We start from the raw sequence: 55,909 nt of genomic DNA on the forward strand, positions 1-55,909 counted from the left end.
GCTTTCGCCATCGCCGAGATCGGCCGTCTGGCCGGCCTCGAAGGCCGCCGGCTGCTGCACGCGATTGCCGAAGGCCTTTACCGAGCGGCCGGTCTGTCCTTCCAGCACATTGCCCGAAATGACGTAGGTAGCGCCTTCCTGCTTTTGCTGGTCCGGCGTACCGAGGCGCACGGCGACCGTCTGCGTCGAGCCGACGAAGGACGTCCACCAGCCGGACACAACGATCTGATCCTTGTCGCGCAGGGCGCTGACGAAGATACCGAGCGTCGGGATGAGCCAGATGATGACGATCAGGAGAACCGCAAGGTGAACGAAGAGGCGGGCGGGACCGATCTTGAAGTAGCTTCCGACAGCGGTCATCTCAATGGCCCTTCAGTTCGCGGTTGGCGCGGCGCACGTTCCACACCATGATCGGCGTGACGGCGAGCATGATGATGATGGCGATGACGGCGCTTCGGCCGGAATCGCCGCCGCCGCGGAACATCCAGTCGAACATCAGGTTCGCCAGGACCATCGTCTGCCACTGGCCGTTGGTCATGGTCAGGACGATATCGAAGACCTTCAGGACGAGGATGGTAATCGTCGTCCAGACGACGGCGATGGTGCCCCAGACCTGCGGCACCATGATGCGCCAGAATATCTGCCAGCCGTTGGCGCCATCGATGACGGCGGCCTCGATCGTCTCCTCGGGGATGCCGCGTAGGGCCGCCGACAGGATGACCATGGCAAAACCGGTCTGGATCCAGATCAGGATGACCATCAGGAAGAAATTGTTCCAGAAGGGGACTGAGATCCACACCTCAGGCGTGCCGCCGAAGAGCTGGACGATGGCGTTCAGGAGGCCGATCTGGACATCGTTGCCGCCGCGATATTCATAGATGAATTTCCAGATGACCGAGGCGCCGACGAAGGAGATCGCCATCGGCATGAAGACAATGCTCTTGGCGATATTGCCCCACCAGATGCGATCGGTCATGACAGCGATGACCAGGCCGAAGAAGGTGCAGGCGGCCGGCACGACGGCGAGCCAGAGGATGTTGTTGAAGATCGACTGGCGGAATTCGCGGTCGCCGATCGCCCATTTATAGTTGGCGAGGCCGACGAACTGCAGACCGGCGCGGTCGTAGAAGGAAAGAATGAAGGTCGCAACGACCGGATAGACGAGGTAGACGAAGAGCAGGAAGAGCGCCGGCCCGAGGAACAGCCACGGCCTGATGACCGCGCGGCGATTGAGATTGCGCGATGCGGCGCGAATGTCGCCATCCTTCACCGGCAGGGCCAGATCCAGAAGCTTGTTGGAAAAATAGAAATAGGCCGAGCACGCAAAAACGGCGACGACCACGACGCCCAAAGCGGACACTATCTGCGACAGCATTTCGTCCCTCCCCTGCTTCCCCTGATCTTATTCCGACCGGCTTTCATTCTGACGGGCCAACGCCGGTCACCGTCAATCCACTTGTATAGTCCACTCACAATATATCCTGCGATGGCCGGGCTGCGCATGAGCCCGGCCACTCAGGCAGGTCATGCCGCCGGCAAGCCGGCGACAAATTTTGGAAGATTACTTGATGCCGTCCCAGGCGCTCTGGATTTCGCTGGCGGCTTCCTCGGCGGACTTGCCGCCGACGAAATCGACCATGCCGGTCCAGAAGGCGCCGGCACCGATCTTGCCCGGCATCAGGTCCGAACCGTCGAAGCGGAAGGTGGTGGCGGAGGTCAGGATCTCGCCTTCCTTCTTCATCTGCGGATTGGCATAGGCGTCGACGCTGACGCCCTTATACGGCGTCAGGAAGCTCGACTGCGCCATCCACACTTCATGCGCGATCGGGGTCTTCAGGAAGTCGATGAAGGCGCGGGCCGTCTTCGAGTCCTTGGCGATCGAAACCAGCGTGCCGGCACCGAGCACCGGCTTGCCGAGTTCGGGATGCGAAGCATAGGTCGGCATGTAGAAGAAGTCGGCATCCTGGCCGAGCTTCGTGCCCTCGGGGAAGAAGGACGGAATGAACGAGGCCTGATGGTGCATGTAGCACTTCGGCGGAACGGAGAAGAGGCCCTTCGGGCTGTCACGGAAATCGGTCGAAGCCACGGCCGCGACGCCGCCATTGACGTATTTCTCGTTCTTGGCGAACTTGCCGAATTCGTCGATTGCGGCAACGACGGCCGGATCGGTGAACTTCAGCTCGTTGGTCGTCCACTTGTCATAGGCTTCCGGCGGCTGCATGCGCAGCATGATATCCTCGACCCAGTCGGTCGCTGGCCAGCCGGTGGCGCCGCCGGAACCGAGACCGATGCACCAGGGAACGCCGCCATCCTTGACGATCTGGTCGGTCAGGGCATGCAGCTCTTCCATTGTCGTCGGGATCTTGTAGCCGGCTTCCTCGAAATTCTCCGGAACGTACCAGACCAGCGATTTCACGTCAGCCTTGTAAGGAAAGGCGTAGAAGGCTTCCTTGCCGTCCTTGCCCTTGTAAGTGCCGTAACCGACCCAGCTGTCGCCGGCACCGTAATTGTCCTTGAGCCACTTGGAGTTGTCTTCGCCGAGCGGCGTCAGGAATCCCTTGCCGGCGAGGTCGGCCAGGAGGCCCGGCTGCGGCAGAATGGCAATATTCGGCGGCGAGCCCGCCTGCGTGTCGATGACGATCTGCTGCTCGTAGTTTTCGGAAGAGGAATATTTCGCCTCGATGCCGGTGGCTTCGGTGAAATAGGCAAGAACGCTCATGAAGAACGCCTCGTCCTCGCCGCGCCACGGCCCGAAGATCGTCAGGGGCTGACCCTTCAAATCGGCATGCGCGGCCTTGAATTCGTCATAGCTTTTCCAGTTGAACTTGGGATCTTCTCCCGGGGCAAATTTCAGATCGGCCGCGGACGCAGCGCCGGCAAAAAGCGCCGCAACGGCAACGCCCACCAAAAACGACTTTTTCATGTGATCAACCTCCCATCACAATCCCAACCCGCGCCGAATTCTCCGCAAAAGGAAATTTCAAAGCGCTTTGACACCCAACTCATTTAACTTCCAGTGGAATGGAGTCAAGTCAATTCGCGAAAACTCGCCATAAACACGCGGGATATCGCAGCGCAACGGCGCCTATCCGGGAATATGGAGCGATTTTTCTTGAGTCAAGCGCGCGAGATGCTACATAATTGAAAGCGCTTTGGATGCCATTGGGAGGCGGCAGGCCTTTTGGAGCGGCCGAAGGGCGGGCCGGGAGGAAGCATAACAGGTGAATCTCAAACAGCTATCGGAATTGCTCGGGCTGTCGCAGACGACGGTGAGCCGAGCGCTCAACGGCTATCCCGAGGTCAATGAAGCGACCCGGGAGCGCGTGCTCCAGGCCGTCAAGGAAACGGGGTACCGGCCCAATAAGGCAGCTCAGCGGCTTGCGACTGGCAAGGCAGGCTCGATCGGCCTGGTCATGCCGACGGCGCCCGGCCACCAGTCCGACGTGCATTTCGGCGAATTCCTGGCCGGACTCGGCGAGGAAGCCGTGCGTCACGATTTCCATTTCGTCATCATGCCGGCCGATCCTGACGACGAGGTGGCAGCACTCCGGCGGCTTGCGATCAGCGGCAATGTCGATGCACTGTTCGTCGCCTATATGCGCGGCCACGATCCGCGGCTCGCCATGCTGAAATCGCTCTCCATGCCCTATGTCGTGCATGGCCGTTCCTTCGGCGCGGAGCCGGATTATCCCTATCTCGACATCGACAATGAAGGCGCCTTCTACGACGCGACCCGGCTGCTGTTGCAGCTCGGCCACACGCGCTTTGCGCTCATGAACGGGCCGACGCATCTCGATTTCGCCATCCGCAGAAGGAATGGCGTCATCGCGGCCCTTGCCGAACGCGGCCTGACGCTTGAGGAGGACTGCGTGAGCCACGCGCTGATGACCGACGAACAGGGCCTTCTGGCGATGGAACGCTTCCTGCAACTGCCGCAGCGGCCGACCGCGATCCTATGCTCCAGCACGGTCATGGCGCTGGGCGCGATCCGCGCGGTTAACCAGGCGGGATTGCGGCTCGGCGAGGACATTTCGCTGATCGCCCATGACGACGTGCTGCCGCTCTTGAAGCCGGAAAGCTTCTCCGTGCCGCTGACGACCACACGCTCCTCGCTCAGGGCCGCCGGCGCCCGCATCGCCCAGCGGTTGATCGGCACCGTGAAACAGGCCGGCCCCTTCCCCGAGCAGGAACTCTGGAAGACCGAACTGATCGTCAGGGCCTCGACCGGCCCCGCCCCCAGTTAACACCAGTCCGTCTCAAAACTGCGGCGGCGTCTGCCCCGCGGCCCGGTGGGCGGCGATGACGGTATTGGCCATCAGCATGGCGATGGTCATCGGCCCGACCCCGCCGGGAACCGGGGTGATGGTGCTGGCGATAGCAGAGACCTCGGCGAAGGCAACGTCGCCGACAAGCCGGGTCTTGCCCTCGCCCCTGTCGGGAGCCGGCACACGATTGATGCCGACATCGATGACCGTCGCACCCGGCTTGACCCAATCGGCCTTGACCATCTCAGGCCGCCCAACGGCAGCCACCAGAATATCGGCATTGCGGCAGACCTCGGCGAGGTTCTTCGTTCTCGAATGGGCCATCGTCACTGTCGCATTGGCATTGAGCAGCAATTGCGCCATCGGCTTGCCGAACAGGTTCGAACGGCCGATGACGACGGCATTGAGGCCCGAGAGATCCTCGCCATGGGTGCGCCGGACGAAGACCATGGCGCCGGCCGGCGTGCAGGAGACCAGTCCGGTCTTCAGGTCGCCGGTGGCGAGCTTGCCGGCGTTGACGACGCTCAAGCCATCGACATCCTTTTCCGGCAGGATCGACTGGATGATCGGCTCGCTGTCGAGCGGCTTCGGCAAGGGCAACTGCACCAGGATGCCGTGGATCGACGGATCGGCGTTGAGGCTGGCAACGAGCGCCGCCAGCTCCTCCTGCCTGGTCTCGGCCGGCAACGTGTGCTGCACGGACTTGAAGCCGCATTCCTTGGCCATGCGGCCCTTGGAGCCGACATAGGCGTGGCTTGCCGGATCGTCGCCGACGATGATGACGGCCAGGCCGGTGGTAACGCCGCTGCTCTTTTCCAGCGCCGCTGTCGCACTCTTGACCGTCTGAATGACTGATGCAGCTACGTTCTTGCCGTCGATTACTGTCGCCACGCGTCTCTCCGCCCTGTTTCGGGCCAATCTATTGATAGTTGACGAGCGTCAAATGCCCGCTAACGCCCTATCCTGTCGGAAAGCGGCAAGGCAATATCAAACTTGCAAGGAAATGTTGGGTTCAGCGCAGCGGCTGCCGTGCTTCCATCACGTGAAGTCGAAGCCGGTCGCGCAGGCCGGAGATTTCGGACCGCAGCACCTCCATCTCGTCGGACGCCGCCGGGGCTGACGCGGGCGCCGGCGAAGAGGTGAGCGAAGGCGGCGCCGGCATTTCCTCGCTTGCGGAAGCCGCGGAGGATTTGCGCCGGAACAGCAGGAGGGTGAGGCCGAGACCGATCGAAAGGCCTGTCGCGGCCCCGGCCAGCACGCGGCCGAACAGACCATTCGTTCCCGGCACCGCCGCCACAAGCGGCGGTTTCAGGACGGTCAAATGGCCGTCATCGCCTCCCGATGTCGGCGCCGTCTCTTCCAGGCGGGAGCGCGCGGCATTCGTCTTTTCGCGCAGCTCGGTCAGCCGAGACAGATCGACGCCGGTATCCCGGCTCTGGGCGATCAGCGTGTTGCGGCGATCGTTCAGGCCCTTGCGCACATCGACCGCAGCCTTGGCGGCGGCGTTGGCGAACTGGGCCAGACGGGCAAGCTCCTTGCCCATGTTGTCCTTGAGTCCTTCCGCTTCAGCCTGCTGCTGCAGCAGGCGCGGATGACGCGGGCCAAGCTCTGCCGAAAGCTGCGCCAGTGTCGTCCTGGCGACGGCATATTTGTCGCGCCAATCCTGCAGCGCCGGCGAGAGCATATCGGAGGGGAGCGATCCATCCAGTACGCCCGCGAGTTTTGCCGCCTTCAGCCCGTCGGCCCGCGCCTTGGCGGCGAGGATATTCTGATCGGCCTGTTTCAGATCGGCATCGAGCGCGTCGATCTGGCGGCGAAGATCGATCGCCACCTTGACGTTACCCTCGCCGCTTTTGGCCGTGAAGGCGGCAAGCTCCGCCTTCGCCTCGTCATAGGCCTTGCGCAGCACAGTGCCGGTTTCGGCGCTCCGGCCGGGACCGCTGCCTGCCGACACCGCTTCGCCAAGCCGTGCGGCGATGCGCATGGATTTGCCGCTGTCGCCGGTCGTCACCCTGACGAGGATCGTACCGGCGGCGACATCGGGCATGATCTCGACCGCATGTTTCAGCGCCGCCTCGGCGCGCGAGGCCGGATCGGCGGCAGCACCGCTGGCCGCGAGAAGATCGAGCGCAACGCCAAGCGCATTGGCCCTGGTGCCGGCAAATTCCGGGTCGTGATCGAGTTTCAGCGCAGCGACCGTCGACGCCATCATGCGCGCCGATAACAGGCCTTTCGCCGCAGCCTGGGTGAAGGCGGCGCGGCTTGCCGCATCCGTCCTGACCGAAAGCGTCGTCTCGGCGCGGTAGAGGGCGGGCGAGGCCGGCATCAGGGCCGGCAGGCCTGCCCCGACGACCGTGGCGGCGACGACCGTCATGGCAAGACCGAAGCGGGCGGCGTGGTGGCTGGACATTGCCCGCTGGAATCTGGCGGATTCCTCACGGATGACGGCCGGCGGTTCCGGCGGGAGCGCGGGTTTTTCGACCGCAGCGTTCGGCTCCTCATGACCGGCCGGCGCCGGCAGAAGTGCGCGGCCGACATCGTTGGCAGCCCGAAGGCGATTGCCGAGGATGGTTTCGATGCGGTCGACCAGCGGCGCAGGACGCGCCGCTATTGCGCGTTGCTCTTCCAGCGCGCGGCCAATCGCGCGCAGCAATTCGGCCTCGGGCGGCGCGATATCGGCCCCCTTCGACCGCCGGCGATAGGGGACGTCAAAGGTGCGCGGCCCCGCGGCTGCGCGATCCTGGAAGCTGTTTCTCGCCCTGATATCGTACATTTGCGCCACATCTCATGCACATGATGGCCGAGTTCAATCATCCGCACGCGATGCAGATGATTAAACGACTCTAAATATTCATGGCAAAGAAATGGTTAACCGCGACTGGCAAGAATTGCGGTCCGACGTCTCGAATTTGAACCGATGACGGTCTTCGCAGGTCTGGGAAACGCGCCTGGCCCGTTCAGCCCGCCTTCCTGCGCTCCGCAATCGGCTGTGAGACGCTGCGCTGCTCTTCCGGCTGGCTGAGAATTCTTTCACGGCGGCGGAAGCGGTAGCGCAGGACGTGGAAGAGAAAGACCGGAATGCCGATGATGTAGCGCCGCCAGAGGCGCGCGGGCTCCTGTATCAACCGATAGGCCCATTCGAGACGCATCATCCGCACCGTCTTCGGCGCGCGCGGAACGGCGCCGGAGACGAAGTCGAAGAGCGCGCCCACCGTCAGCACCAGGCGCGCATGGTCGGCGCGAATGTTGTCGTGGACCCATTTCTCCTGCAGCGGCGTCCCCATGCCGACGATCAGAATGTCTAGCTTCTGGCGCTCGATCTCTTCGGTGACATCAGTGGAATCGACCTTGTCGAAAAAGCCGTCGGAAATGACGACAAATTCATGCCAGGGCGTGTGCCTGCGGAAATTTTCCGCCGCCGCTTCGACGACCGGGCGCGCGCCGCCGATCAGGCCGATGCGGCGCGGAGCCTCCATGAAGGTAAGGAAAGCCGGCACGAAATCGGTGCCGTTCAGATTGGCGGGAAACGGCGAGCCATGGGCGATCTGCGATGCAATGTTAAGGCCGATCCCATCCGGCAGCACCAAATTGTGCGACATGATCCGGTAATATTCGTCGTCGCGCAAAGCCGTCAGCATATTATGGGCGTTGACGAAGCAAACCACGGTCTGACCGACGGGAATGGAGGCCAACTCGTTGATAAAAACGAGGGCATCGTCCCAGCCGAGATCGCAAACCGGCAGATCGAAGATCGTCCGCCGCGACGCAAGCACCGCGAAGTTTGCAATCAAATTCATTCCTACCTCCTGCCGAGGGTGCGTCATGCGCCCGACATCCCGGAAAACAAGCCCACATTTTTCCGCACCCGGAGGTCTCGAAAGGACCGGTCGCGTCACGCATGGACGGCGTCGCCCCGATCGCGGAAACGGCGCACGCCAAGCTGTGACACCCGATATAACAGGAGGGTTTCAAACAACCCTTAGGAAAATTCCTTGGATTTTGATGCTCGTATAAGTGGTTTATTAACCACATCAGCCGCAACGACAAACGGCGCCCGAAGGCGCCGCTCGTGCATCGATGATTCGTTCTTCAATGGGCGGCCGGCGCCGGTGCTTCCCCGGCCGGGGCACCGTCAATGATCTTGACCGGAGCGCCGAGCTTCTTCGGCTCACCGGATGCGTTTTGCTTGATCTCTTCCTTGGAGAGATAATCGAGCTGCTCCAGCATCACTTCGGCGACATACTCGCCGCCGAGGCGCTCGTTCATGCCCTTCTTGATCTCCTCGCGGAAGGTCTTCGGGTCGAAGGATTTGATGTGCGCGAGGTCGACCATCTTGTTGCCGACAAGCAGGCTGAAAAGTTCGTCGGTCGTCATCTCGGTCAGCGGCAAGGTCACGCCCTTCAGCATGTCCTTGTTCATCATGAAGGAAATGCGGCCGAGAAAATAACCGGTGATCGCGCCGTTGCCGATCACCGGCACAGTGATCGTTTCACCCTTCACCAGTTCGAGCGCGTTCTGCCTGGCATCGGATATCGCGGGCGCCGGCGCCGTCGCCAGATACACCGAAAAATAGACCGAGGCCAAGGTAATGGCGCAAACCCAGATGCCGGTGAGGACGAGCTTGATCATCAGTTTCCACGCGCGGCGAATTGTTCCTGGGAATAGGTGCCGTCGGCGTCGGCGTCCTGAACGGCATTCTTCAGGATGTCGGCGACGGCGCGAACCGCCTCGAGATGGGCCTCGACGCGCCGGGCGTTGAGAACCAGCTTCTTCTTCAGGCCATGCAGCTGATCGAGATGGGCAGCGGCAAGCTCGGTCGGATCGGTATCGCGGAAGAGCATCGACAGCTCGTAGAGGCAGCGGCTCTTATGCGCGTTGGAGACCTTGAGATCGAACTGCGGATCGTTGCCGATCCGCGTGTTCTCATTGTCGATGATCATTTCGAGGCGTCCGAGAACGGATTTGATCCTGTATTCGTTCGAAATTATTTCCATTGTATCCTCGATTATGCGTCGCTGAGAGCATGATGCCGAAAAGTGTGCGCGGTTTTCGGACGACATCATGCTCTAACAATTTAATTTAGAAGTGGATTCAGATTTCAGGCCGACCGGGCCTAAAATCATCCTGTTCTATCGGCATTGGCGTCCGCCGTCGGCGTGCCAAAGGTCTTGCGCTGGAAGTCGTCGATCATGCTGAGCGCGGTGTTGCGGTCACGATCATCGGTCGAGGCATTCACGATCTTGCCTTCCTGCCGGCGCAACAGCTCGCTGTACATCTGCTTGGCAATGCCGATGCCGTCGCCCTTGGCCATGGTGTTGCCAAGCTGCTCGGCCATCATCCCCTTCCAGATATCGCCGGTCGCGCCCTTGCCGTAGACGTCTTCACTTTCGCTCGGCAGCATCGACTTGACGAAATTCTGCAGCACCATGGCCTCGAACTTCCGGTAGCTTTCCGGAACCTCCTCGGTCTTGGTGCGGTTCTGAATGTTGGAGAGGCCGCTCTTCTGGCCGACATGATCGAGAACGTCGACCGTATTGGAGAAGCCCTTGCCGTTCTCGGCGAGGCTCGTTGCGGCAAAGGCCGCACGATTTGCCTTCAACTTTTCCTGGGCTACCTGAACCTCCATGGGGTCGGCAGCTTTGACAACGTCCAGGACCAGATCACTGGGGGGCGAAATAGCCACGTTACAATCCTCTAAATTAAGATCGTAACGATTATGGTTTTTGAAGCTTGCTGGAGGCTGGCGTTGCGAATTGCTGATCGATCACATCGTAGACGGCATTGTCATCGGCCTCGCGACGCTCGGCGTCCAAGGCCTCCTTCATGCCCTCTTCCAGGCGATCGGCCTTGGCCCGTTCGCGCGTCAGCCGCATCTCGTGGATCTGCTGCATGCCGGTCAGCTGCTGATCCTTGATCGTCAGCCTGCCGAATCGGTCGGCATAATTCTGCGAGAAGGCATGGTGGACCGGGTCCATCGAACCGAGAGCGAGAATGACGTCGTCCATCGCCGCATTGACCTCGATGCGCTGACGGCTGGTTTCGGCCAGGTCGTTCTCCGCCATCCTTTCGATATGCCGCTGCACCGACAGCAGACGCTTGAGTTTTTGGGAGCGAGCCTTCTCGATCATATCAGCCTCATCGCCCGATATAGATCGAACTGAAGGCCTGGCCGAACTGGCTGACCAGCGCCGCGACCGAGACATAGAACAGGAAGAGCCCGCCCATCAGCAGATAGGGCGTGGAAATGAAATAGACCGGGATCTGCGGCGCCAGCTTATTGATGAAGCCGATCGAGACGTTGAAGATCATGCCGTAGATCAGAAAGGGGCTCGACAGCCGCAGCATGATGTAGGTGGTCTGCTCCAGGGTGTCGGTAAAGGAGATCAGCGTCGCGCGCATCTGCGTCAATCCGCCGAAGGGCATGGTCGTGTAGGAATCGACCAGCGCGCGGAAGACGATGTGATGGAAATCCATGATGAAGAGAATCATGATGGCGGCAAAGGTGATGAAGCCGGAAAGGCTGGTCTCCGGAGCGTCTTCGATGACGTCGGCGGAGCCCGGCTGAGTATAGCCGACCATCATGGCGATGATCGTCGCGGCGAACTGCATGCCGAGCGTATAGATTCTCGCCAGCATGCCATACATCACGCCGATCAGTGATTCGCTGAAAATCAGGCCGATATAGGTTGCAGATCCCGTGTGGACAGCCGGATAGACCGTGTCCCAGAGCAGCGGCAGGACGGCGATCGACAGGGCGCCGGCAATGAAGACGCGCAGCTGCTCGGGCACGCGCGCCGAGGAAAAACCCGGAAGAGCCAGCACACAGCCGCCGATCCGGCAGAAAACCAGAAACAGCGCGAGAACGGTCCCTTGCGGGTCTGTTATCATGAAATCGAGCCCAAAATCTTTATCTCGATGCCCTTGGCCAGTTCGACGTGCGACAGGACCGGCAGCGTGGCGAACAGCCGTTCGATGATCATGCGCACATAGGAGCGTGTTTCCGGCGACGTGACAAGGGCGAATGGCAGGCCGCGATCCATGAACTCACGGATAACTTTGCTGGCCTGTTCGCTGAACTCTTCCAGGCTTCTGGGATCGATGTCGAACTCGATCACCTCGCCCTTGGCGTCGCGCTTCAGCGCCTGGTGGAAGGCAAGATCCCATTTGCTGCCCAATCTCAGCACACGCAGCACGCCGTTGTCGGCAAGATCGCCGCAGAGCTGCTGGGCCATGCGGATGCGGACATGCTCGACGATCTGCTCGGTCTTCCTGACATGCGGCGCGAGCTCGGCCACCGCCTCGAGAATGAGGTGCAGGTTGCGGATCGAAACGCGCTCGGCAAGCAGGAGCTTGAGCACCGCCTGCAGGCCCGAATAGGACATGTGCGACGAGCAGATCTCGTCGGCGAGCTTCTTGTATTCCGGGTCAAGGCGATCGATCAGCACCTTGACGTCCTTGTAGGACAGAAGCTGCGGCAGGTTGTTGCGAATGACCTCGCTCATATGGGTCAGCACGACGGAGACGTTGTCGATCGGCTGGAAACCTTCGCGTTTCAGATCGTCGGCGAAGTTTTCGAGAATCGAGACGGCCGGCATGCCGAAAGCCGGTTCGCGGATTTCGTCGCCGGGAATGCTCGGGCGCCGGCCGGCGCCGGTGACGACCAGGACTTCGCCGACGCGCAAGAGATTGGAGGCGACCGTCGTGCCGTGGATGCGGATCTGATAGGATTTCTCGGCGATGCCGATATCGTCGGTGACCTTGATCTCGGGCACGACGAAACCGTATTGCGTGGCGAACTTCTTGCGCATCTTGCCGACGCGGAAAGCCAGCTCCTGGTGGGCGCCGAGCAGGCGCGTGGAGACCATCTTGCCGAGTGCGAGCTCGATTTCCGAGGTGCGCAGCACCGACTTGACCGAATCCTTTTCCAGCTCCTTGTTCTGGACGACCTTCTTTTCCTCCTGCTCGCGGCGCAGCTTGTTTTCAACCTCGATCTGGCGCGGGATGAACCAGGCGCCGAAGGCGAGAAGACTGCCGAGGATCACGAAAGGGACAAATGGCAGGCCCGGCATGAGCGCCAGGACGAACATCAGCACCGCCGAGACGGAGAGCGCGCGGGGATAGCCGCTCAGCTGGTTGACGACCGCCTGGTCGGTAGAGCCGGTGGTGCCGCCGCGGGAGACGAGCAGGCCGGCGGCGAGCGAGACGATGAGGGCCGGCATCTGCGAGACGAGGCCGTCGCCGACGGAGAGCTTGACGAAGACGTCGGCCGCTTCGCCGATCGGCATGCCATGGCGGAAATAACCGATGATGATGCCGCCGAAAACGTTGATGGCGGTGATGATGAGGCCGGCGACGGCATCGCCGCGCACGAATTTCGAGGCACCGTCCATCGCACCGAAGAACGAGCTTTCCTCTTCGAGCTCTCTGCGCCGGCGCTGGGCTTCCCTTTCATCGATGATGCCGGCCGAAAGATCGGCGTCGATCGACATCTGCTTGCCCGGGATGGCATCAAGCGTGAAACGCGCGCCGACTTCGGCGATACGTGTCGCGCCCTTGGTGATGACGATGAAGTTGATGGTGATGAGGATCAGGAAGACGATCAGACCGATGACGAAGTCGCCGGACATGACAAGGCTTGCGAAACCGGCGATGACGCCGCCGGCCGCGTCGTGGCCTTCATTGCCGTGGGACAGGATGACGCGCGTCGTCGCGATGTTCAGCGCCAGCCGCGTCATCGTCGCAATCAGCAGAATGGTCGGGAAGGACGAGAAATCGAGCGGCTTTTGGATCCACAGCGCGACCATCAGGATCAGCACCGAGAAGGCGATCGAGAAGGCCAGGCCCATGTCGATCAGGAATGGCGGGATCGGCAGGAAAAGAATGCAGATGATGCCGATAATGCCGAGGGCAAAACCGACATCCCGCAGGCTCGGGGCGACTTTCGGAAGGGGGAGTGCAGGTGGTTGCGCCATGACAGTTCCGTCTCTTCATGAGAGGAGGCGGACCTGAAGTCCGCCCAATTCGAACCGACAGTTAAATGGCGAAGCTTGCGCGAAGGTGGCTCAGAAGCCTGATTGAATGCGGGAGAAGACCAGATTGGTGAAAATCGAGATCTGCGAGCCGACAAAGGGCGCGGTGACGCCGACCGTGATGAGCACGGCGACGATCTTCGGCACGAAGGTCAGCGTCGCCTCCTGCACCTGGGTCAATGCCTGGATCAGGGCGATGACGAGACCCACCACCATCGCGGCGATGACGGCGGGACCGGCGGCAATCAGGACGGTCCAGATCGCGGCCTGGAACAGATCCAATGCATCAGCTTCATTCATCTGAAGGCAACCTCATATCGCCCCGAAGCAGCCCCGCCATGGCCGGGCCGCTGTTGATTTGTATCACCGACGCGTCGGCGCCGCGGTATCAGGTATCGCTGCTGTCGCTGGTCTTGGTCGGCGCCTTGTCAGCAACGGTGATTCCCGCCTGCACGAGTATCTTACCGCCATCCGTGGTCGTCGCAATGATGCCGTCGGAATAAACCTTGACGGATTCGACGGTGCCTTTGACGGTGCCGTCGGCGCTTTCCATATATTTGCCGACGTAGCTGCTCGCCTGGGTGAGGCTCGAGCTTGCGAGGAGCGTATCGAGCTTGGTGTTCGTCTGGATCGTCTGCTCAACCTGCGAGAAGCTTGCCAGCTGCGACATCTGCTCGCTGGCATCCATCGGATCGGTCGGATCCTGGTTCTTCATCTGCGCGATGAGCAGCTGAAGGAAATTGTCGTAATTCAACGTTGCTTTTTTTTGGGCCGAATTCGTCGAACTCGTCGTCGAATTGCTCACGCTCGATGTTGCGTCTACCGCCATGGTGCGATTTCCCTGCGAATCTGCTCGACCATCGTCGGCGGCAGCTCGTGGTTGTTGAGAATATTGTCTTCGATCGCGTAGAGACCGCGGATCGCCTTCAACGCGTCGAAAGCGCGGCCGGTCGAGACGAGCGCATCGATGCGCTTCAGTTCGGCGAGGATTTCCTCGTTCTTGAAGCAGGTGAGCAGCATGGTGATCGACTTGCGGAACATCGCCGTCGAGTGGTCCTTGCCCTCGGGGTTGATGAGGATCATCTGCGCGATGAAATAGAGCTGGCGCAGAGGCGTCGTCGCGCCTTCCGGCTGGAGGACGTGATTTTCGAGAAGGAACGTCACATCATTCAGGAATTCCAGCGCGACCTTGCGGTCGACACGCAGGACGGCGCCGTTGATGAAGATTCTTTCCCCGGCTTTCAGAGAAATGCGAAGTGTGCTTTTCATTTAAGTCCATCCCTGATGATGGTGGTAACGTCGATGATGCCCTGGTAGTTATTCGACAGACGTTTTCTTATCCTGTCGCATTCCTTCAAAATCCAGATTGCAATCGAGATGAGATTGGCCCTGAGCTGAACATCCAGCTGATTATCCGGATGCTTCAGATCCTCGATGAAGCTGATCCACACCCGACGCGTATAAAACAGGGCTTCAATTGCTTCCCGACCGTATTTCTCCTTGTCGCGCGCCAACGACAGCAGTTCAATGGACCGGTCAAGAACCTGCCATTCCCGCTCTTTCGCGTCGGCCACCGAGTCCTGCATGACTTCGGCATATGAGAACTGATACATTCATGCATCCTTCTTTATAATGCGCGCCTTTGCTCATCAAAGGTAGTTTACGAGACTCAACTGCTGGATCTTCGAAACGATCGTGTAAGCGGTTTCAAGCTGTGTTTCCAACGTCTTGACGAGGGTCGAGGCCTCGTACGGGTCGACGCCCTGGAGATCGACCAGCTTGTTCTTGATGATGTTCGACTGCGCGTCGAGCGCATCGTTCGACTTCTTGACACGCTCCTGGGACAGGCCAAGCTGGCTTGCCTGTGTCACCAGTCCGCTGGTCGCCTTGGCCGTGTAGCTGATTGCCTGCTTGGAGACAGTCGTCATTGCATCCGTGCTGAGGTTCTGGCCGAGCAGCGCGGAGGTCATGACCGAGGCGAGCGCAAAATAACGCATGCCTTCGGAATTGGCGTTGGTCGAGGATTCGATCACTTCCGAGTTGCTGATGCGGCTCGTCATGTTCTGGCTCGATGCCTGCGACCAGCCGGTCGCCGCGTTGGTCCAGTTCGCTTCGCTGAACATCGGCTCAACCTGCGTCGTGATGAAGGTCTGCATCTCGGCGCCTGTGAGATCGCTGACCGCTTTCGGCGGGACAAGAGCGGCTGCATAAGTGTTCAGCGCCGTAACGATGGTCGCACTCGTGGCGGCGGTTTTGTCGGTCAGCGGCTGCACGTCGGTATTGATGCCGGAGAACAGATATTCGCCGTTCACCATGGTATTGGCGGTATCCATCATCGTGGACAGCGCGCTGGTCGCCGACTGAATGGCGACGGTGATGCTGCCGGGGTCCTTGCTGCCCTGGAGTGCCGTCAGCTTCGAAACGAGGCCATCGCCGACATCCTTCATCTTGGACAAGCCGAGCTGCGAGGATTCCATGCGGGCGGTGACAAGCGAATTGCTTGATTTGATCGAATCGATCCGGTCGGTCTCGCGGGTGAAATCGACACTTCGGGCAGCATTGCCACCGAGCGAGACGCCAATATCCGCATAGACTCCCGTCGTTGCTTCCATCGTCGCCTTGGTCATCTGGTTCTGCGCCTGACGGATCGTCAGCCGCATCGCATTCTGAATGGCCGAACTTGAAATAAATGAGCTCTTCATGGCTTAACTCGCGATATCCAGCAATGACTTCAACATTTCATCGACGGCGTTCAGGATCTTGGTCGCCGCCTTGTAGGACTGCTCGATATCGAGGAGCAGCGTCAGCTCCTCGTCGAGGTTGACGCCCGTCTCATTGGAATAGGCTTCGTCGGAGCGCGACAGCGCCGCCGCGGTATTTTCTGCCGCCGTCGTGGCGTTGCTGCGATACTGCTCGAGCCAGCCGAGGGAATTGGTGGCATATTCCATGATGCTGACATTGGAATCGATGCCCGTCGTCGCGTCGAAACCGACCGGCGCTCCGGCTGCCGGATCGAAATCGATGTCGGCGCTCATCGCGGTATAGAGTCGGTCGAGTTCAGCCGTGTAACCGCTGACGCCTGACGTGTTCAGGACGACGCCGGTGGCGTTGACGCCGCCATCGCGCAGGCGCATCGGGTCACCGCCCTGCGAGGTGATCACGCGGGTGCTGACGGTAATGGTCGAGGCCATGCCGGCAACCGCGGCAGCACCGGTATCGACCGTGCCGCCGCTCCAGGTGAAGAGACCGGGCACATAGGCCGGCGGCGCAGCGGCATTCTGCTCCTTGAAGAGCGAGACAAGGCCGCGGGCGATTTCGTCGAGTTGCTTCTGGAAGTTAGGGGCGATCTCGTCGCGGATCTGGAGAAGCGACTGGAGGCTTCCCTGCCCCGTCGTGGTCGAGCCCTTGCCGAGCGGCAGCGCAACGCCGTCGATATAGACCGAATTGCCGACAGTGGAGGCGGTATAGACATCCTGGGATTTGAACGTCACCTTGCGCGGGATCGTCTCGAAGAGGATCGTCCCATCGGGCGTGCTCAGCACCATGTCGTTGTTGTCGCGCGTCGTCGCGCTGACGCCGACGATCTGCGAAATCTGCTTCAGGACTTTCTCGCGCTCATCGAGGGCGCCGGATGCGTCCGTGCCGGAGGCCGTGGCGGTCTTGACCGCGTTGTTGGCCTTCTCGAACTCGCTGAGGAGCGTGTTCAGCTTATCGACGGCGGTGGCAATTTCCTTGTCGGCATTGGCACGGACATCCTGAACGGATTGTGAGGCATTGTTCAGCGAGTTGGCGACATCCTGGGCGGCGGTGATGGCGCCTTGGGCGGCCACCGTGCTGCCAGGCGTGGTCCGGAACGCCTGAAGCTTCTGCTGGAAAACACCGAGATAGGTGGATGGCGACGTTTCGTAGTCGTTGCCACCCATGATCGATTTGAGGTCCTCGAGACCGCCCAGCAAGGCCTGCTGGGCGCTGTCCTGAGAGGACGTCTTGAGGTACTGGCGCAGCAGGGCATCTTCCTGTGCCCGGTTGATCTGCACAACCTGGGCGCCGTTCAGGGACGTGGTAAGCATTGCCTGCCGGCGCACGTAATCTTTGTTGCCGGCATTGGAGATATTATTCGATACGACACTGCTCTGCGTGCCGGTATTGTTGAATATGCTCTGCGCGGTATTAAGTGCGGACGTGAGCGACATGGCTTATCCGTTACCTTACTTATCTCTTGAGATTGACGAGTACGTCCATGATGTCGGAACCCGTCTGGAATACTTTCGAATTGGCGGTGTAGCTGCGCTGCGATTCGATCATCTCTGTCAGTTCGCCGGCGAGGTCGACGTTCGAACCTTCGAGAGCGCCTGACTTGATCGTGCCGAGGCCGTTGGTCTGCGGGAAGCCGGTGACGGTGACGCCCGACTGGCCGTTGGCGCTGTAGACGTTGCCACTCATCAGCGTCAGCTTGTCCGGGCTTGCGACATTGGCCAGCGGAATACGGTACAGCGGCTTGGTGCTGCCGTCTTCATATTTGGCGTAGACGATGCCGTCGCCGTCGATGGTGACGTCCTTGACCGGGGTTGCCGCCTGGCCGTTCGGCGTGCCGGTACCGGAGAAGTCGGCCCCGAGCTGCGTCAAACCGGAGAAATTCATCGCGATCGTTTGGCCCGTTACGCCATCGGTGATGTTGACGGCGCCGCTCGAGGTCATTTTGCCGTTCGAGTCGAAGGTGAGCGTTCCTGTACCGACTGCGCCGCCTGCACTATAGGGGAAAGATGTCGTGCCGCCGACCGCCGCATTGGCGTTGCGGAACATCGCCACTTCCCAGGTGGCAGCGGTGGCAGGAGGTGCTGGCGGCGGTGCGGCAGCAACCGATTGCTTGGTGAAATAGAAGTCGTACATCACCTTGTTGCCGAGGCGGTCATAGGCAACCATCGAGACCTTCTTGGTGTCGGTCGTCGCGGTAGCAAGATTGGCGCTTGGGAGCGTCGCCGGGGCGACCGGGATCTTGGCGTTGGAATCCAGATTGCCCTTGAAGACACCCGATGTCGAGGCGATGGCGGTCAGGCCGTCCTGGTTGACGTTGACGGGAACGAGGCCGTCGAAGCCGTTGACGACGACGGCGGGAGAACCGGAATCGTAGGAATAGCCCATCAGCTGGAAGCCGGCGGCGTTGACGAGGTTGCCTTCGTCGTCCTTCTGGAAGTCGCCGGCGCGGGTCAGGACCGGGGTGCCGTCGGGACCCTGAACGATGAAGAAGCCGTCGCCCGAGATCGCAAGATCGGTGGTCGATGTGGTGTAGGAAATATCGCCCTGATCGGAGACAGCCTGGCGGACCGAGGTCTGAACGCCGCCGGAATTGTAGTTGCCGCCCGAGGAAGGCAGAACCAGCGACGAGAAGCTCGTCGACACGGCCTTGTAGCCGGACGTGTTAACATTGGCGATGTTGTCGGCGACGGTGCTGAGGCGGTTCGCCTGCGCGTTCATCCCCGATACTGCCGTCTTCATGCTGCCGAAAATGCTCATCTGAAAACCTCGTTTTACCAGTTAAACTCGAGAGTATTTGGCGGGCCTTGCGTGAAGCTGTCTGTCGTGGCGAGGCGAGGCCAATATCGAGGTCCAGCCGGGCACCGCCACCCGGCCGAGAAAATCAGGCCCAATCGATGCAGTAGCCAAGGAAGCGCTTGGAATCGACCGGATCGACGCCGAGCTTCTTGCGCAGCTTCTTGCGCAGCTTCGAGATGTGGCTTTCGACGACGTTTTCCTCGACCTCTTCATCGAAGATGCCGTAGATGGCGTTGAAGATCTGGGTCTTGGTGACCCGGCGACCGCGATTGGCGATCAAATACTCGAGAATGCGGCGCTCGCGCCGGGGCAGTGCGAAGACCTCGCCGTTGATCTCGGGGTCGCGACCATCCGAGAAGACACGGATGCCGCCGATATCGGTGTAGTTTGCGATCGCCTTCAGCCGGCGCCGGATCGCAGCCGCCCTGGCGAGGATTTCACGGGGATGGACCGGCTTGCGCACCACGTCGTCGACGCCGCAATCGAAAAGGGCAAGCGTGTTTTCCAGCGAGGGCTGGTCGCTGACCGCGATCACCGGCGCCATCGAGCGATCCCGGATCGCCCGGGGCAGTTCCAGGCTGCGCTTGCCCTGACCGATCAGGAAGGCCTCGACAGCCGCAATATCCGAATCGGCGGCGGTCTGAACCCAGTCGCCGAATTCCGATGGATCAAAACCGGTAGAGGGAATGCCCTCCCGGCCAAACAGAGATGTGTATCCGTCTTTTACGAGCTCACGCTCATCAACCACTACGATCATTCGTCCGCCTCCGAATCAGTGTGGCACTTCGATGATCTATGGGTACGAATCGCACGAATCGGCGGCAACTCGTTAAAGTTAATGGCAGAAATTAATAATTGATTAAGATCTGCGTGGCGATTTGATCTATATATAGTGGGCATGCCAAATTATGCACACAAAAATTTCGTGGAAAAGTTAACGGCCTCTTAATTATGGCTTGCGCATGCGATTCCTGCCGGAATCCTGCCATATTACGACACATTTTCGTCATAATATGGCTCTTCTATTTTTGGTTGAATTAATTTCGGCAGAAGTTACTCGCATTGGGAGTCCACTTGCCGTAGCCCGTGGCCACCAAATTGGCGATGACGCGGCAGACATATTGCTTCTGCGCGGGGTCGTTGTTCGGGCCGGCGTGGTATCGGGCTACCGCCATCGTCCACGTCTCATGACGGTCATGCAGGTTGCGCAGAAACCTCGCCGCATATTCGACGTTGCGATGCGGATCGAACATATCCTCGGCGGAAACGAAATTCTCGCTGTGATAATAGTGGTTGATCTGCATGCATCCGATGTCGATGAGCTTCGCCCCGCTTCTGCGAGCGACATCGAACTGCCGCATCGCGTCCTGCTCGGATGGCGGGAAGATCGCCTTGCCTTCGACGTTCATGGCATAGGGGTAGAGCGAGCCCTTGCGGCCGGTCTCCGTCAGACCGACCGAATAGAGGATGCCTTCCGGGATGCCGTATTTGACGGCAGCCGACTGGATTTCGCGTTCACAGGCGCCGGTGGAGGCAGCCGCCTCAGAGGTAAACGCCGCCAGCGCCGCTGCTGCGAGCCCCGCCAGCAGAAACGTCTTCAAAACCCGTCTCGCCTGCTCCATTGAAGCCTCCATCTGTCCGCTGCGCCGTCTGATTGTGGCGCTCGCGCGCCGCCCCGCCCTGCCCTTGCTGGGCGAGCGATTGCTGCTGAGTGGCCTGCCCCTGGCCGCCGGCCTGATTGCCGGCATCGGCACGCTCGACGGGGGCCATGCTGATGGTGATGTTGTCGACCGCATAGCCCTGACTCCGTAGCGCTTCGAGGATCTTGCCGTGATCTTCCTTCAGCTGCCGATAGGCTGCGCCCGTATCGACCTTGAGGTCGACGTTCAGAGCGTCGCCGGACAGGCGCATGGTTGCCGTCACCAGGCCAAGATCGATCGGGTTCATCTGGATCTTCAGCGTGTTGACCACCTTGCCGGTGCTTGTCCATTCCGCCGCGTTGGTGAGCGCCGAACTCGGCTCCATGGCACGCGCCCATTCGGAATCGCCGGAAAGGGCGGCGGTGACGGCGGCGGAATTGGTATTCTGCGCCAGGCCGATATAGCGGCGCGATTCGAGGACCGAGACGTTTTCGACATCGGCCTTCTTCGCGCTCTCCTTCGGCCCGGCCTGATCCGCACCGATGTGAACATCCATCGATAGGCCGCGGCCGTCGGCGCGGCTGAGCCGGAAGGTTCTGCCGTCAGCGGCGTCGGCGTTCTCCGCACCTGGAACCCCGATCTCGTCCACCTTGACGTCTTCGACATTGCCGCTGACGGCCGCCAGGGCGTCGGATGCGTGGCCGCTCGTTTTGGCGTCAGCCGCGGTCTTCTTGTCGACAGGCCCGGCCTCCCCGGCCTTGGCGGCGGCGAGCTGCGCCGCGGCTGCGGCCGGCAAGACGACCGTCGCGCCGGCGGGCTCCTGCTTCAGCAGGCCGAGGACGTCGGAAATGCCGCCGTCATCATCCTCACTGTCCGCATCCGCATCTGTTTTCGACAGATCGCTCTTGACGTGCTTGACGCTCTTGGCCACCTGCCCGGCCTCGTCGGCGGACGGATGCTTGGCATCGAGCTTGCCGAGATCGGCCGATAATTTGCGCTGATCCTTTGCAGGTTTTACGATGGTCTTTTCGCCATTGACGATCGCTTCCGGCTGCACCTCGGCCTGCGCCTTCAGCGCGGTGTCGCTGAGATCGATCAACGGTTTGGCGCGGCTGCGGATCGTCCGCGCGACCTTCGCCGCGTCACCATCGGCAACCGCGCCCTGATCCGGCTGCGCATCGTCGGGCGCCTCGTTGGCGGCGCTGCCGCTCGCCTTGGCAAGCACATCGGAGAAGTCGCCCTTCTGACCGGCGTCACCCTTACCAGCCGTTTTGGCGGATTTCGCGGCCGCGGCCGCCTCCGCACCAGAGGCTCCGCCCGAGACGCTCAAATCCATCATTGTTCATTGCCTTCCTGCGCCAGAAGACCATCGATCTCGTCGAGCTTGGATCGGCTGGTCGTCACAAATGCGTTGAATGAGGGGTCGGTATCCTGGCTCTGACCAGTCGATGCCACACCTCCCGGAACAGGCTCGGGATGCGCGCCTGGCGCTCCCGCTTGCATGGCTATCGCCGCAGCCTTGTCAGAAGTGATTTCTTGATGAGAAGTATTAGGATCGGATGCTTGCGTCAGGCTTGCCGGGTCCGGCGCGCGCAGGATCTGCTCGGCGACGGACCGCGCCGCCGCCTGCAGCGCCTGATCCCGCGGCGACAGCGCTTTGCCGTCGATGCCGCTGACACTCTTCGCTGCCCGATCGATATCCTGCGTGGGCAGGCCGGCCATGCCGCCGTAAAAATCGGCGAGCGGGCCAAAGGCGTTGTCGGTGCCTGCGCCAAGCGCCTGCACACGGTCGACGGCCATGCGCGCCAGCTCCGGCTTGCCTGATATCGCGGCAGCACGGGCGATGCGCAGGTAGACCTCACGCTGGCGCGGCGCATCCATGAAGGACAGGATGTCGACGACATCCTTCGGTTTCACGTCGCGATCATGGGCGACGACGAGCTTGACGAAAAGATCGGCAAACTGGCTGGCATAGGGCGAATGCAGGAAACGGCGAGCATAACGCTGCGAATAGGCGAGCCCCTTGTCGAGCATTCCCTTGTCGACGCAGATGGCGACGGAACGGCGCAAGGCCGCCTCCTCGACGATAGTGCCCGGCGCGGCAAGACGCGCCTGGTCGTAGAGATCCAGCGCATCTGTCGGTTTCGTGGCGATCAGGACGTTGCCGCCGATCAGCGCCAGGTAAGGACCTATCTTCTTGTCGCGATATTCCCTGGCGGTTTCCTCCAGCGTCTTGGCGACGAGGAGCCCTTTGCCGCTCAGATATTTGCGCAGCACGTCGGTGACGCGGTTGTCGAAATAGCCGTTGACGTCATGGGCGATCAGATATTCGAGCGTCTGGGGATTGCCGCCGCTCATCGCATAGATCAACGCCGCATCGACGTTGCGGTCGTCGTCGTAGATCGACGTATCGGCCGTGCGCAGCCGCTCGTCGATCGTGCCCAGCATGAAGCGCTGCATCTCGCCAGCCGAATGATCGCCGGCGACGACGGAATCCTGCACGAACTGCAGCGACCGTAGCATCTTGTACGGCGAGAGATCGTCCGGATCCTGCGCATTGCCCGTCGCCGGCGAAAGCATCGCCAGGCCGAGGGCCATAAATCCGACGTAACGATGCTGCCGACGCGCCATCCGACTATCCTTAATCCGCCTGCACCAGGATCTCGATCCGGCGGTTGGCCGCGTTGAACGGGTCGGCAGACAGCTTCAACCGACGGTCGGCGAAGCCGGTGACCTGCGAGATGCGCTTCTCGTCCAGCCCGCCGCGCACGAGCATGTAGTAGGCACTCTGGGCGCGGTCCATCGAAAGCCGCCAGTTCTCGTTCTGCGCGCCCTTGTACTGACGCCCGTCCGTATGACCACGGATGGCAACGGCGCCGCCCCTCTCCTTCAGAATCGTACCGATCCTTTCCATGGCGAGCACCATCTCCTGGCGCGGAACCGCGGAACCGATATTGAACATCGAATCGTCGTTCTGGTCGGAGATGCTGACCAGTAGGCCGCCTTCGGCCGCCGTCACCGTCAGGCCTTCGGCAAGCTTGCCGGCAACGCCGCCGATCTGTTGGGCGATCTGCGCCTGGAGCGCATCCGCTTCCTTCTTCAGCTGTTCGGTCCCGGCCGCGCTCTTGTCGGCATCCTTCTGATGATCGGCGTCCGTCTGAGCCTTCTTCTCGCCGTCCGCCTTGGCCTCTTTGGTCTCGGCGGCGCCCTTGGTTTCCTTGCTCTCCTTGGCGTCTTTGGCCGGCTTCTGGTCGGTCGTCAAAGGTACCGGCTTCATATCCTCGGCCTTGGCGACCTCGGTTGCCTCGTTCTCGGTCGCCTGCTGCTCGCTCTTGCCGGGCGGCAGGGTTTTTCCGGCGGTTGTCACTTCGACCTGCTTCGTCCAGAAATCCGGATCGAACGGATCGCGATAGGCTTCGCCGCCATCGGCGCCAGTCGCCGGGCCGGAATCGGCCGCGCCGCCATCGCCCTTGGCGCTGACATTGGCCTGCTGGCCGACTTCCTGTGCGATCTCGGCGAGAACCGAATAAGGATTCTCGAAGAAGTCAGCTTCGGAATAATTGGTCTGGTCGCCTGAAGTCGACGTCTGGTCGTCACCATCCGCGGCGGATTTGCCCTCGGTCGGATTGTCTTCCTTCTGTTTCGACTTTTCCTTCTTCTCCTCGCCCTCGGCATCGTCGACAGGCTTCTTCAGGCCCTTCTCCGTCGGCTTTTCGTCGGCGAGCTTGATCGGATTGAAATAGGTCGCGACCGCGGCCTTGGTTTCCTCGTTGGCGGCGTTGACCAGCCACATGACCAGGAAGAACGCCATCATCGCCGTCATGAAGTCGGCATAGGCAATTTTCCACGCACCGCCATGGGCACCATCGTGATCACCGCCGCCATGCCGCTTGACGATGATGATCTCGTTCCTGCCGTGGTGATGGTTTTCGCCTTCGCTCATTCGAGAACTTTCTTCAAGCTGGCCGCCCAGGCGGACATACGGGTGACGATGACGGAGTCACCGATTTCGACGGCAAGATCGATATCGTCGGCCTCGAGGTGGCGAACAGCCGCGGCATGTTCGCCGAGCTCGGCCTTCAAAATGTCGAAGAGCCTGGTCGGCCCCCTGACGACGATCGGCCCGGCAGCGCCCTCGAGGATCGCGTCGCGCAGCAATGCGGTCAGGTTTTCGGCGGCCTTGGCCGCAAGCGCTTCCGTCATGACGGGCGCAATGGCCGCAGCCGCGCCGCCACTGACCAGCTGCGCGACCTCTTCGGCGATATCGCGGACGCGGGATGCGATGACCGCGGCCGCCTCGACTTCATAGCGAAGCTTCAGCTCTTCCAGCTCGCGCGCATGGACATCGGCCAGAGCGCGCGCCTCGCTTTCGTATTTCTCCGTCAAATCAGCGGTCGCCGCAGCATGGCCTTGCGCGTAGGCATCGCGACGCTCCGCCTCGACGTCGACCGGCGGTTCGCTCGGCGCCTCGGGAAAAGCATCGCCGGGGAAATCGTCGATGTCGATGATCGGCGCTGACGGTTTCGGTTCGCCGAAATCCTTCAAATACCGAGAAAGCGAAATGCTCATTAGAAACCATCCAGCATCCGGGAGACACGCGGCATGCTGCCTCCCGTTCAAAATGACCTTGCGCGCGACATGTCCTTCGCAGCCAACAAGGGCTTGACCTTGCGTCGGCATGATTTCGGACGATGCCTTCATGCCGGAAACTAGGAAGTCAAACTTGCGCGAGGATGAATGGCGCCGCCGCCATCGACGATCGCGCCCAGCTCTATTCCAGCAGAATGAGGATCTTGCTGGCAGCCGTGTTCAGGATCGAAATCGCTTCGACGGCCATCTGCTTCTGGGTTTCGATCGCCTTCTGCCGGATCGAAGCCTCGTCCATATCGGTATCGACGAGCGCGCCGACACTCTTGTCGATCGAATCGGACAGATCCGCGGTGTAATCGATCTGATCGTCGATACGCGCCTTCATCACGCCGATCGAGGCGGCCGTCGTCGTCAGCGAGGAGAGCAGAGAGTCGGTCACATCAAGCATGTCGGCGAGCTGGGCGTCGGTGGTGCTTTTGCCGATCGCGACTTCGGTGCCCGTCGCCGGCGTCGTCGAATCGGCGTCCAGCAGGTAATAGTTCCGCGGTCCCGCACCGCTGTTGTTGATGGCCTGGGCGTCAATTGCCTTGGTAAACAGGCCGCCGCTCGCATTGTTCTTGTCGATGAGGATGGTCTGCGACGACGGGAAGTCGATGCTCTGAGCCTGGTATTCGCCGCTCGAGGCGCGCACGAAGCCCGAAATGACCGACCATGTCGGCGGCGCTGCCTTGTCACTGTTCAGCAACCAGTTTTCACCTGCAAAAGAGGTCGATTCGACGACGGTCCTCAACTGTTCCTTGTATTCGCTGATCTCGGCGTTGATCTTGTCCTTGTCGGTGCCGGGCTCTCTTGCCGCAACGAGCTTCGCACGTATCTGGGTGACAAGATCGATCGCCGAAGTCATTGCCGTGTAGGTCGCATCCACCTTGGCGGCGCCGAGACCGAGCGCGTCGCCGATCGTGCCGAGATTGGTGCTGTCCGAGCGCATGACGGTCGCAACCGACCAGTAAGAGGCATCATCGGCGGCCGTCTCGATCCGATATCCCGAAGACACTTGCTGCTGGGTCTGACTGGCTTCTTTGTTGATGCTGCGCAGGACTGCAAGTGCATTCACCGCGGCCGCGCTGGTAATCTTAACGGTCATCGACAGGGTCTCGGAGTAAGATGAAAGGGCAGGCCGGGTTGCCGGCGGCGACTGAAGTGGCGTCATGCCTCCGGCGAAATTCCACCGGGTGTCGCAAAAGCAAATCAACTCAAGGTGAAGTTAACTCGATATCAACCTGTTCGGCAAGAGCGCAGCGGCGAGCGCGACCAGCGAGACATTTTGTCGGAGTAAGTTATTGATATAAAAGAAAGAACCGCACCGTTTCAGGCGCGGTCCAGATGGTTTTCTGCTTGCCGCCGGATGGCGGCACAAGATTCGGTCCAGCTTCAGCGGCCGATTTAGCTGCGGAACAAGGTGAGGATGTTCTGCGCGCTTGAGTTGGCGATCGACAGCGACTGGATCGCCAATTGTTGCTGGGTCTGCAGCGCCGTGAGTTTGCTCGATTCCTCTTCCATGTCGGCATCGACGAGGCGGCCGACGCCCGAGTCGATCGAATCGCTCAGCGCTCCAACGAAGTTTTCCTGCAGTTCGATACGCGTGGAGATCGAACCGAGCTGCGAGGCAGCCTTGGTCATGGCTTCGAGGCCGGCCTCGATCGAGGTCAATGCCATGGAAATCTCAGCCGAACCGAAGGTGCTGATGTCCATCGAGTAGATCGAGCCGATCGTACCGTAGGAGGTGCCGATAATGCCGGCGCTCGTATCGATCGTGCCGGTCGAGGTCATGCCGAAGAGAACGTTGCCCGTGGAGCTCGTGTCGAGCACGTAGTCCGTCGTCTTGACCGAGACATTGCCGTTGCCGTCGCGCACGAAGGTCGACACGACGCTCTTGGTGCCGTTAGAGCCGGCAACCCAGTTTTCGCCGGAGAAGGAAGCCGACTGCGCGATGCTGAGGAGTTGCTGCTGCAACTGGCCGATTTCTTCCTGGACCTTGGTCTTGTCGACGCCCTTTTCTGTTGCCGCGACGATCTTCGCCTTGATTTCGCTGATCACATCGATGGCGCTGTCCATGGCGGAGTAAGCGGTGTCGACCTTGGCGGCGCCGAGGCCGAGAGCGTCGGAAACGGCGGAAAGTGCCTTATTGTCCGAACGCATGGTCGTTGCGATCGACCAGTAGGCGGCGTTGTCAGCGGCCTTTTCGACGCGGTAACCCGAGGATACGCGGTTCTGCGTGCTTTCGAGGCTGTCGTTGATGCCGCGGAGCGTCTGAAGAGCGGCCATCGCCGCGACGTTGGTCAAAATGCTGGTCATGAAATGATTGCCCCTTGTCGGCAGGTGGGAAAAAGGGACATTCCGGAAAGCCACCGGGAACGGGGATCAGCCTCATGCCTGTTAACCGGCTCTTAATTTCGGTTAACTCGCCGTCTCGTTGGCCTGAGAAAACAGCATTATGGTTAATCAATCGTTAACGGAAATAAAAAAGCCGCGCTCCATCGAAGCGCGGCTCAAATCCTGGGGGTCCGCCAAGGCCGGCGGACCGATATTTTCTGTGGGGGTTATTAGCCGCGGAAGAGCGACAGGATGTTCTGCGAAGAGGAGTTCGCGATCGACAGCGACTGGATCGCCAGCTGCTGCTGGGTCTGCAGGGCGCTGAGCCTGGAGGACTCTTCTTCCATGTTGGCGTCGACGAGGCGGCCGACACCGGAGTCGATCGAGTCGCTGAGCGCGTTGACGAAGTCTTCCTGCAGGCCGATGCGGGTGGAGACCGAGCCGAGAGCAGCGCCGGCGCTGGTCATGGCCTTCAGAGCCGATTCAACGTTGGTCAGAGCCGTCTGGATCTGGCCGAGGGTGAAGGTGGTGATGCTCATCGAGTAGATCGAGCCGGTCGCACCCGTCGAGGTACCGAGGATGCCCGTGGAGGTTTCAACCGCGCCGCCGCTCATGCCGAACAGCACGTTACCCATGGAGCTGTTGGAGAGAACGTAGTCGGTCATCTTGACAGAAACGGCGTTGGAGCCGTCGCGGACGAAGGTGGAGACGACGCTCTTGGTGCCGTTAGCGCCGGCAACCCAGTTTTCGCCGGAGAAGGAAGCCGACTGTGCGATGCTAAGCAGCTGCGCCTGGAGCTGGCTGATTTCTTCTTGAACCTTGGCCTTGTCAACGCCGTTTTCGGTTGCGGCAACGAGCTTGGCCTTGATGTTGCCGACGACGTCGATGGCGCTGTCCATGGCGGCATAGGCGGTGTCGACCTTGGCGGCGCCGAGGCCGAGGGCGTCGGAAACGGCGGAAAGTGCCTTGTTGTCCGAACGCATGGTCGTTGCGATCGACCAATAGGCAGCGTTGTCGGAAGCCTTGCCGACGCGATAGCCGGAGGAAACGTGAGCCTGGGTTTCCTGGAGACCCTGGTTGATGCCGCGGAGAGTCTGGAGGGCTGCCATTGCAGCGTTATTGGTATTGATGCTCGTCATAATTTGCTTGCCCCTTGTTGGCAGATCTAAAAAAGGGACATTCCGGATTTTGGCCGGCCCACAGCGATCAGCATCATGCCTGTTAACCGTCTTCGTTAAGGTTAACTCGCCGTTTCGATGGGCCTAGAAGACAGCAAGATGGTTAAGGAAGGCTAAACTGAAATCGAAATTAGCGTAAAAATATCTGATACTTAGTATGGTTTTCATTAACCTTATTTTAAAACATTTCGCGGCCGGGGACAGCCCGGCCGCGAAACTTGGAAACCTTGTGCCAACCGACCTTAGCGGAAGAGCGATAGGATGTTCTGCGAAGAGGAGTTCGCGATCGACAGCGACTGGATCGCCAGCTGCTGCTGGGTCTGCAGGGCGCTGAGCCTGGAGGACTCTTCTTCCATGTTGGCATCGACGAGGCGGCCGATACCGGAGTCGATCGAGTCGCTGAGGGCGTTGACGAAATCGTCCTGCAGTTCGATGCGCTTGGAGAGCGAGCCGAGAGCAGCGCCGGCGCTGGTCATGGCCTTCAGAGCCGATTCAACGTTGGTCAGAGCCGTCTGGATCTGACCGGCGGTGAAGTTGGTGATGCTCATCGAGTAGATCGAGCCGGTCGCGCCCGACGAGGTGCCGAGGATGCCCGTGGAGGTTTCAACCGAGCCGGCGCTCATACCGAACAGAACGTTGCCCATGGAGGAGCTGGAAAGAACATAATCGGTGGTCTTGACCGAAACCGCGTTAGAGCCGTCGCGGACGAAGGAGGAGACGACGCTCTTCGTGCCGGCAGCGCCAGCAACCCAGTTTTCGCCGTTGAAGGAAGCCGACTGAGCGATGCTCAGGAGCTGCTGCTGCAGCTGACCGATTTCTTCCTGAACCTTGGCCTTGTCAACGCCGCTTTCGGTTGCAGCAACCAGCTTTGCCTTGATTTCGGTGACGACGTCGATAGCGCTATCCATGGCGGTGTAAGCTGTATCGACCTTGGCAGCACCAACGCCGAGCGCGTCGGAAACGGCGGAAAGTGCCTTGTTGTCCGAACGCATGGTCGTTGCGATCGACCAGTAGGCGGCGTTGTCGGAAGCGTTTTCAACGCGGTAACCCGAGGAAACGCGGTTCTGCGTCTGGTTCAGGCCCTGGTTGACGCTGCGCAGCGTCTGAAGAGCGGCCTGTGCGGAAGAATTCGTGTTAATGCTTGTCATAAATCTGTCCCCTGGAAACTAGATACAAAAAGGAGGACATACCGGACTGTAATACCGGCGATGACGGACCAGCTTCATGCTACTCGGCGCCTGCTTGTTTGGCCCAAACCCGTCATGTCCAGGGCAATCTCGCAGCCAATGCTTGCCAACTTCTTAAAAATGCGGGGCCTCGACCGGCCCTCACACCGCATAGTTAATGCCCCCTCACAAGGCTTAGTTAATGGCTGCTGAAGATAATTTGGCATTCGAATTTTGAGCGGCGAAAGCGAACTTCGCCGGCAAAAAGAGGCCGTTTCCGAGACAGGTGAGGCTTTGCGGACGACGCAAGCGCCATATCGCGCCACCGGTTTCAAGCAAGCTTCGAATGCCAGTGTGGTAGGTGCCGGGATAGCATCATCGGACCGATCTCTCGTTTTCGGGAGGAAGGCCCGCGTGCGCGTCGGCAAACGGCAGCGACGCCGGAACATTTCCTTCACGGAGTTGGGTTTTGAACAGCAAAGTTTCGTTCTCTGCGGCATCCAAAGATTATCAGGCGGGCCGCTACACAAAGTCCTTGGCGACGCTCAACCAGCTCATCGATACTCAGCAGGACGCCAAGACCTATGCGCTGCTGGCCAAGAACCTCGTGCAGCTTGGCTTCAAGGCCGACGCCGCGAGAGCCTATGGCCTGGCCGGCAATTGCGACGGGCCGAACGCCTACGAATATCAGAAGCAGGCTGCCAAGCTCTATCACGAGACCGGCAACGAGGATGAAGCGCTGCTGATCGCCATGCGCAACCTCACCAGGGCGCAGGAAGATGCCGAACTCGCCTTCATCATCACAGCGATCTATCTGAAGCGCCAGCAGCGGGATATCATCCGCCCGTTCAAGACGGTGCTCTCGGAAAGCATGAATCCCGATCACATGCGCCTGGCGGCCCTGCTGCTCAGCGACGATCTCAACGACGCCACCAACCAGTCGCTTGCCCGCAACATTTTCAAGCGCTTTCCGGGCAATCACGCCTTCCGCTTTCTCCACCTCGTTTTCGCCCGCGAATTCAACGATTTCGAAGAGGCAGCCAAGCATCAGGCGGTGATCGACTCGGCCCTGGCAAAGGGCGATCTCGAGATCCTGCGCAAGGACAACCCGTTCTATCATCTGCATTGGTGCGGCAACGAGGATTTCAATCGTTACGCAACGATTGGCACGACCCCGCTCAATCCGGAACGAGTCGCTTTCCGCCGCAATCAGCCCCACACATGGTCGAACAAGATCCGCATCGGCTACATGTCATCGGACTTCTGGGATCGCCACGCGACGATGAAGCTCCTGCAGCGCATCCTGGAGCTGCATGACAAAGACCGGTTCGAGGTGACGCTCTTCTGCCATACCGGCCCGGAATATCTGAAGCATAACGACACTGACCGCAGCCGCTGGGGCAGGATCGTCGACATTCACGGCTTCTCCGACCAGGCAGTGCTGGAAATCGTGCGCGAGCACAATATCGACATCATGGTTGACCTGAAGGGCCATACGTCGGGCAGCCGTGCGGCAGCCTTCAACCTGCCGCTCGCGCCGGTGCATGTCGGCTGGCTCGGCTTTCCGGGCAGCACTGTCAACATCGATCTCGACTATGTCATCGGCGATCACTACGTGCTCCCGGATGTCGCCAAGCCGTTCTACCACGAGAAATTCTGCCGGCTGCCGGAAAGTTATCAGCCGAACGACCCGATGTATCGTCCCAAGCCCCGCGCGGTCACCCGTGAGCAGCTCGGCCTGCCGGAAGAAGCCTTCATCTTCGCCTCCTTCAACGGCAACCGCAAGATCACGCCTGAGGTGGTCAACAGCTGGTGCCGGATTCTCAAGCGGGCGCCGAACAGCGTGCTCTGGCTGATGGCCAATACGCCGCGCAACCAAGCGAACCTCTTAAAGCATTTTCAGACGGCCGGCATTTCGCCCAAGCGGATCATCTTCTGCCCGCGCGCGCCGTACGAGGAACATATCGACCGTCAGCAGGCGGCCGATCTCGGCATCGACACCTTCCCCGTCAACGGCCACACCACCACCTCCGAGCAGCTCTGGGGCGGCCTGCCGGTTCTGACCGTCAAGGGCACCAACTTCGCCTCGCGCGTCAGCGAAAGCCTTCTGAGGGCGATTGACCTGCCCGATCTCGTCGCAGCCGACCTGCGGGCCTATGAAGACCTCGCCGTCGAGCTGGCGCAGAATCCCGGGCGGATCGCCGAATACAAGGCGCGCCTGAAGGAGAAGCGTTATATCGCGCCGCTCTTCGACGCCGAGCGTTTCTGCAATCATCTGGAGCAGGCCTACGAAATCATGGCCGACCGCGCCAAACAGCATCTCGCCCCCGAGCACATGGACATTCCGGCGCTGCCGCCGCGCACTGCCCCGTTCGCTTCCGAGTAAGGTTCGACTTTGCATGAAAAACCCCGCCGGATCGCTCCGGCGGGGTTTTCTTGTGGCCAATGATGGGCGGCGGCGTATCAGCTGAACGAGCGCACCAAGCTGCCGACGAGCAGGTTCCAGCCGTCGATCAGCACGAAAAAGAGAATCTTGAAAGGCAGCGAGATCGAGGTCGGCGGCAGCATCATCATGCCCATCGCCATGGTGATGGTTGCGACGATGAGGTCGATGACGAGGAACGGCAGCACGACGAGAAAGCCGATCTCGAAACCGCGACGGATCTCGGAAATCATGAAGGCCGGGATCAGCACGCGGTAATCGATCGGCCCGGTCGTCTGGACATTCTGTCCGCGTTCACGCGCCAGATCGACGAAGAGCGCCAGGTCCTTGTCGCGGGTATTCGCCGCCATGAAGGTGCGGAAGGGCTCGGCAATACGCTGCACCGACTCGGTCTCGTTGATCTGGTTGGCAAGCAGCGGCTGCACGCCGTTCTGCCAAGCCTGATCGAAAGTCGGCGACATGACGTAGAAGGTCATGAACAGCGACAGCGACAGGAGGATCATGTTGGAGGGCGTCGAGGAAAGGCCCATGCCTGAACGCAGGATCGAGAAGGCGATGACGAAGCGCGGAAAGCTCGTCACCATGATCAGGATGCCCGGCGCGACCGAAAGAACGGTCAGAAGGCCGAACGTCCTGATGATCCAGGCGGCGACGGAGCCGTCGACGGGGATATTCAATAGATCAGTCGGCAGCTGCTGTGCCACCGCCAGTTCCGGTACCGCCATCATGACGGCAAGGAAAACTATGAATCGAATCATTCGATGACAAAGGTCCTGAACATGACCTTCGATACCCGTCCTTGCGAGCGAAGGTCAACACGTTCCTGTATGTCATCCTTGAGATATTGAAAGCCCCGCGGCCCCTCGATCTGCTGAAGGGAAACGGTCCTGATATAGGCGAGGATATCCTGATGAATATCCTCGGAAACCTTGACATCCGGCGGCCCGTTGAACAGCAGCGCGACTTCCAGCCGCACCCAGTTTTCCGAGGGGTAGGCGAGGTTCGAGGTGATCGGCTCGAGCTGGACCACGTTGTTGGCCTCGGTCGAGATGCGCGCCAAACCTTCCTCGGCGTTCTTCTTGGCCTCGGCCTCCTTGGCCTGTTCGGCCTCCTTGGCGACCTTGATCTCGGGCGCGACGATCGTGCCGACCGCCCAGCCGCCGCCGGCGCCGAGCAAGGTCAGGATGGCGACGCCGATAATCGTCATCAGCGGTCCGGATTTCTTCTTCGGTTGACCTGCGCTTATGTCTGCGTCTGCCATCGTCATTCGGCCTCAAAGCGGCGAGAAAAGGTCGACGGCCTGCTGGCCGCGCGGCGGCTGCTGCACTTCCATCAGGCGGCCGCGGCCGCCATAGGAGATGCGGGCTTCGGCGATCTTGTCGTAGGAGATCTGGTTGTCGGCGTTGACGTCCTGCGGACGTACGATACCGGCGACGTTCAGAATGCGCAGCTCCTGGTTCAGGCGCACTTCTTGCGAGCCCGAGATGACGAGGTTGCCGTTTTCGAGAATACCGGTGACGACAGCCGCGACCAGAAGCGTAATCTTGTCGGTCCGTTCGATCTTGCCTTTGCCGTCGGTGCTGGTGTCGGAACCGTAGGTCAGGTCGGTCTTGGATTCAGGCGTCCAGCCGAAGATCTGAGCGTTGACATCCCAGCTCATGCCGCTCGAATTCGTGCGGCTGCGGTTGGTCTCGTTGTCGAAGGAGGCCTTGTCATTGATCTGGATGTCCACCGTCAGGATGTCGCCGACGTTCAAAGCGCGCGCGTCCTTGAAGAGCGCGGCCTGCGAATCGCTCCACAGCGAATATCCCTGCGCGACGGCGCGCGGCTGCTTTGGATAGAGCGCCATCTGCGGCGTCTGGCCATAGGCAAGGCCGCTGCCGATCGGGCTCATGGCGGGCGCGCGGCCGATCTCGCTGACCGCCGTCGGGGACTGGCAGCCTGCAAGGAGTGCGAGGGCGGCGATCGCGGCCGGGAAACGCATGTTCATGAAGGATCCTTCGACGTATTGGGATCGGACGCACTGGCGATGACGCTGGCGATGACGGCGGCTTTCTGCGGGTCCATCTCGTTGAGGATGAGGCTCGACTGGCGCGGGCCGAGCCGCATGATCACGGCGGAGGCCACCTCGATCTTCATATCCTGCAGCTGGAGTGCGGCCGCATCCGGTTTCATCTTCTTGTAGATCTCGGTGAGACCGGCTTCCGCCTGCTTCAGGAAGTCGTCGCGCCGCTTCAGCCAGTCCTGATATTCGGCCTTGCGCTTGTCCATCTCCTCCATGCGCGCGTCGATGTCGGCGCGAAGCCTTTCCAGCTCCTGCTTCTGCAGGAGGTAACGCTGGTCGCGGGCGGGATCGGCGATGTTGGTGCAGAACTGCTTGATCTCATCCTCGGAGGTGATGTCTCCCTCCGGATGCTGCTGCGCGAAGGCGCCGGGGATCGACAGAAGGATGAGGCCTGCTGCCGGCAGCGCCAGCCGGCGCAGCAGTTGCAGGACCGTCAGGTCGGGGTTCAGGATCGTCTTCATTGCAGCACAAGCTCCGCCTGCAGGGCGCCTGCCGATTTGATGCCTTGGAGAATGGCGATGATGCCATCCGGTTTCACGCCGATATTGTTGAGGCCGGCGACAAGGGTCCGGAGGTCGGGCCCGTCGATGATGGCGACGCGCCCGCCGGTCTGCTCCGCCGCGATATCGGTCTGCGGCTGGACTGCGGTCCGGCCGCGCGAGAAGGGTTCCGGCTGGATGATCTGCGGTGTCTCGGTGACCTGGACCGTCAGAGTGCCGTAGCTGACGGCGACCGGCGAGACGCGGACATCGGAGCCGATGACGATCGTTCCGGTGCGCTCGTTAATGACAACCTTGGCCGGCGTATCGGTTTCGACGATGAGGTTTTCGACATCGGCCATCAGCCGGGTGAGATCGGCCTGGCGCGGCTTCTGGATCACCACTTCCTGCGAATCCTTGGCTTCGGCGACCGGTCCCCCGAAACGGGCCGAGGCGTAACCGTTGACGATGTCGGCAATGCGGATCGCCGTCGAGAAGTCGGGATTGCGCAGCTGCAGGACGAGATTGACCGCATCCTTGAAGCGGGAGGGCAGCTCGCGTTCGATGATGGCGCCGCCCGGCACGCGGCCGGCGGTGGTCACACCTTCGGTCACGGTCGCCGCCTGGCCCTGTGCCTGAAAGCCGGAGACAATGACGGCGCCCTGCGCGACGGCGTAGATCTGGCCGTCGGCGCCGGAAAGCGAGGTCATGACGAGCGTGCCGCCGCGCAGCGACGTCGCGTCGCCGAGCGAGCTCACCGTCACGTCGATACGGCTGCCGGGGCTTGCGAAAGGCGGCAGGTTGGCGGTGACCATCACGGCGGCGGTGTTCTTGGCGCTGGACTGGCCGCCCTGCGTCGAGATGCCGAGGTTCTGCAGCATCGCCCGCATCGACTGCTCGGTGAAGGGCGACGACCGGAATCCGTCGCCGGTGCCCTGCAGGCCGACGATGAGGCCATAACCGATCAGCTGATTGTCACGGCCGGCCTGAAGCGAGGCAATATCCTTGATGCGCGAGGTCAACGCCCAGGCGGGCGCGACGTCAGCCAGGCTCATGGCGAGAACCGCGGCAAGGGTCAGGAGACGGAACAATAATCTCATTTTGCCCTCACATGGACCGTGCCGTCGGCAAGCACCGTGCCGCTGACGATGACGCCGGAATCCATATTGCGTGCGCGGATGAGCTGCCCGGTGGCGCCGTCTTCGAGCGGCGTGCCGGCGGCGGAGATCGTCATCGGGCCGAGCGAGAAGACTAGGCGGATCGAAGAGCCGCGCGTCACCGTATAGGGTTCGCGCAGACCCGAAATCGCGATCGTGCGGCCCGGCAGCAGCGTGCGCTTGGAGACCAGGCCTTCGACCTGGGAGATGGATTTGGCAAAATCGCCGGCAAGGTTGGGGTTGGTGACCTCGACCTCCTGAAGCTGGCTGGCCGACAATGTATCGCCGGGATAGATGATTGTCGTCGGGACGACGGCATAACCCATGCCGGCGTCGGCGCCTGCGGGCACGACGATGCCCGCGACTGCGATCATGGCTGCCGCCACCCATCCCGAGATGTGTCCTGCCCGGCAAAACATCATGTTTCGGCCCTTCCCTTTACTTCAGGTTCTTGCTGACGATGGAGGCCATTTCATCAGCGGTGGTGATCACCTTGGAGTTCATTTCGTAAGCGCGCTGGGCCGATATCAGCTCGGTGATTTCCTTCACCGGATCGACGTTCGAGGACTCCAGATAGCCCTGCTTCATGTAGCCGAAGCCTTCCTCGTCGGGATTACCGACGACGGCCTCGCCGGAGGCGGCGGTTTCCTGGAAGAGGTTGTCGCCGATCGGCTGCAGGCCCGCCTCGTTGACGAAGTCGGCAAGGGTCAGCTGGCCGAGCACGGTCGTATCGGTGGCGCCCGGCAGCTTGACCGACACCTCGCCGGAGCGGCTGACGGTCAGTTCGGTCGAACCCTGCGGAATGGTGATGCCGGGAAGGACTTCATAGCCATCGATCGTGACGAGCTGGCCCTGGTCGTTTTTATTGAAGGCGCCGGCGCGGGTATAGAGCGTGGTGCCGTCGGTCGACTGGATCTGGAAGAAGCCCTTGCCGATCAGCGCAATGTCGAGATCGTTGCCGGTCTGGGTGAGTTCGCCCTGGAGATGCAGATTGCGCACCGCAGACGTCTGAACGCCGAGACCGATATTGGCGCCTTCGGGAACGACGGCCTGGTTGGCGCGGTTGGCGACGCCCTTGGCGCGTTCGGTCTGATAGAGCAGATCCGTGAACTCGGCGCGGGCGCGCTTGAAGCCTGTCGTATTGATATTGGCGATGTTGTTCGCGATGACTTCCAGATTGGTCTGCTGGGCATCCATGCCCGTTGCTGCAATGGCGAGCGCTCTCATGTGTTCGTCCTCAAATCAGTTACATCTGCATCTTGGTGACTTCGAGAAAGGCCGAGACGACCTTGTCGCGGATGGCAATTGCAGTCTGCAGCGTCTGCTCGGCCTGCAGCATGGAATCGACGACTTCACGGGTCGTCGCCGTGCCCTTGATGCCGGCAAAGGACATGCTTTCGGCGCCCTTCAGGCTGTTGACAGCCTCGGTCGCCATGTTGCCCATGACGGAGGCGAAGCTCATGCCGTCGGCCGCCCCCGCGGTGCCCGGCATGGTCGTTGCAGAAGATGAGGCGGAATTTTCGGTGTCGACGGCGCCGAGCGCTCGGGTCATCGAAAGGTTGCTGACATTCTGGACGCTGCTGATCATTTATTATTGGCTCTTCAGAAGATCGATCGTGGACGAGATGAGGTCGCGGGTCTGCTTGATGGTCTGCAGGTTGGCGTCGTAGGAGCGGTTGGCTTCACGCATGTCGGCCATCTCGACCAGGATGTTGACGTTCGGCAGCTTGACGACGCCCTTCTGGTCCGCAGCCGGGTTGCTGGGGTCGAATTCGGTGCTGAAATCACCTTCGTCGACGCCGACCTTCTTGACGTTGACCGTCTCGACGCCGCTTGCGCGGTCCATCTGCTGGCCGAAGGTGATCGTCTTGCGGCGATAGGGATCGGCGCCGGGCGTGTCGCCGGTCGACCGGGCGTTGGCGATGTTTTCGGAGACGATGCGCAGACGCGTCGATTGCGCCTCGAGCCCCGAACCGGCAATTTTCATAGCAGCGGAAAGCGGATCCATGACAATTACCTCCTGACGGTCATCAGCATCATGCGATTGAAGGAGCTGACCAGCGAGGTGTTCAGATCGTACTGGCGTTTGATGTCGCCCGACTTCGAAAGCTCCTCGGCCAGTCCGACGGTGTTGCCGGATTCCTGGATGCCGATCTCCTGGTCGAGCGCGGCGTCCTTGACGTCGATATCGCTGCTGTCGCTGAAATCGTTGCCGCTTAAGTGCGCCGGATTGGTGCGCGCCATGGCGACGTCGGACTTGTCCAGGACGGCGTCGAACGGCGTGATGTCCTTGGCGCGGAATTTCGGGGTATTGGCATTCGCGATATTGCCGGCAACAACCTGCTGACGGATCGTCAGCCATTCCGCCTGTCGCGAAGCCAAGTCGAAAAGTTGGATCGGTTGCATGAGAACTCTCCGTTTTTACTAGCCCGAACCTAGTGCGGTAATCTTGCGTGGGACTTACCGGAAATCGGGCTTGGAGGCGCCTTCGGCCAGGCCGCATAAGAGAAAGGGCTCCGGCCGGTCTGCGGCGGAGCCCTGTTGCCTTCGGCCTTTGCGAAGCGCTTCAGTCGTTCTTGTAGATCTCACCCTTGGAGGTGATGATCACCCACTTGCCGTCCCGCTGCTCCAGCGTCGCAAGGCGGCTTTCGTCGGGCAGGACCGAGCCGATACGCACCACATACATGCCCGAGGGATCCTCGATCAGCGCCCGACCGTTGGAGACATGCAGCAGGCGGAAGGAAGACTTGCCGGGGAAAGGTTGCTCCTCCAGCAAGTCGCCGCCGTCACGCGCTTTGCCGAGATCGGAGACCGTAGCCGTCGTCAGCGGATCGACCGGCGGAACCTTCTTGGCCGCCTCGTTCTTGTTGACCATGGCCAGCGGCGAGACGCTGAATACGTTGCGGGCCGGCCAATCCGGCAGTTCGCGAGAATTGCTGCTGGCGGCGACGTTGATGCCGAACTTGTCGGCGTTGAAGAAGACGTACCAGGGGAAAAAGGCCGAAGCGCCGGCAAGCGCCAGGCCGGTATAGGTGAGAAACCGATCCAGCATGGCGCCCTTCCTGCGCTGCTTCAGCGAAGCGATGCGTTCGTCGTCGAATTCAGCCACGTCTATCTCCTCTGGATGGGTGCGCCCGGATTGCCCATGCCGGCTGCGGCCTTCAGCGCGCCGGCGAGATCGGCAAAGGCGTCGACCGACTGACGATCGCCCGGCGCCTGTTTCAGGACGTCGTAAATGATGGGGACCTGCTTGACCGCCATGTCGAGATCGGGATCGGCGCCCTGGCGGTAACCGCCGATCAGGCGCAGGTCTCGCGTTTCCTCGAAGCGGTGGATCAACACTTTCAGCCGCGACACCAACTTTTCCTGGTCCGGCGTCCAGGCCTTGCGAGCAAGACGCGAGATCGAGGCGAGCGGATCGATCGGCGGATAACGCCCTTCTTCGGCGAGGCTGCGCTGCAGGACGATATGGCCGTCGAGTATGCCGCGCGTCGAATCGGCGATTGGGTCGTTGTGGTTGTCGCCGTCGACGAGGATCGAGATGATCGCGGTGATCGTGCCGGCGCCCTCTGGGCCCGGACCGGCGCGTTCGAGCAGGCGCGGCAGTTCGGTGAAGACCGACGCGGGATAGCCGCGCGCGATCGGCGGCTCGCCGGAGGCGGTCGCCACCTCGCGGATCGCGTGGGCGAAACGGGTGACGCTGTCGACAATGAAGAGGACGTTCTCACCCTTGTCGCGGAAATGCTCGGCAATGGTGATCGCAGTCAGCGGCGCCATCTTGCGCAGCATCGGGCTCTCGTCGCTGGTCGCGACGACGGCGATCGCCTTCTTCATATTGCTGCCGAGTGTATCCTCGATGAATTCGCGCACCTCGCGGCCGCGTTCGCCGACGAGCGCGATGACAACCTTGTCGAAGGCATCGGCACGGGCGAGCATGGACAGAAGCGTCGACTTGCCGACGCCAGATCCGGCGAAAATGCCGAGGCGCTGTCCAAGGCAGAGCGGCGAGAAGATATCGATGGCGCGCACGCCGGTCTTGAATCCGGTCCCGACCCGCTGGCGGGTCATCGACGGCGGCGCAGTATTGGAGATCGAGCGGCGATCGAGGCCTTCGACGATCGGACCGAGCCCATCGATCGGCTCGCAAAGCGAGTTGATGGTGCGCCCGCACCAGCTGTCGGACGGCGAAATGCGGAAGGCGCCCTTGCGGATGACGGTATCATGGATGCCGATCGGCTCGCCGGGTTCGATCGGGCAGACGTAGATCAGCTCCGGCTCGACTCGAACGACCTCGCCGAGATGGACCCCGGAGGCGGATTTATGCGCCACGAACTCGCCGAGACGAACATGGCGGGAAAGACCGCGAACGGTGTAGTGGCCAGCGGCAATGGTCTGCACGCGACCGCCATGGGCGACCGCGAACTCCGGCGATGCATATTGCTCGACGAGACCCGCCAGATGCGCCAGCTTCGGGGAAAGGCCGTCCACGGACAGGAGCGTTCTCATGCTTCAATCCCACCCGAAAATGCGACGCATTTTCGGTCTTTGTTCCTATGCATGTCGTCTCCCCGAAACCGCTGCACACTTTTGGGCGTCATGCATTAGCGGCTGCCTCCAAGCGTCTGAACGGCTTCCTTGAACGAATCCTCGCTGTCGCGCATCAGCGACGAGATGCTTTCAAAGGCGCGGTTGACTTCGATCAGCTGAGTGATCTCGCGCATGGCGTTGACGTTGGAATTTTCCAGGTATCCCTGCTCGACGCCGACATTGAAGCGGTCGACGACGGCGCGCGGCTGGTCGGTGGTCATGATGCCGCTGTTTTCGTAGCGCAGGTAACCCTTGCTGATATCGGCCTCGAACAGCCCCAGCGAACCGACCTGTCGGCCGGCCTGATAGATGATGCCGTCGGTGCCGACAGCCGGCTCGCCGCCTTTCGTGTCGAGCTGGATCGGCGCGCCGCCGGCGTCGAGAACCGGATACCCACGGACAGAGACGAGTTCGCCCGTTTCCCGGATCGTGAAACGGCCGTCCCGCGTCAGCACGCGACCGGCCGGCGTGTCGAGCCCGAACCAGGCATCGCCCTTGATGGCGAAATCCAGCATGTTGCCGGTATGCTGCAGCTCGCCGCTTTGCTCGTTCAGATAGTCGTTGCCCTGCGAGACGAAGGCGACCTTGGTGTTCAGCTTGTTCTTGGTGTTCGTCACCATCTCGTCGAACTTCACCTCGGTCGCGCGAAAACCCGTCGTGTTCACGTTCGCCATGTTGTCCGCGATGGTGCTCAGGCGCTTTTCAAGCGCCATCTGCGACGACAGAGAAACGTAAAGACCGGATTGCATATCGGGAAGCTCCAAGCATTGGCGATGAACGGAACGAAAAGCCGGGCGGCGTTTGATCTGGTTCGGCCGGATTCGCTGAGGCGGCATCTCAGAAACGGGTGCAGACACCCATTCGTCTCCTCTAGCCTGACGGCAGATGCTTGCGCGAAGCTGGCACGCGGAAATGCCTCGTGAGGGGCCCTTTCATCAGCCTCACGCAAGGCAGAAACCCTATCGGTCTCAAAGAAAAGCAACGTTCAGATTGGGCTGACGATGAACATCATTATCGGATTTATAGTGACTTGCGGCTGCGTCATCGGCGGCTTCATGGCGATGGGCGGCCATGTGGACGCTCTATTCCAGCCCTTCGAGTTCGTCATCATCGGCGGCGCAGGCCTCGGCAGCTTCATCATGGCCAATCCGATGAAGGTGGTGAAGGATTCCGGCAAGGCGCTCGGCGAAGCCTTCAAGCACGCCGTGCCGAAAGAACGCAATTACCTCGACACGCTCGGCGTGCTCTATTCGCTGATGCGCGATCTGCGCACCAAGTCGCGAAACGAAATCGAAGCCCACATCGACAATCCGGCCGAATCGACGATCTTCCAGCAGGCTCCGACCGTTCTGAAAAACAAGGAACTGACGGCGTTCATCTGCGATTACGTCCGCCTGATCATCATCGGCAACGCCCGCAGCCACGAAATCGAGGCGCTGATGGACGAAGAGCTCAACACCATCATGCACGACAAGATGAAGCCCTACCACGCCATTCAGATCATGGGCGATTCCTTCCCGGCGATCGGTATCGTCGCGGCGGTTCTCGGCGTCATCAAGGCGATGGCTGCGATCAACGAATCGCCCGAAGTGCTCGGCCACCTGATCGGCTCGGCGCTCGTCGGCACCTTTCTCGGCATCCTCTTGTCCTACTGCCTCTGCTCGCCGCTAGTCTCCCAGATCAAGATCGTGCGCAGCAAGCAGCATCGCCTCTACGTCATCGTCAAGCAGACGCTGCTTGCCTATATGAACGGTTCGGTGCCGCAAGTCGCTCTCGAATACGGCCGCAAGACGATCTCGGCCTACGAGCGTCCGTCTATCGACGCCGTCGAACAGGAAATGATGAACCCAGGCGGCGAAAACAAGGCGGCTTAAATGACCATGAGCGATGCTTCGCATGACAAACCGGCAATGGATCCTGCCCTTATCGCCAAGCTGACAGGCGGGCTTGGCGACAGAGGCCGCGTGTCCAAGATCTGCAGCGCCTTCGGAGAGGTCTACAGCGAGTTCTTTCCCGATGTCATCAAAAGCGAGACCGGCCTCGATGTGACGGTCAATTATCTCGGCTGCGAGATCGGCTACAAGAACCACCTGATCGATGACCTCAGCGCCAACGTCACCCTCGTCGATGCGACCTTGCGCAACTGGTCGCAGAACATCACGCTTGCCTGCGGCAATGGTTTCGTCATCACGCTGATGGAGCACCTGCTCGGCGCCACCGCCGATACGATCGAGGAACCGGCCGATCGGCTGCTCTCGATCATCGAACTCGATCTGGCGGTCATGGTGTTCGACAAGATCGCCAAAGTGCTGCGCTCGGCGGTCAACGCGCCGGGCGGTTTCGAACCGAGCCTTTCGGCCCCGCACGCCCATGACACGCGCCCCCGGCCGGCGGAAGACAAGCCGGACGAATTCGCCGCCGCCATCAACATGTCGATCACGCTGGCCGGCATCGTTTCGGAATTCTCGTTGATCGTTCCGCAAACGGCGCTGCTGAAGACCAAGGTGACGTCGCCGAAGCCGAAGCGTCAGGCCGGCGGCGCCTCTCCGGAATGGACCGAACAGCTCGGCGATCAGGTCCGCCGCTCGCATGTCACGCTCGAGGCCAGGATCAGGCTGCAGGACCTGACGCTGCGTACGATATCGAAGCTGATGGTCGGCGACGTCATCCCCTTCCGCGACACCAGCGATGTGCGGGTCGAAGTCAGCGCCAACAGCAAGGAATTGTATATCTGCGAGTTCGGGCGGTCAGGCGAAAACTACATGGTCCGCGTCAAGGATACGATGAACTCGGATGACGAACTCATCCGTCATTTAATGAATTAGTCGGTTCTCTGGCTTTTGGGCTGCAAAGGCAGTTTGAGGCAAGTTTCAACTGGAATAGTGATTTCATGGCTACGAAGAAAACACAGCAGAACAGTGACCTCTCCCTGGATGTGCCGGGCAGCGAAGCGGATCTCGACCAGGCGATCGACGATCTGCGCGGCGTTCTGAAGCAGGATGCCGATGGCGACCTGTCGCAGTTTGGCGGCGACCTGGAGAATGATGCCTTCGGAGCGGGAACGGATCTGGCCGCCTTTGGCGGCGAGATTTCGGATTCCCCTTTCGGCGGCGACGATTTCGGCGGCGATTTCGGCGCTGGCAATGCCAGCCCGGCCGCAGGCATGGATTTCGGCAGCAGCTCTTCGTTCGAGGCGGCGCCGGCGCCGCTCGGCAGCGCGCTGACTTCGAACTTCGAATTGATCATGGACATTCCGATCGACGTCCAGATCATGCTCGGCACCAGCCGGATGCAGGTCTCCGGTCTGATGAACCTCAACGAAGGGGCGACGATCGCTCTCGACAAGAAAATCGGCGAACCTGTCGAGATCATGGTGAACGGCCGCAGGATTGCACGCGGCGAGATCACGGTGCTTGATAACGACGACACCCGATTCGGCGTGAAACTGATAGAAGTTTTGAGTACAAAAAAAGCCTGATCCCTGTGGGGACGGAGAGGTTAGACCATGATGGACTTTGACGATTTCGGCGGCGCGCTAGCCGGGAAACCGTTGACCCAGGCTGAAAAAGCGGCAGCAGTCCTTCTCGCCATGGGAAAGGGCGTCGCCGGCCGGCTGTTGAAATATTTCACCCAGGCCGAGCTGCAGACCATTATCGCATCTGCCCAGTCGCTGCGCGCCATTCCGCCGGACGAACTGCTATCGCTCGTCTCCGAGTTCGAGGATCTCTTCACCGAGGGCGCCGGACTGATGGACAATGCCAAGGCGATCGAGGCCATTCTGGAAGAAGGCCTGACGCCGGACGAGGTTGACAGCCTGCTCGGCCGCCGCACGGCCTTCCAGGCCTACGAGACCTCGATCTGGGATCGCCTCAGCGAGGCGGAGCCGGCATTCGTCGCGCAGTTCCTGCTGCGCGAACATCCGCAGACCGTCGCCTATATCCTTTCGATGATGCCCTCCTCCTTCGGCGCCAAGGTGCTGCTGCAGCTTCCCGACAACCGTCGCGCCGACATCATGAACCGCACGGTCAACATGAAGACCGTCAGCCCGAAGGCTGCGCAGATCATCGAAAACCAGGTGGTAACGCTGCTTGCCGAGGTCGAGGCGGAACGCAACGCAGCCGGCTCGACGAAGGTCGCCGATCTCATGAACGAACTGGACAAGCCGCAGGTCGACACGCTGCTCACCTCGCTCGAATCGATCAGCCGCGAATCGGTCAACAAGGTTCGGCCGAAGATCTTCCTCTTCGAGGACCTGATGTATATGCCGCAGCGCAGCCGCGTCCTGCTGCTCAACGACATTTCGACCGACGTGCTCACCGTCGCGCTGCGCGGCTCGCCGGCCGAGATCCGCGAATCGGTGCTCTCCGCCATCAGCCCGCGCCAGCGCCGCATGATCGAATCGGATCTGCAGAGCGGCATGGGCGGGGTCAATCCGCGCGAGATCGCCATTGCCCGGCGCGCCGTGGCACAGGAAGCGATTCGCCTGGCCAACGCAGGTCAGATCGAGCTGAAGGAGAAGGAAGGCGACGCTTCGGCAGCGGCCTAATCTTGCGAGACTGTTGACAAATCCGGCCGCCCAAAAGGCGGCTGTTGATCACCGTGCAACAGGCGACTACCCTTCATCGATAGGCCGCGCTCTATAGCTGTCGCAGAAAACCCGGTTTTCGCGACCCGCTACAGCTCTTTGTTTTGGTGCATGTCGTCATCCCAAAACCGCTGCCCTTGGGTGGCATGCATTCGCTGCGGCCTGTTTCTTTGACGGAGGGCCGCGACTTGGCAGATGATGACAAGGACAGCAAAACAGAAGCCCCGACCGCGAAAAAGCAAAGCGATGCCGCGGAAAAGGGAAATGTGCCGTTTTCGCGCGAGCTGTCGATCTTCGCGACCATCCTTGCCACCTTCATCTATCTGGTGTTCTTCCTTCCCGAAAGCGTCGGGCGCATGAGCGAAATGCTGCGCGATATCTTCGAGCAGCCCGATCAATGGAAGATCGAAACGGGGCCGGATGTCCTGGCGCTCTTCGTGCGGCTCGGCTGGGCAATCGCTGCGCTGCTGGCGCCTGCCTTCATCCTGCTCATGGTGTTCGGGGTCGCCTCGTCGATCTTCCAGAATCTGCCGACGCCTGTTCTGGAACGCATCAGGCCGCAGGCCTCGCGCATCTCGCCGATCAAGGGCTGGTCACGGCTCTTCAGCCTGCCCGGCCTCGTCGAGTTCGGAAAGTCACTGTTCAAGGTCGTCGTCGTCGGAGTGATTCTGTTCTTCGTGCTGAGGAGCGAATATTTCGGCTCGATCGACGCGATGTTCTCCGATCCGCAGACGATCCTCGTCAGGATGATGACGGCGATGCGCAAGATCATCGTCGTCATGCTGATCGCCACCGCAATCGTGGCGATCGCCGATTTCTTCTGGACGCGCCATCACTGGTTCACCGAACTCAAGATGACGCGCCACGAAGTGAAGGAAGAAAACAAGCAGGCGCAGGGGGATCCCTTTGTCAAAAGCCGGCAGCGCTCGCTGATGCGCGACCGCGCGCGCCGGCGCATGATCGCCAACGTGCACCGCGCAACGCTCGTCATCGCCAACCCGACGCACTACGCCGTGGCGCTGCGTTACGCGCGTGAGGAGAACGACGCCCCGGTGGTGCTGGCGAAGGGCCAGGACCTCATTGCGCTGAAGATCAGGGAGATTGCCGAGCAGAACGGCATCCCGGTGTTCGAAGATCCGCCGCTTGCGCGCTCCATGTTTGCGCAAGTCTCGGTGGATAGTGTCATACCGTCAGTCTTCTATAAGGCCGTTGCGGAGCTCATACACAGGGTCTACGCCGCAGATGCCAAGAACAAACGGGTAAGATAAGCCGAATGAAAAAATGCCCTCACTCTGCCCAGCGTGAAAAGATCCTCGCAGACGCGATCAGCCCGGTCGCCACCGAACTGCGCCTTCTGGATGCCTCTGACCTTATTTCACTGCTGCGCTTCGAGTATTACGGCAATCTGGCCGATCTCGTCGCTTCGGCCGCGGAGCTTTTCTTTCATCCGGGCACGGTCAATTTCGGCCTGGGCGGAAACTATACGCTGGAATGGGGCGGCAAGCCGGAAGTCGTTCTCGACCTGGAAATCAAGCCGCGCGGCGTCACCGTCTATGCCCAGCTCACCCTTGCCGAGGATCATGCCGGCATCGAAATCAATCACATCGCCTTCCAGGATCCCTCTCCCGACCCCGACGAGAATACCGTCTTCCTGGAAAGGAGCCTTCGGCAAGCCCGCTACAGCGTGAAACCACCGCGCGCATTCGCCAGCTGATCGCCCTCAATCAATCAAGCCTTTGCGCCGTCTTTCGTGAAAGGCGGCAGGCGCTGCCTCAGCTGATGTAGCCGAGCCGGATCGCCTTGGCGATCGCCTGGATGCGGTTGACGGAATCGAGCTTGATCGTCGCCGAGCCGAGATAGGCGTTGACCGTGTGCACGGATAGGCCGAGCTTTTCGGCGATCTCTTCGCTGATGCGACCATCGCCGGCAAGCTGAAGACAGGCGATCTCGCGCTCGCTCAGCGCCTCGGCGGCGCCCGTGCGGCGTTCGTCGAGCGAGAGCAGGTCCATCATGATATGGCAGCAGCGGCCGTGCAGCTCGACGATCATGTCGCTCGAAAGATCGATATCATCGCCGGTAAACAGGATGAAGCCATTGCCGACGGCGCCGAGCCGCACCGGAAAGGCAAGGCCGGAAAAAGGCAGGATGCCGTCCTTCAGGCGCGTCATGAACGGCGCGAAGTCGGCCGGGCCGGGGGCCGCCCGGTCGTGAGCACCGGCCCATGAAAGCGGCAGCAGCGACTTCTCGATATGATCGAGAAGGATATCGCCATAGGCATCCGTGAACGCCTTGCCGAAACCGGCATTGGAAGATCCCCAGTTCTCGAGCTCGCAGACGAGGCGCTGCTTTGCCGGCAGGCTGGAGCCGCTGACGCGATAGATCGCAAAGCCCAGAGCATCGGCGAGTTTCTGCATCGCGATCAGCCGCGGAAAAAGATCGGACCGGCTGGAAATCCTGCTCACCCGCACCATCCGCAACGGATCGGCGCCATTCATCAGCCTGCTTGATGGATGCCCCATGGATCCCCCTATACGAGATTGTTGCGGACCGCGAAGGCAATGGCCTCCGACCGGGTCTTGGTCGCCGTCTTGCGCATGACGCTGGTGATGTAGTTGTTGATTGTGTTGCGGGAGATTCCGAGGATCATCGCGATCTCGTCGCTGGTCTTGCCCTCGGCGATCCAGAACAGGCATTCCAGCTCGCGGTCGGTTAATTCGAAATCGCGATCGACCCTGGCGCCGCCGCAGCGCAGGAAGCTCGCGACATAGCCGGCAAGCAGGCCGACATCCCGCAGCCGCTCCGGCGACAGGATGAACCCTTCGCCGAACAGGAACATCAAGGCCAGCCGCGAGCGGCCGACATTGAAGGTTAATGAACAATATTGGCGGCTGGCGCCCTCCGGCACGTCGGCGCTCTCGGGCAGCAGCGCAAAATTCGGCTGGAAGACCTGCATGCACTTTTCCAGCTCGGTGGAGCGGGCATAGCCACTGACGAGATTGTTGGCGATGTCCTTGACCAAGTCGAAGGGCCAATCCGAGGAGACGACGAAATCGAGGCCGCTTTCCTGGATGAGATCACAACGCGCCAGAAGATAGTGCGAGGCACCGACATATTCCGTCAGGGCGCGCAAGCCGGACTGCAACCTGCCAGTGCTGGCGACACTGTGCAGCCGCTGGATCAGCTCATCGCGCGGCAACAGAGCCGGCGCCACTGCGCTTGCGAAATTGATCATCTGCCTCTCGCCTTTGCTCGCCTGAAATACGTTCATATCCATTGGCAACGTCCTGCGGCTGAGAAACGATCACACTCGGTGCAACGGCAATTTTTCTGTAAAGGATTCAATTCATGTCCCGCGGGAATCCCATTTCGAATCACCCAAGGGTAAGCCAGCCGATGTAAAGTACCATCTCCGACTTCTAGGGATTTACTTTCGCCGCCGTCCATGCCCTGATTCGAATGCCGATCATGCCTCTCAAGACATGGTCGAGGCTACGGTGATTCTGGCTGTACCGCAACTTGATTCGCGTTTTACGCGAGTGAGCTCCGCAGCTTTATCCATCTCGCTGAACGCGCCTTACCGGCCTTTGCGGGAACCGGCAGCCCCCTGACGGGAAAGCCCGGCACGAACGTGAAAAAGGCCGGTTTCCCGGCCCTCTCTTATGCTGCCTCGTCGATCGCCCATTTCCGGAGGATTTTCGCGGCGCGCTCCTCGTTGATCTCGACCATGCGGGCGAGCTTGCGTTCCGGGCCTTCCTTGACACGGCGGTTGAAGTTGCCGTCGTCGTCGCCGAGGCTGAGCAGATCCTCGGTGCTGTCGAAGCCGAAGTCGGATCCGAAGCCGTCCATGAGAGCGCCTCCGGGCGCTCCTGCCGCCGGCGCGAAGTCCGGGAGCTCGAGGCCGGCCGCTTCCGGCGAAGCGTCGCCGAGAACCGCGCCTGCACCGTTGCCGCTGACGCTGCGGACCAGCGGACGCAGGCCCATCCAGACCACCACGAAGGCGACCGCGACGAAGGCGAGCGAGTTGATGATGCCGGCAAGATTGCGGCTCAGCATGTCCATGACCCGGACACCGCCGGTGGCGTCTTCGAGCAGTTGATTTTCGAGGAAGTCCATGGCCGTGACGGTGACGACGTCGCCGCGCTTGGCGTCGATGCCGGCGGCCGAAGCGACGATCTTCTGCATTTCAGCGAGATAGGCGTCGACCTTGGCCTGATCGGCAGGCTCGCCGACCATCTTGGCGATGCGACCCTTGTTGACCACCACGGCGATCGACAGCTTTTCGACCTTATAGCTGTTGCGGGTCGTCGCCGTCGTCCTGCTGTTGATTTCGTAGTTGGTCTGCTCTTCGCGCTTGTCGGACTTGTCCTGCGATTCCGGGCCACTGGCACCGCCGGCGTCGGGGGCTGCCTGCGGAATGTTCTGTTCGACCGTCGTCGCGTTGTCGGACTGCTTCTGCTGCGACTGCTGGGCTTCCTTCGTCGAGCGCACCGAGCGTTCAACCTTGGATTCGGGGTCGTAGGTCGTTTCCTGGATCTGCTGGGCGTCGGTGTTCAAGTCGGCGGTGACGCTGGAGCGGAAGTTGTCCATACCGAGGAACGGTGCCAGCGCCTTGTCGATGTTGGATTCGACTTCCTGCTGAACGTTCTGGACGATGTTGAGAGAGCGGTTCAGCGAGCTGTTGCTCGCCTCGTCGCCGGACGCGAGCAGCTGGCCGGCGGAATCGAGGATTGTCACGTCATCGACGTCGAGCCCCGGCACGGCCGAGGCGACGAGGTGGCGGATCGAGGTCGCAGCGCCGCGCCCGGTGGCGGCGCTTGCGCGAATCATCACGGAAGCCGTCGGTTTCTGCTCCGCCTTGCGGAAGTTTCCGACCTCCGGCATGACGATATGGACGCGCGCGGCGGTTATGCCCGAGATCGACTGGATGGTGCGGGCGATTTCGCCTTCCAGCGCGCGAATCCGCGTCACTTCCTGCATGAAGGAGGTCAGGCCGAGCGAGCCGACATTGTCGAAGAGTTCGTAACCGGCATTGGCGCTGTTCGGCAGGCCGCGCTCTGCAAGCATCAGGCGGGCCTTGCCCGTCATGCCCGCCGGAACGGTGATGCTGGCGCCATCCGTGCCGACCTGGAAATTGATGTTGGCTTCGGCAAGCGCCATGCTGATCTGGTTGAGATCGGGAGCGTCGAGACCGACGTAGAGCGATTCCTGTGCCGGTTTGTTGACGAAAAGGGCTGCCGCAAGGACGATTGCAATGGAAACGGCGCCGACGCCACCCAGAATCATCAGGCGCGTTCGGCCCAGGGCACCAAAGTTCTTAAAGATCTGAACTAATTGATTTAACAGATTCATTCTGTTCTCGCACGATCCGTCAAAGACAAAGCAGGCTTATTGCCTCATCAGACGAATAATCGGCGAAACTTGTGCGAGCGTTTCGTGAGGAGCGCGCGAGAGCGAAAGGCTCAAGCCCGTCATGCAGCGATTTTGCGAGAACGACCTCGGTGAAACGAAGGCCCAAGGCGGGAGAAGCGACGCTGAAGGAGTGCGCGCGTTAGAAGAAATCGAAGTCGCCGGCCGCCTTGCTCAGCGGCTGGGAATGGCCGTGGCGGGTGGCGCCACCCAGCGCCTTCTGCATCTCCGCCAGCTTGACGAGGCTCAGCGCGGTTGCGACGTCGACGGTCCAGCCGAGCGGGATTTCGCCGGTGATGGTGTCGATGAATTCGGCAAGGCCGCGCGATTTCTGCACCGCCAGATCGATGCCCTGCATGACCTTCATAGCGTCAGGCGAATTCAAAACTTCGGCGCCGCCGAGGTCGAGGAGCTGCGGCTCGATGCGCTCGATCAGGTAGGCGACATCGTGCAGTTCGGACACGATGCGCATCAGGATGTCGCTCAGCGCTTCCACAGGCGCGGGCGGCTCCATTACCGGGATAAATGTCATATCAAAATCCTCGCCATCAAAAAAATTCGATACTGGTTTCGGCGGGCTTCTGCGGAGCGGCGGGACGCTGCTCGAGAGCGACGGTTCTCTGGGTTTCGGCGCCGGTCAATGGATATTGCCGGGCACGACCGGAGACCGGCCAATATTCGAGCTTGCGCCCGTGCTCTCCACCTGTGGAGGAGCCGACCACCGGAATGCCTTCATCCCTCAGGAACTGCATGGCAAAGGCCGCGTTCTGCTCACCGACGTTGGAAAAGGTCGAGATCGTCTTGGCGCCGCCGAAGATCTTTGCCTCCAGCCGGTCGCGCCGGGCGCCCTGCTTCAGGAGACCGTTGATCAGCAATTCCATCAGATGCACGCCGTAGCGCGTGGCATCCCCGCCTGAGGTCGGCGACGTCGCCGAACCGGGCAGCAGAAAGTGGTTCATGCCGCCGATGCCGGCGACAGGGTCTCTGAGGCACGCAGCCACGCACGAGCCGAGAATGGTCGAGAGGACCGCATTCGGATCGCTCAGAACCTTATACTCGCCTTGAATGATGTGCACGCGGCGGGCTGCCCCCTCAGTGATCATTTCAGGGCTCCAAACACGGCTTCGATGGCCGCTTTCATCTTCTCGATCGTGAACGGCTTGGCGAGCACGTTGTTGGCGCCAAGCTGGGCGGCCTTCTGCACCAGCGCGCGATCGCCCTGGGCGGTGAGGATGATGAAGGCTGCCTTCTTGGTGTTCGGGTTGGTGCGCACCGCCTGAAGGAAGCCGATGCCATCCATCTTCGGCATGTTGAAGTCCGAGATCACCAGATGATGCGGCTGCTCGGTCATGATCTTCATGCCCTGTTCGCCGTCGCCGGCCGACGTGATCTGCTTGAAACCGAGCTGTGTCAGCGCGTCGCTGAGCAGCAACCGGCTTGTTACCTGATCATCGACGATCAGAACTTTGATTTTCTCCGCGATCGACATTTTATTCGGTCCCTTCCTTTCGGGCGGCTGTCATTTTCAATATTTCCTCACCGATGGCAGACAGTGGCAGCTGCTGCTCAACGGCGCCAAGTTCGTGCGCAACCCTTGGCATTCCGTAAACGACACAGGTTTTTTCGTTCTGGCCGAGGGTTCTGGCGCCGGCGTGACGCATTTTCAACAATCCGGCGGCGCCGTCGCGGCCCATTCCGGTCAGAATCACGCCAACGGCGTTGCGGCCGGCCAGTTCCGCAACCGAATCAAAGAGGACGTCCACCGAGGGGCGGTGACCGTTGACCGGGGGGCGGTCGACGAGGCGGCAGCACGGCGCCGAAGCACCGGTGACCTGGAGATGACGTTCGCCTCCGGGCGCCAGATAGATCTTGCCGATTTCGAGACGGGCGCCGTCGGTCGCTTCCTGCACCACCGGCGCGCAAAGCCGGTTCAGCCGTTCGGCGAAGCTCTTGGTGAAGGTCGGCGGCATGTGCTGGGTGATGACCGTCGGCGGGCAATTGGCCGGGAACTTCTGGAGCACGGCAATCAGCGCCTCGACGCCGCCCGTCGACGAGCCGATCGCGACGATCTTGCGGCCGACGCGGAAATCGGCGACCGAGGGCGGCGGCGCGGCGGCAGCCGCCGGCTGGGAGAACTGGCGCTGCGTGCGGGCGGCGGCCTTGACCTTCTCGGCGAGGTCGCCGAAGGGCCTGGGTTCGCCGGGACCCGGCTTGCCGACGCAATCGAAAGCTCCGATCTCAAGTGCTGCAAGCGTCGCCTCGGCGCCGCGATGGGTCATCGTCGACACCATGATGACGGGCATCGGCCGCAGCGTCATGATCTTTTCAAGGAAATCGAGGCCGTTCATGTTCGGCATCTCGATGTCGAGCGTCACGACGTCGGGGTTCAGCCGCTTGATCGCCTCGCGCGCTTCCAGCGCGTCGCCGGCCTGGCCGATGACGTTGACCTCGGGGTCCGAACTCAGAACGGCGGTGATCAGACCGCGCATCGTCGGCGAGTCGTCAACAACGAGAACCCTTGCCGGCGCGCTCATGCCTTCCTCCCGAGACCCTTGGTCGTGTAGCGATAGGTCGTGATGCCGATATTGTCGAAGACGTGTTTCGCCTCGCCGGACACACGCTCGGAATGGCCTATATAGAGATGGCCGCCTTCCGGCAGCAGGCCGGCGAAACGCTGCCAGATCTTCATCTGCGTCGGCTCGTCGAAATAGATGACGACGTTGCGGCAGAAGATGACGTCGAACTTGCCCTTGAACGGCCACTGCGCCATCAGGTTCAGCTCGTTATAGGTGATCAGCCGCTTAACGCGGTCGTCGACCTGAAATTTTCGGCGGCCCTGCACCTCGACTTCGCTGAACCATTGCTTGCGCATGGCGGGCGACACGGTTTCGAGCGCGGTTTCGTCATAGGCGCCGGCACGGGCGATCGCCAGGATCTTCGGGTCGATGTCGGTCGCCAGGATCTTGAAGTCGTAGTCGGCGACATTCGGCATCAGCGACAGCACGGTGAGCGCGATCGAATAAGGCTCCTGTCCGTCGGAGGAAGCGGCCGACCAGATGCGCACCCTGCCGCCGGCTCTCGCCCGCTGCAGAAGCTCCGGCAGCACATGATCGCGCAGATGCTCGAAATGATGGTTTTCGCGGAAGAAGCGGGTGAAGTTGGTCGTCAGATGCGACAGCATTTCGCGGCGCTCCGCCGCACCCGCCGGCGAAGCGACGAGTTCGCAATATTCCCGGAAGCCGGACAGGCCGAGATTGCGGATATGCTTCGACAGACGCGAATAGACCAGCGAGGCCTTCGTCTCGTTGAGGAAGATGCCGGCATCCGAGTAGATCATAGCGGCGATTTCCGTGAGGTCGCGGCGTGTCAGCGGATATTCTCCGCTCGCCAGTACTTCGTCGGCTCCCTGCCTCTGATCCTTTGCACCCATTGCACTCATGCGGCTTCGCTTTCGGTCTCGGAAAAGAGGGCTTCAAGTTCGATCAGGCAGATCATGCGCTTGTCGATGGCGAGAATGCCTCGGGCAAATTGGCGCTCGAGGTCGGAGGAGATTTCCGGTGTCGGCTGAACGATCTCGTCGGTCACCGTCAGAATGTCGGAGACGGCATCGACCAGCAGGCCGACGACCTTGCGACGGACCTGGGCGACGATGATGACATGGCGGGCGGTCGGATCGGCAGGCTTCATGCCGAGGCGGGCGGCAAGATCGATTATCGGCAGCACTGCGCCGCGCAGGTTGATGACACCAAGCATATAGGCAGGCGAGTGGGGCATCGCGGTCGCCGGGGTCCAGCCCCGGATTTCGCGAACCGACATGATGTTCACGCAAAATTCCTGATCGCCGATACGGAACGCGATCAGCTCGCGGTCCCCTTCGCTCAGATTTTTTACGGTGTACGACATTGCCTTACCCTACCGCTGCTAACGACATTTCCGCTTTCAGCGACTGGCCGCGCGATGCGCCGACAACCGCGTCGACATCGAGGATCAGAGCCACGCGGCCGTCGCCGAGGATAGTGGCGGCGGCAATGCCCGGCACGTGGGTGTAGTTGGCTTCCAGGCTCTTGATGACCACCTGACGCTGCCCCTGGATGGCATCGACCATCAGGGCGCGCTGGCCGCCGCCTTCGGATTCCACCAGAAGCGCCACGCCTTCGACAGGATTGGCCTGGGTCGCGCGGAAGTTCAGGATGCGGCCGACATCGACCAGCGGGCAGAAAGAGTTGCGGATCGAAATCAGCCGGTGGTTGGCGCCGAAGGAGTGGATCGCGGCAGCTTCCGGCTGCAGGGTTTCGACGATCGCGGTCAGCGGCACGACCAGCGTCTGGCCGGCGACGGTGACCACCATGCCGTCGAGGACGGCGAGCGTCAGCGGCAGGCTCATGGTGAAGACCGAGCCGTGGCCCGGCTTCGACGTGATGTTGATGCGGCCGCCGAGCGCCTGGATCGAACGCTTGACGACGTCCATACCGACGCCGCGGCCGGAGATATCGGAGATCTTGTCGGCGGTCGAGAAGCCCGGCAGGAAGATCAGGTTGTCGATTTCCTCGTCCGACAGATTGGCGTCGGCCGGGATCAGGTCGTTGTCGATCGCCTTCTGGCGAACCTTCTCGCGGTTGATGCCGGCGCCGTCGTCGGCAAGCTCGATCAGGATGCGGCCCGAACGATGCTTGGCGGTGAGGCGGACCGTGCCTTCGGTGTTCTTGCCGGCAGCCGCGCGCTTTTCCGGCGTCTCGATGCCGTGGTCGACGGCGTTGCGGATCATGTGGGTCAGCGGCTCGGCGAGCTTGTCGATGACCGTCTTGTCGACTTCGGTGTTTTCACCTTCGGTGATCAGGCGGATCGACTTGCCGGTCATGTCGGCGATTTCGCGGACGATACGCGACATGCGCTGGAAGACCGGCTTCACCGGCTGGGCGCGGATCGCCATGACCGAGTCCTGGATCTCGCGGGTGAGCTGCTGCAGCTCCTCGAGGCCCATGTTGATCGAGGAAGTGCCGGTCGTGTCGTTCTCGATGACGCTCTGCGACAGCATCGCCTGGTTGATGACCAGTTCGCCGACGAGGTTGATGAGGCGGTCGACGCGGTCGAGATCGACGCGGATCGTCTGGCCGGCGCCGGCGGCATTGTTCTGGGCGGCGGCATTTGCCGCGGCGGCCGCGGCAGCAGCCGATTCCTTCTTCTCGACGCGGGCGGCGGCTGCCGCCATCTGCGTGACGTTGGACGCGGTCTCGGCAGCGGCAACGGCGGCCGTCGCATCTTCGGACCGCGCGGCGGAAACCTGTTCCATGGCGTCGGTCTCGTCGAGGATCGACAGGTCGAAGGGAACCGGCACCATCGGCAGCTCCTCATTGCCGGCCGCGCCGGCGCTTGCTGCCTCGACCGACTTCACC

General features: G+C 61.1%; 60 protein-coding genes (2 of these 60 running past the window's edge). 8 read left to right on the forward strand and 52 right to left on the reverse strand.

Features of this window, described 5'->3' with window-relative positions:
* From A7X77_RS00520 to A7X77_RS00530, 3 genes are all read right to left on the reverse strand, one after another.
* Nucleotides 1–360 carry the 5' end (the start) of a carbohydrate ABC transporter permease gene (locus A7X77_RS00520; protein WP_064681101.1) on the reverse strand. It extends 804 nt beyond the left edge of the window, so the window shows 360 of its 1,164 coding nt (coding positions 1–360); it begins with the start codon at nucleotides 358–360; its stop codon lies beyond the left edge, outside the window.
* 1 nt (nucleotide 361) lies between these two features.
* Nucleotides 362–1,375 (reverse strand): carbohydrate ABC transporter permease, encoded by a 1,014-nt coding sequence (locus A7X77_RS00525; RefSeq protein ID WP_064681102.1) that lies wholly within the window; start codon nucleotides 1,373–1,375, stop codon nucleotides 362–364.
* Nucleotides 1,376–1,561: 186 nt separating this feature from the next.
* Entirely contained in the window at nucleotides 1,562–2,923 is a 1,362-nt protein-coding gene (locus tag A7X77_RS00530; RefSeq protein WP_064681103.1) for an ABC transporter substrate-binding protein, read from the reverse strand.
* A gap of 298 nt (nucleotides 2,924–3,221) precedes the next feature.
* Between A7X77_RS00530 and A7X77_RS00535 the strand changes: the two genes are divergently transcribed.
* A complete protein-coding gene (locus tag A7X77_RS00535; RefSeq protein WP_064681104.1) occupies nucleotides 3,222–4,244 on the forward strand; it encodes a LacI family DNA-binding transcriptional regulator in 1,023 nt (340 codons plus the stop codon).
* Between the two features lie 12 nt (nucleotides 4,245–4,256).
* Here the strand turns inward: A7X77_RS00535 and folD are convergent, their stop codons facing one another.
* The 26 genes from folD to A7X77_RS00665 all read right to left on the reverse strand — a co-directional run bounded on the left by folD (nucleotide 4,257) and on the right by A7X77_RS00665 (nucleotide 29,776).
* Nucleotides 4,257–5,156 (reverse strand): bifunctional methylenetetrahydrofolate dehydrogenase/methenyltetrahydrofolate cyclohydrolase FolD, encoded by a 900-nt coding sequence (gene folD, locus A7X77_RS00540; protein ID WP_064681105.1) that lies wholly within the window; start codon nucleotides 5,154–5,156, stop codon nucleotides 4,257–4,259.
* 121 nt (nucleotides 5,157–5,277) lie between these two features.
* On the reverse strand, nucleotides 5,278–7,038 hold the full coding sequence (locus tag A7X77_RS00545) for a hypothetical protein (RefSeq protein WP_064681106.1): 1,761 nt from the start codon (nucleotides 7,036–7,038) through the stop codon (nucleotides 5,278–5,280).
* A gap of 184 nt (nucleotides 7,039–7,222) precedes the next feature.
* The gene (locus A7X77_RS00550; protein WP_064681107.1) at nucleotides 7,223–8,062 is read right to left on the reverse strand and encodes a WecB/TagA/CpsF family glycosyltransferase; all 840 of its coding nucleotides are present in this window, start codon (nucleotides 8,060–8,062) and stop codon (nucleotides 7,223–7,225) included.
* A 292-nt stretch (nucleotides 8,063–8,354) separates the two neighbouring features.
* On the reverse strand, nucleotides 8,355–8,894 hold the full coding sequence (locus A7X77_RS00555) for a hypothetical protein (protein WP_064681108.1): 540 nt from the start codon (nucleotides 8,892–8,894) through the stop codon (nucleotides 8,355–8,357).
* Nucleotides 8,894–9,259, reverse strand: a complete 366-nt coding sequence (locus A7X77_RS00560) for a hypothetical protein (protein ID WP_064681109.1) — start codon at nucleotides 9,257–9,259, stop codon at nucleotides 8,894–8,896. The genes A7X77_RS00555 and A7X77_RS00560 overlap by 1 nt, the downstream gene beginning before the upstream one ends.
* Nucleotides 9,260–9,384: 125 nt before the next feature.
* Nucleotides 9,385–9,948, reverse strand: coding sequence for a rod-binding protein (locus A7X77_RS00565; protein WP_064681110.1), 564 nt, complete (start codon nucleotides 9,946–9,948; stop codon nucleotides 9,385–9,387).
* A gap of 31 nt (nucleotides 9,949–9,979) precedes the next feature.
* A complete protein-coding gene (locus tag A7X77_RS00570) occupies nucleotides 9,980–10,393 on the reverse strand; it encodes a hypothetical protein (protein ID WP_064681111.1) in 414 nt (137 codons plus the stop codon).
* Between the two features lie 7 nt (nucleotides 10,394–10,400).
* Nucleotides 10,401–11,153, reverse strand: coding sequence for a flagellar biosynthetic protein FliR (gene fliR, locus A7X77_RS00575; protein WP_064681112.1), 753 nt, complete (start codon nucleotides 11,151–11,153; stop codon nucleotides 10,401–10,403).
* The gene (gene flhA / locus A7X77_RS00580; RefSeq protein WP_064681113.1) at nucleotides 11,150–13,237 is read right to left on the reverse strand and encodes a flagellar biosynthesis protein FlhA; all 2,088 of its coding nucleotides are present in this window, start codon (nucleotides 13,235–13,237) and stop codon (nucleotides 11,150–11,152) included. Before flhA ends, fliR begins: the two co-directional genes overlap by 4 nt.
* Nucleotides 13,238–13,327: 90 nt before the next feature.
* Nucleotides 13,328–13,594, reverse strand: coding sequence for a flagellar biosynthesis protein FliQ (fliQ, locus tag A7X77_RS00585; protein WP_009992823.1), 267 nt, complete (start codon nucleotides 13,592–13,594; stop codon nucleotides 13,328–13,330).
* An 88-nt stretch (nucleotides 13,595–13,682) separates the two neighbouring features.
* Nucleotides 13,683–14,123 (reverse strand): flagellar hook assembly protein FlgD, encoded by a 441-nt coding sequence (gene flgD, locus A7X77_RS00590; RefSeq protein WP_064681114.1) that lies wholly within the window; start codon nucleotides 14,121–14,123, stop codon nucleotides 13,683–13,685.
* A complete protein-coding gene (gene flbT / locus A7X77_RS00595) occupies nucleotides 14,114–14,563 on the reverse strand; it encodes a flagellar biosynthesis repressor FlbT (protein ID WP_012482697.1) in 450 nt (149 codons plus the stop codon). The genes flgD and flbT overlap by 10 nt, the downstream gene beginning before the upstream one ends.
* Complete coding sequence (gene flaF, locus A7X77_RS00600) at nucleotides 14,560–14,907, reverse strand: flagellar biosynthesis regulator FlaF (RefSeq protein WP_010028573.1); 348 nt, start codon at nucleotides 14,905–14,907, stop codon at nucleotides 14,560–14,562. Before flaF ends, flbT begins: the two co-directional genes overlap by 4 nt.
* A 36-nt stretch (nucleotides 14,908–14,943) precedes the next feature.
* Nucleotides 14,944–15,996, reverse strand: coding sequence for a flagellar hook-associated family protein (locus A7X77_RS00605; protein ID WP_064681115.1), 1,053 nt, complete (start codon nucleotides 15,994–15,996; stop codon nucleotides 14,944–14,946).
* A gap of 3 nt (nucleotides 15,997–15,999) precedes the next feature.
* Nucleotides 16,000–17,487, reverse strand: coding sequence for a flagellar hook-associated protein FlgK (gene flgK, locus A7X77_RS00610; RefSeq protein WP_064681116.1), 1,488 nt, complete (start codon nucleotides 17,485–17,487; stop codon nucleotides 16,000–16,002).
* Between the two features lie 19 nt (nucleotides 17,488–17,506).
* The gene (locus tag A7X77_RS00615; protein ID WP_064681117.1) at nucleotides 17,507–18,808 is read right to left on the reverse strand and encodes a flagellar hook protein FlgE; all 1,302 of its coding nucleotides are present in this window, start codon (nucleotides 18,806–18,808) and stop codon (nucleotides 17,507–17,509) included.
* A 124-nt stretch (nucleotides 18,809–18,932) separates the two neighbouring features.
* Nucleotides 18,933–19,604: a transcriptional activator Rem gene (gene rem / locus A7X77_RS00620; protein WP_064681118.1), complete on the reverse strand. Its 672-nt coding sequence runs from the start codon at nucleotides 19,602–19,604 to the stop codon at nucleotides 18,933–18,935.
* A gap of 280 nt (nucleotides 19,605–19,884) precedes the next feature.
* Nucleotides 19,885–20,448 carry a lytic transglycosylase domain-containing protein gene (locus A7X77_RS00625; RefSeq protein ID WP_064681119.1) on the reverse strand — a complete coding sequence of 188 codons (564 nt, stop codon included), beginning with the start codon at nucleotides 20,446–20,448 and terminating at the stop codon, nucleotides 19,885–19,887.
* Entirely contained in the window at nucleotides 20,390–21,826 is a 1,437-nt protein-coding gene (locus A7X77_RS00630; RefSeq protein WP_064681120.1) for a flagellar hook-length control protein FliK, read from the reverse strand. Before A7X77_RS00630 ends, A7X77_RS00625 begins: the two co-directional genes overlap by 59 nt.
* A complete protein-coding gene (gene motC / locus A7X77_RS00635; protein ID WP_064681121.1) occupies nucleotides 21,823–23,118 on the reverse strand; it encodes a chemotaxis protein MotC in 1,296 nt (431 codons plus the stop codon). The genes A7X77_RS00630 and motC overlap by 4 nt, the downstream gene beginning before the upstream one ends.
* Nucleotides 23,119–23,128: 10 nt before the next feature.
* On the reverse strand, nucleotides 23,129–24,430 hold the full coding sequence (locus A7X77_RS00640; RefSeq protein WP_064681122.1) for a MotB family protein: 1,302 nt from the start codon (nucleotides 24,428–24,430) through the stop codon (nucleotides 23,129–23,131).
* Nucleotides 24,427–25,056, reverse strand: a complete 630-nt coding sequence (locus tag A7X77_RS00645) for a hypothetical protein (RefSeq protein WP_064681123.1) — start codon at nucleotides 25,054–25,056, stop codon at nucleotides 24,427–24,429. The genes A7X77_RS00640 and A7X77_RS00645 overlap by 4 nt, the downstream gene beginning before the upstream one ends.
* Nucleotides 25,057–25,258: 202 nt before the next feature.
* The gene (locus A7X77_RS00650) at nucleotides 25,259–26,221 is read right to left on the reverse strand and encodes a flagellin (protein ID WP_064681124.1); all 963 of its coding nucleotides are present in this window, start codon (nucleotides 26,219–26,221) and stop codon (nucleotides 25,259–25,261) included.
* Between the two features lie 299 nt (nucleotides 26,222–26,520).
* On the reverse strand, nucleotides 26,521–27,432 hold the full coding sequence (locus tag A7X77_RS00655) for a flagellin (protein WP_064681125.1): 912 nt from the start codon (nucleotides 27,430–27,432) through the stop codon (nucleotides 26,521–26,523).
* 248 nt (nucleotides 27,433–27,680) lie between these two features.
* Nucleotides 27,681–28,589: a flagellin gene (locus A7X77_RS00660; RefSeq protein ID WP_064681126.1), complete on the reverse strand. Its 909-nt coding sequence runs from the start codon at nucleotides 28,587–28,589 to the stop codon at nucleotides 27,681–27,683.
* A 281-nt stretch (nucleotides 28,590–28,870) separates the two neighbouring features.
* A complete protein-coding gene (locus A7X77_RS00665) occupies nucleotides 28,871–29,776 on the reverse strand; it encodes a flagellin (protein WP_064681127.1) in 906 nt (301 codons plus the stop codon).
* Nucleotides 29,777–30,263: 487 nt separating this feature from the next.
* On the opposite strand from A7X77_RS00665, the gene A7X77_RS00670 reads away from it, so the two are divergent.
* Entirely contained in the window at nucleotides 30,264–32,180 is a 1,917-nt protein-coding gene (locus A7X77_RS00670) for a glycosyl transferase (protein ID WP_064681128.1), read from the forward strand.
* A 77-nt stretch (nucleotides 32,181–32,257) separates the two neighbouring features.
* Here the strand turns inward: A7X77_RS00670 and fliP are convergent, their stop codons facing one another.
* The 13 genes from fliP to flgF all read right to left on the reverse strand — a co-directional run bounded on the left by fliP (nucleotide 32,258) and on the right by flgF (nucleotide 41,274).
* On the reverse strand, nucleotides 32,258–32,995 hold the full coding sequence (fliP, locus tag A7X77_RS00675) for a flagellar type III secretion system pore protein FliP (RefSeq protein ID WP_064681129.1): 738 nt from the start codon (nucleotides 32,993–32,995) through the stop codon (nucleotides 32,258–32,260).
* Nucleotides 32,992–33,498: a flagellar basal body-associated FliL family protein gene (locus A7X77_RS00680; protein WP_064681661.1), complete on the reverse strand. Its 507-nt coding sequence runs from the start codon at nucleotides 33,496–33,498 to the stop codon at nucleotides 32,992–32,994. The genes fliP and A7X77_RS00680 overlap by 4 nt, the downstream gene beginning before the upstream one ends.
* 12 nt (nucleotides 33,499–33,510) lie before the next feature.
* Nucleotides 33,511–34,227 carry a flagellar basal body L-ring protein FlgH gene (flgH, locus tag A7X77_RS00685; protein WP_064681130.1) on the reverse strand — a complete coding sequence of 239 codons (717 nt, stop codon included), beginning with the start codon at nucleotides 34,225–34,227 and terminating at the stop codon, nucleotides 33,511–33,513.
* Nucleotides 34,224–34,763: a MotE family protein gene (locus A7X77_RS00690; RefSeq protein WP_064681131.1), complete on the reverse strand. Its 540-nt coding sequence runs from the start codon at nucleotides 34,761–34,763 to the stop codon at nucleotides 34,224–34,226. The genes flgH and A7X77_RS00690 overlap by 4 nt, the downstream gene beginning before the upstream one ends.
* The gene (locus A7X77_RS00695; RefSeq protein ID WP_064681132.1) at nucleotides 34,760–35,881 is read right to left on the reverse strand and encodes a flagellar basal body P-ring protein FlgI; all 1,122 of its coding nucleotides are present in this window, start codon (nucleotides 35,879–35,881) and stop codon (nucleotides 34,760–34,762) included. The genes A7X77_RS00690 and A7X77_RS00695 overlap by 4 nt, the downstream gene beginning before the upstream one ends.
* On the reverse strand, nucleotides 35,878–36,360 hold the full coding sequence (gene flgA / locus A7X77_RS00700) for a flagellar basal body P-ring formation chaperone FlgA (protein ID WP_064681133.1): 483 nt from the start codon (nucleotides 36,358–36,360) through the stop codon (nucleotides 35,878–35,880). Before flgA ends, A7X77_RS00695 begins: the two co-directional genes overlap by 4 nt.
* A 16-nt stretch (nucleotides 36,361–36,376) precedes the next feature.
* Nucleotides 36,377–37,165 (reverse strand): flagellar basal-body rod protein FlgG, encoded by a 789-nt coding sequence (gene flgG, locus A7X77_RS00705; RefSeq protein ID WP_064681134.1) that lies wholly within the window; start codon nucleotides 37,163–37,165, stop codon nucleotides 36,377–36,379.
* A 19-nt stretch (nucleotides 37,166–37,184) separates the two neighbouring features.
* Nucleotides 37,185–37,526: a flagellar hook-basal body complex protein FliE gene (locus tag A7X77_RS00710; protein WP_064681135.1), complete on the reverse strand. Its 342-nt coding sequence runs from the start codon at nucleotides 37,524–37,526 to the stop codon at nucleotides 37,185–37,187.
* Between the two features lie 3 nt (nucleotides 37,527–37,529).
* The gene (gene flgC, locus A7X77_RS00715) at nucleotides 37,530–37,946 is read right to left on the reverse strand and encodes a flagellar basal body rod protein FlgC (protein ID WP_010029463.1); all 417 of its coding nucleotides are present in this window, start codon (nucleotides 37,944–37,946) and stop codon (nucleotides 37,530–37,532) included.
* Nucleotides 37,947–37,951: 5 nt separating this feature from the next.
* On the reverse strand, nucleotides 37,952–38,344 hold the full coding sequence (gene flgB, locus A7X77_RS00720; protein WP_064681136.1) for a flagellar basal body rod protein FlgB: 393 nt from the start codon (nucleotides 38,342–38,344) through the stop codon (nucleotides 37,952–37,954).
* A gap of 160 nt (nucleotides 38,345–38,504) precedes the next feature.
* Nucleotides 38,505–39,047: a hypothetical protein gene (locus tag A7X77_RS00725; RefSeq protein WP_064681137.1), complete on the reverse strand. Its 543-nt coding sequence runs from the start codon at nucleotides 39,045–39,047 to the stop codon at nucleotides 38,505–38,507.
* Nucleotides 39,048–39,049: 2 nt separating this feature from the next.
* Nucleotides 39,050–40,444 (reverse strand): flagellar protein export ATPase FliI, encoded by a 1,395-nt coding sequence (fliI, locus tag A7X77_RS00730; protein WP_064681138.1) that lies wholly within the window; start codon nucleotides 40,442–40,444, stop codon nucleotides 39,050–39,052.
* Between the two features lie 95 nt (nucleotides 40,445–40,539).
* Nucleotides 40,540–41,274, reverse strand: a complete 735-nt coding sequence (gene flgF, locus A7X77_RS00735; RefSeq protein ID WP_064681662.1) for a flagellar basal-body rod protein FlgF — start codon at nucleotides 41,272–41,274, stop codon at nucleotides 40,540–40,542.
* 252 nt (nucleotides 41,275–41,526) lie between these two features.
* Here flgF and motA point away from each other — a divergent pair, with 252 nt between their 5' ends.
* The 6 genes from motA (at nucleotide 41,527) to A7X77_RS00765 (ending at nucleotide 46,824) form a co-directional block, all read left to right on the forward strand.
* Entirely contained in the window at nucleotides 41,527–42,399 is an 873-nt protein-coding gene (gene motA, locus A7X77_RS00740; RefSeq protein WP_064681139.1) for a flagellar motor stator protein MotA, read from the forward strand.
* Complete coding sequence (locus A7X77_RS00745; RefSeq protein WP_064681140.1) at nucleotides 42,400–43,350, forward strand: FliM/FliN family flagellar motor switch protein; 951 nt, start codon at nucleotides 42,400–42,402, stop codon at nucleotides 43,348–43,350.
* Nucleotides 43,351–43,415: 65 nt separating this feature from the next.
* Nucleotides 43,416–44,003, forward strand: coding sequence for a flagellar motor switch protein FliN (fliN, locus tag A7X77_RS00750; protein ID WP_064681141.1), 588 nt, complete (start codon nucleotides 43,416–43,418; stop codon nucleotides 44,001–44,003).
* Nucleotides 44,004–44,030: 27 nt separating this feature from the next.
* Nucleotides 44,031–45,071, forward strand: coding sequence for a flagellar motor switch protein FliG (gene fliG, locus A7X77_RS00755; RefSeq protein ID WP_064681142.1), 1,041 nt, complete (start codon nucleotides 44,031–44,033; stop codon nucleotides 45,069–45,071).
* A 227-nt stretch (nucleotides 45,072–45,298) separates the two neighbouring features.
* Nucleotides 45,299–46,378 carry a flagellar biosynthesis protein FlhB gene (gene flhB, locus A7X77_RS00760; RefSeq protein ID WP_064681663.1) on the forward strand — a complete coding sequence of 360 codons (1,080 nt, stop codon included), beginning with the start codon at nucleotides 45,299–45,301 and terminating at the stop codon, nucleotides 46,376–46,378.
* A gap of 5 nt (nucleotides 46,379–46,383) precedes the next feature.
* Entirely contained in the window at nucleotides 46,384–46,824 is a 441-nt protein-coding gene (locus tag A7X77_RS00765) for a hypothetical protein (RefSeq protein ID WP_010030050.1), read from the forward strand.
* Nucleotides 46,825–46,882: 58 nt separating this feature from the next.
* Here A7X77_RS00765 and visR read toward each other — a convergent pair whose 3' ends face one another.
* The 10 genes from visR to A7X77_RS00815 form a co-directional block, all read right to left on the reverse strand.
* Complete coding sequence (gene visR / locus A7X77_RS00770) at nucleotides 46,883–47,629, reverse strand: transcriptional regulator VisR (protein ID WP_064681143.1); 747 nt, start codon at nucleotides 47,627–47,629, stop codon at nucleotides 46,883–46,885.
* Between the two features lie 8 nt (nucleotides 47,630–47,637).
* A complete protein-coding gene (gene visN / locus A7X77_RS00775; protein WP_064681144.1) occupies nucleotides 47,638–48,384 on the reverse strand; it encodes a transcriptional regulator VisN in 747 nt (248 codons plus the stop codon).
* 383 nt (nucleotides 48,385–48,767) lie between these two features.
* Entirely contained in the window at nucleotides 48,768–50,459 is a 1,692-nt protein-coding gene (gene fliF / locus A7X77_RS00780; protein ID WP_064681145.1) for a flagellar basal-body MS-ring/collar protein FliF, read from the reverse strand.
* Between the two features lie 199 nt (nucleotides 50,460–50,658).
* Nucleotides 50,659–51,048 (reverse strand): chemotaxis protein CheT, encoded by a 390-nt coding sequence (cheT, locus tag A7X77_RS00785; RefSeq protein ID WP_064681146.1) that lies wholly within the window; start codon nucleotides 51,046–51,048, stop codon nucleotides 50,659–50,661.
* Nucleotides 51,049–51,064: 16 nt separating this feature from the next.
* Nucleotides 51,065–51,619, reverse strand: coding sequence for a chemoreceptor glutamine deamidase CheD (gene cheD, locus A7X77_RS00790; RefSeq protein ID WP_064681147.1), 555 nt, complete (start codon nucleotides 51,617–51,619; stop codon nucleotides 51,065–51,067).
* Nucleotides 51,616–52,005 carry a response regulator gene (locus A7X77_RS00795; protein WP_004672258.1) on the reverse strand — a complete coding sequence of 130 codons (390 nt, stop codon included), beginning with the start codon at nucleotides 52,003–52,005 and terminating at the stop codon, nucleotides 51,616–51,618. The genes cheD and A7X77_RS00795 overlap by 4 nt, the downstream gene beginning before the upstream one ends.
* 1 nt (nucleotide 52,006) lies before the next feature.
* Nucleotides 52,007–53,050 carry a protein-glutamate O-methylesterase CheB gene (cheB, locus tag A7X77_RS00800; protein ID WP_064681148.1) on the reverse strand — a complete coding sequence of 348 codons (1,044 nt, stop codon included), beginning with the start codon at nucleotides 53,048–53,050 and terminating at the stop codon, nucleotides 52,007–52,009.
* Nucleotides 53,047–53,955 (reverse strand): protein-glutamate O-methyltransferase CheR, encoded by a 909-nt coding sequence (gene cheR / locus A7X77_RS00805; RefSeq protein WP_064681149.1) that lies wholly within the window; start codon nucleotides 53,953–53,955, stop codon nucleotides 53,047–53,049. Before cheR ends, cheB begins: the two co-directional genes overlap by 4 nt.
* Nucleotides 53,952–54,419, reverse strand: a complete 468-nt coding sequence (locus tag A7X77_RS00810; protein WP_064681150.1) for a chemotaxis protein CheW — start codon at nucleotides 54,417–54,419, stop codon at nucleotides 53,952–53,954. The genes cheR and A7X77_RS00810 overlap by 4 nt, the downstream gene beginning before the upstream one ends.
* Nucleotides 54,420–54,423: 4 nt before the next feature.
* Nucleotides 54,424–55,909: the 3' portion of a chemotaxis protein CheA gene (locus A7X77_RS00815; RefSeq protein ID WP_064681151.1), read on the reverse strand. Its footprint extends 800 nt past the window's final position; only the last 1,486 of its 2,286 coding nucleotides appear in the window; the start codon falls outside the window, past its right edge — the gene reads right to left on this strand; it ends in the stop codon at nucleotides 54,424–54,426.

The sequence above is a fragment of the Rhizobium bangladeshense genome (assembly GCF_001662075.1).
Lineage (GTDB): Bacteria > Pseudomonadota > Alphaproteobacteria > Rhizobiales > Rhizobiaceae > Rhizobium > Rhizobium bangladeshense_B.

Coding starts and splice junctions, on each gene's coding strand:
- A7X77_RS00525 (WP_064681102.1), bottom strand. CDS start 1,375: ATGCTGTCGCAGATAGTGTCCGCTTTGGGCGTCGTGGTCGTCGCCGTT.
- A7X77_RS00530 (WP_064681103.1), bottom strand. CDS start 2,923: ATGAAAAAGTCGTTTTTGGTGGGCGTTGCCGTTGCGGCGCTTTTTGCC.
- A7X77_RS00545 (WP_064681106.1), bottom strand. CDS start 7,038: ATGTACGATATCAGGGCGAGAAACAGCTTCCAGGATCGCGCAGCCGCG.
- A7X77_RS00550 (WP_064681107.1), bottom strand. CDS start 8,062: ATGAATTTGATTGCAAACTTCGCGGTGCTTGCGTCGCGGCGGACGATC.
- A7X77_RS00555 (WP_064681108.1), bottom strand. CDS start 8,894: ATGATCAAGCTCGTCCTCACCGGCATCTGGGTTTGCGCCATTACCTTG.
- A7X77_RS00560 (WP_064681109.1), bottom strand. CDS start 9,259: ATGGAAATAATTTCGAACGAATACAGGATCAAATCCGTTCTCGGACGC.
- A7X77_RS00570 (WP_064681111.1), bottom strand. CDS start 10,393: ATGATCGAGAAGGCTCGCTCCCAAAAACTCAAGCGTCTGCTGTCGGTG.
- fliR (WP_064681112.1), bottom strand. CDS start 11,153: ATGATAACAGACCCGCAAGGGACCGTTCTCGCGCTGTTTCTGGTTTTC.
- flhA (WP_064681113.1), bottom strand. CDS start 13,237: ATGGCGCAACCACCTGCACTCCCCCTTCCGAAAGTCGCCCCGAGCCTG.
- fliQ (WP_009992823.1), bottom strand. CDS start 13,594: ATGAATGAAGCTGATGCATTGGATCTGTTCCAGGCCGCGATCTGGACC.
- flgD (WP_064681114.1), bottom strand. CDS start 14,123: ATGGCGGTAGACGCAACATCGAGCGTGAGCAATTCGACGACGAGTTCG.
- flbT (WP_012482697.1), bottom strand. CDS start 14,563: ATGAAAAGCACACTTCGCATTTCTCTGAAAGCCGGGGAAAGAATCTTC.
- flaF (WP_010028573.1), bottom strand. CDS start 14,907: ATGTATCAGTTCTCATATGCCGAAGTCATGCAGGACTCGGTGGCCGAC.
- A7X77_RS00605 (WP_064681115.1), bottom strand. CDS start 15,996: ATGAAGAGCTCATTTATTTCAAGTTCGGCCATTCAGAATGCGATGCGG.
- flgK (WP_064681116.1), bottom strand. CDS start 17,487: ATGTCGCTCACGTCCGCACTTAATACCGCGCAGAGCATATTCAACAAT.
- A7X77_RS00615 (WP_064681117.1), bottom strand. CDS start 18,808: ATGAGCATTTTCGGCAGCATGAAGACGGCAGTATCGGGGATGAACGCG.
- rem (WP_064681118.1), bottom strand. CDS start 19,604: ATGATCGTAGTGGTTGATGAGCGTGAGCTCGTAAAAGACGGATACACA.
- A7X77_RS00630 (WP_064681120.1), bottom strand. CDS start 21,826: ATGATGGATTTGAGCGTCTCGGGCGGAGCCTCTGGTGCGGAGGCGGCC.
- motC (WP_064681121.1), bottom strand. CDS start 23,118: ATGGCGCGTCGGCAGCATCGTTACGTCGGATTTATGGCCCTCGGCCTG.
- A7X77_RS00640 (WP_064681122.1), bottom strand. CDS start 24,430: ATGAGCGAAGGCGAAAACCATCACCACGGCAGGAACGAGATCATCATC.
- A7X77_RS00645 (WP_064681123.1), bottom strand. CDS start 25,056: ATGAGCATTTCGCTTTCTCGGTATTTGAAGGATTTCGGCGAACCGAAA.
- A7X77_RS00650 (WP_064681124.1), bottom strand. CDS start 26,221: ATGACCGTTAAGATTACCAGCGCGGCCGCGGTGAATGCACTTGCAGTC.
- A7X77_RS00655 (WP_064681125.1), bottom strand. CDS start 27,432: ATGACCAGCATTTTGACCAACGTCGCGGCGATGGCCGCTCTTCAGACG.
- A7X77_RS00660 (WP_064681126.1), bottom strand. CDS start 28,589: ATGACGAGCATCAATACCAATAACGCTGCAATGGCAGCCCTCCAGACT.
- A7X77_RS00665 (WP_064681127.1), bottom strand. CDS start 29,776: ATGACAAGCATTAACACGAATTCTTCCGCACAGGCCGCTCTTCAGACG.
- fliP (WP_064681129.1), bottom strand. CDS start 32,995: ATGATTCGATTCATAGTTTTCCTTGCCGTCATGATGGCGGTACCGGAA.
- A7X77_RS00680 (WP_064681661.1), bottom strand. CDS start 33,498: ATGGCAGACGCAGACATAAGCGCAGGTCAACCGAAGAAGAAATCCGGA.
- flgH (WP_064681130.1), bottom strand. CDS start 34,227: ATGAACATGCGTTTCCCGGCCGCGATCGCCGCCCTCGCACTCCTTGCA.
- A7X77_RS00690 (WP_064681131.1), bottom strand. CDS start 34,763: ATGAAGACGATCCTGAACCCCGACCTGACGGTCCTGCAACTGCTGCGC.
- A7X77_RS00695 (WP_064681132.1), bottom strand. CDS start 35,881: ATGAGATTATTGTTCCGTCTCCTGACCCTTGCCGCGGTTCTCGCCATG.
- flgA (WP_064681133.1), bottom strand. CDS start 36,360: ATGATGTTTTGCCGGGCAGGACACATCTCGGGATGGGTGGCGGCAGCC.
- flgG (WP_064681134.1), bottom strand. CDS start 37,165: ATGAGAGCGCTCGCCATTGCAGCAACGGGCATGGATGCCCAGCAGACC.
- A7X77_RS00710 (WP_064681135.1), bottom strand. CDS start 37,526: ATGATCAGCAGCGTCCAGAATGTCAGCAACCTTTCGATGACCCGAGCG.
- flgC (WP_010029463.1), bottom strand. CDS start 37,946: ATGGATCCGCTTTCCGCTGCTATGAAAATTGCCGGTTCGGGGCTCGAG.
- flgB (WP_064681136.1), bottom strand. CDS start 38,344: ATGCAACCGATCCAACTTTTCGACTTGGCTTCGCGACAGGCGGAATGG.
- fliI (WP_064681138.1), bottom strand. CDS start 40,444: ATGAGAACGCTCCTGTCCGTGGACGGCCTTTCCCCGAAGCTGGCGCAT.
- flgF (WP_064681662.1), bottom strand. CDS start 41,274: ATGCAATCCGGTCTTTACGTTTCTCTGTCGTCGCAGATGGCGCTTGAA.
- motA (WP_064681139.1), top strand. CDS start 41,527: ATGAACATCATTATCGGATTTATAGTGACTTGCGGCTGCGTCATCGGC.
- A7X77_RS00745 (WP_064681140.1), top strand. CDS start 42,400: ATGACCATGAGCGATGCTTCGCATGACAAACCGGCAATGGATCCTGCC.
- fliN (WP_064681141.1), top strand. CDS start 43,416: ATGGCTACGAAGAAAACACAGCAGAACAGTGACCTCTCCCTGGATGTG.
- fliG (WP_064681142.1), top strand. CDS start 44,031: ATGATGGACTTTGACGATTTCGGCGGCGCGCTAGCCGGGAAACCGTTG.
- A7X77_RS00765 (WP_010030050.1), top strand. CDS start 46,384: ATGAAAAAATGCCCTCACTCTGCCCAGCGTGAAAAGATCCTCGCAGAC.
- visR (WP_064681143.1), bottom strand. CDS start 47,629: ATGGGGCATCCATCAAGCAGGCTGATGAATGGCGCCGATCCGTTGCGG.
- visN (WP_064681144.1), bottom strand. CDS start 48,384: ATGGATATGAACGTATTTCAGGCGAGCAAAGGCGAGAGGCAGATGATC.
- fliF (WP_064681145.1), bottom strand. CDS start 50,459: ATGAATCTGTTAAATCAATTAGTTCAGATCTTTAAGAACTTTGGTGCC.
- cheT (WP_064681146.1), bottom strand. CDS start 51,048: ATGACATTTATCCCGGTAATGGAGCCGCCCGCGCCTGTGGAAGCGCTG.
- cheD (WP_064681147.1), bottom strand. CDS start 51,619: ATGATCACTGAGGGGGCAGCCCGCCGCGTGCACATCATTCAAGGCGAG.
- A7X77_RS00795 (WP_004672258.1), bottom strand. CDS start 52,005: ATGTCGATCGCGGAGAAAATCAAAGTTCTGATCGTCGATGATCAGGTA.
- cheB (WP_064681148.1), bottom strand. CDS start 53,050: ATGAGCGCGCCGGCAAGGGTTCTCGTTGTTGACGACTCGCCGACGATG.
- cheR (WP_064681149.1), bottom strand. CDS start 53,955: ATGAGTGCAATGGGTGCAAAGGATCAGAGGCAGGGAGCCGACGAAGTA.
- A7X77_RS00810 (WP_064681150.1), bottom strand. CDS start 54,419: ATGTCGTACACCGTAAAAAATCTGAGCGAAGGGGACCGCGAGCTGATC.